The sequence below is a fragment of the Streptomyces sp. NPDC026092 genome, from assembly GCF_040638605.1.
GTDB lineage: Bacteria > Actinomycetota > Actinomycetes > Streptomycetales > Streptomycetaceae > Streptomyces.
In genome coordinates, this window is sequence record NZ_JBEZYN010000027.1 from 1 (window position 1) to 57671 (window position 57671).

The window sequence follows — 57671 nt, forward strand, 5'->3', positions numbered from 1 at the left end:
CAGGGTCTCGGTGAGCACCCCGCCGAGGCCGACCATCGCCACCGGGCCGAACCGGGGGTCGCGTTGGACGCCGACGATCAGTTCGACACCGTCCGCCGTCCACGGCCAGCGGCTCCGGCAGCGTCCGCCCCTCCATGGCGTGGCGCCGTACGTCGGTCGGCTCGTCGTCGTACGGCGCCCAGTCGCTGGCGGTGAGCAGCAGCCGCAGCACCACGGACGAGTGGATGTCGACGACCCCGTCCATCCGCCCCACCACCGAGTCGACGACGGTCAGCAGCGCGTCGTGGTCGGGCACGTTCAACTCGACGAACACCTCCAGGGCTCCGGTCGCGACCTCCACGGACCGCGTCTCCGGCCGCCGCGCGAGCGCCAGCGCCGTCTCGTGCACCCGGCGGGGCGCGCAGCGCACCGCCAGCTCCGCCGTGACGCCCTCGCCCAGGTACTCGGGGATCAGCGCCGCCGTGAACCCCACGTTCCCGCCGGCCGTCATCCGGTCGAGCCGTCGCGCGACCGTCCGCTCATGGACCCCGGCCGCCGCCGCGACGGCCGCGAACGGCGCACGCGGATCGCGGTGCAGCGCCCGCAGCACGGCATGGTCCAGGGCGTCGAGGCCCAGACCCTCCGACGGGGGCAAAGATTCCGTGGCCACCGAGGACACCTCCTTCCGCTTCCGCGCGCCGGCGGACCCGCCCCCTGACCGGGCGGCGCCACCGGACCGTACGACATCGCCATGACGCCGTCTCCGGCATGACCGAGAAGCACCCTCGACGCCCTCGCCCTGCCCGAATCCGCCGCGGGCCCCCACCCGCATGCCGCCTTCACCCGACTCTCGGGCCCACTCTTGCCCGGGTACCGGCCCACTCGCCACATTGTGGTGCGGATTCCGCCACGCGGCAGGCCGACGACGACCGGCCCCCCGAGCGCCCTCCGCCCCCGCTCTCTCCCGCCCGGCCCCAGGGCCCCTCCTCGAACAGGTGATACGTATGACGGACACCGGCACACTGCGCAGACCACCGGCGGCGCACGCCGTCCGTGCGACGCCCGCCGCCGCCGTGATCGCCTCCGTCGTGCTGGTCGAGCTGTCCAGCGGCATCACCCAGGGCTTCCTGTCCCCGCTGCTCAAGGGGCTCACCGAGACCCTCCGGGTGACCGCGGCCGACCTGAACTGGATCAGCATCGCCAACCTGCTCTCCAGCGTGGCGTTCACGCCCGTCCTCTCCCGGATGGGCGACCTCTACGGTCACCGGCGGGTCCTGCGCTGGAACCTCGCCATCGTGCTGCTCGGCTCCGTGCTCGTCGGCCTGAGCCGCTCCTTCGGCGTGCTGCTGACCGGCCAGATCCTCCAGGGCGCCTTCGCCGGCTTCTTCCCGCTGCTCGTCGGCATGCTCCGCAACCGCGCCACCGCCTCGGCGGACGGTGGGGGAGCGGGAGGCGGCGAGAGCCGCCGGGGCATCAGCTTCATGGTCGCCGCGCTCGTCGGCGGCCTCGCCCTCGGCCTGGTGGCCAGCGGCTTCGTCGCTCGTACGGTCGACAGCCCCACCGCCGCCCTCTGGGTCCCCACCGCGGCCGTGGGCCTCGCCCTCGCCGCGACCTGGCGCCTGCTGCCCGAATCCGCCCACCGACCCGGCGGACGCATCGACTGGGCGGGCGGGATCCTGCTCTGCCTCGGCCTCGTCGCGATCATGCTGGGCCTCGGCATGGGCGGCCTGCCCGGCTGGGAGTGGAACTCGGCCCGCACCCTCGGCTGCCTCGTCGGCGGAGCCCTCGTCACGGCGCTGTGGGTCCTGGTGGAACTGCGGACCGCCGAGCCGATGATCGACGTACGGATGTTCCGGCACCGCAACGTCGTCACCGTCTCCCTGGTGACCCTCACCTTCACCTTCTGCATGCTCGGGCTCCAGGTCGCCAACCCCGTCTTCCTCGGTACCGCCCCGGCCCAGCACGGCTACGGCCTCGGGCTCGACCCCTTCGCGATCGCCCTCGCCATGCTCCCCAACCTGCTGGCGCTCGCCCTCGGCGCGCTCGCCGCGCCCGCCGTCGCCGCCGCGATCTCCGACCGGCTGACCCTCGTCGCAGGCTCGGTCCTCATGGCCGTCGGCTACCTGGTCTCGCTCACCTGGCACACCTCGATGCTGCCGTTCCTTGCCGGTACGGCGGTGGCGGGAATCGGTACAGGCTTCCTCCAGCACTCCACCCGCACGCTCGCCGTCGAGAGCGTGCCGCACGACCGCACCTCGGTCGGCTCCGGCATCAACGAACTCCTCATCAACGTCGGCGGATCCCTCGGCGCGGCGGCGGTCCTCACCGTCTTCGCGGCCCGTACCCCGGCCGGCGCGGTCCTGCCCGAACTCGGCGCGTACACGACGTCCTGGACGATCTGCGTCGCCGTCTCGCTCGCGGGCGCCGCGATCGCCCTGCTGTACCGCACCCCCAAGAACGCGGAGGACCCCAAGTGACGACGACGACCCCGACGGACCACGCCCGGGCGGTCCTGACGCGGCGCCAGGACGAGGTCCTCGCCCTCAGCCACCAGCTGCACGCGGACCCGGAACTCGCCTACGAGGAGCACCGCTCGGCCCGCCGGATCACCGACCTCGTGGAGGCCGCCGGCTTCGACGTGACCCGTGGCGTGTGCGACCTGCCGACCGCGTTCACCGCCACCGCCGGCACGGGAGGGCTCGTCATCGGCATCTGCGCCGAGTACGACGCCCTGCCCGGCATCGGCCACGCCTGCGGCCACAACGTCAACGGCGCCGCCTCGGTGGCCGCCGCCCTGGTCCTCGCCCCGCTCGCCGACGACCTGGGCATCACGGTGAAGCTTCTCGGCACCCCCGCCGAGGAGTTCGGCGGCGGCAAGGTCGACATGCTGCACGGCGGCGCCTTCGACGACGTGGCGGCCGCGATGATGGTGCACGCCGCCCCGCAGGATTCCGTCGGCCTGACCTCGCTCGCGATCAGCAGCTGGAAGGTCGGTTACACCGGCCGCGCCGCCCATGCCGCCGCCATGCCGGAACGGGGCGTCAACGCGGCCGACGCGATGATGATCGCCCAGGTCGCCATCGCCGCGTACCGGCAGCAGATGCGGCCCGGCTCGGTCGTCTCGGGCCTCGTCACCTCCGGTGGCGAGGCCGCGAACGTCATCCCGGCCCACACCACCGCCGACTACGACTGCCGGGCCGACACGGCCGAGGAGCTGACCGAACTCCAGGCCCGGATCCGTGCCTGCTTCGAGGCCGGCGCGCTCGCCACGGGCGCCGAACTCGCCCTGGAGACCGTCGGGAACGACTACGCCGACCTCCGCCAGGACCTCGCGATGGGCCGCAGCTACCTCGCCGCCGCCCGCGCCCTCGGCCGCACCGTCCCCGACGTCGACCCGAACCTGCGGGCCGGCTCGACGGACATGGGCAACGTCTCCCACGTCGTCCCCACCATCCACCCGATGATCGGGTACGACTCCGGCGACACGATCATGCACAACCCCGAGTTCACCCGCTACGGCACGACCCCACAGGCCGACCGCGCGGTCCTCGACGGCGGACTCGCCATGGCCTGGACGGCCATCGACCTCGCCACCGACCCCGCACACCGCGAGGCCCTCCTGTCCCGCCTGACGTCCCGCGCCCCACTCGGGTCCGCCTGAACGGCCCCATGAACCGGGCCGGGTGGAAGCGAGGACGGCGCTCCCACCCGGCCCTCACCGCACGGGAGACCTGGGGCGTGCCGGGGCCGCGTCCGGGCGCTCAGGAGTCGAACACCGACCAGCAGATGTCGTTGCGCAAGCGCTGGTCGTCCAGTACGAGTTCGCGAATCTCCTCCGGGAGCCGGTCGCGCTGCCACCGGCATTCGAGGCGTCCCGCGGCCTCTCCCTCGCCTTCCGGCGCGGCAGCGCGTGCGGCCTTGATCGCATAGGCGGCCGCACCGAGCTCGTGCGCGGCAACGTGTGCGACGACTCCGGCCTGGCCGGCGGCGTACGCGGCGTGCCGCGCCGCGCCACGCAGGTCTCGAGCCGCGCCCATGGCATGCCCGCCCGCCGCGCGGGCCCGCATCATCTTGACCTCGCCACGCGCCCAGGCGCGGGCATGCTCGATCGCCTGGCGTGGCCGTGGGTCCTCCGGCCGGACCGACTCGAAGTGGTGAAGTACGTGTTCGGCGCAGGCTGCCGCCCCAAGGCCGAGGAGATGATGATCCTGATCCGTGAGGGTCCCTCCGCGGCGGATCGTCACGAAGCGAGGGTCCCTCACCTTCGGGAGGATCATGATGGGCCCTCCTTCCTGTTTCCACGGGATGGGTACGTCGCCCGCACGGTCGCGACGTCGGTGGACATCACCAGTACATCGGCTCCTCCCACTCGTCGTGCTTGGCCTTCGGCCGATGCGCGCCGTAGAGACGCGTGACACGCATGCGGACCACCGCCGCCTGTTCCGCGACGGCCTCCTGGTAGACCCGCTCCTCCGCATAGCCGTTCAGCCGGGCCGTGATGAGAAGCTCCCGGCCGACCTCGTCGCCCGGTTCCCGCGAAGGCGCGGAAATCTCGACCTTGCCCTCGGCCGCCGCCCAGGCACCGCCGTACGGGCCCTCGCGGACGATCCGCACCCAGGGGTTGGCCCGGAGCGCCTCCAAGAGGTCACCCCGGTAGAGGGTGGAAACCCTCAGGCGCACGATCCGAGTGGCCGGCTCCCAGTAGTACCGCACCTCCCCACCGGACAGCCGCTCGCCGTCGAACCGCCCCACCTGCTCCTGCTCGGCCCACGCCCTGAGATGGCCCCAGTCCGAGTAGATGCCGCCACGTCCCGGGCCGCGAAAGGCGTACGACGCGCTCGCGTCGGACATCGGTTCCCCGCTCAGCTCCCAGTCCCGGAGTCCTGAGGCCAGATCGTCGGGGCTGGCGGAATCCGCCGCTGCCCGGTCCGACCGCGGTGCGCGGTTCAACCAGCCGGCGGTCGTGAGTTTCCGAGGTGCGGATCCCTCGACGGTGATGGTGAGTTGGTGCTGGGGGACGGTCAGGGTGATGTCCTGTCCGGTCTCGCTCGTCCAGGTGGTCGTCGTTCCTTCGGCGGTCCGGAACGTGTACTCACCATTGTCGAGCCCTTCCGCGCTGTCGAAGAAGAGGCCGTCAGAGGCCGGACCGCCGTCCGGCCGGAAGGTGCCCTTGATGGCAGGTCCTCCCGCCGCGGGAACTATCTCGTACCGACTGAGCTTGCGGACCTTGGGCTTCGCGAACCTGTTGTCCATGGGGACGTACTCACGCTGGCTGTGGTCGAGGCGGCGAACGCCTTCGTCCACGACGTACGTCTTCCGGTACAGCGCGCACTGGACGAACTTGTGGCCCTCATAGGTGGGGACTCTCACCCCGAGGCGCGTCTCCGCCCTGTGCACGCCGTCCTCGGACGCGCTCTCCACCCAGTCGGTGTAGATCCACTCGCCGGACACGATGTCCCCCATCTCCACGTCGGACCCGAGTCATCAGCGTAGATCGGGGACCGGAGTCCTGGACCGGAGGAGCGCGTAGCAGGCGGAGGTGACGACGATGCCGACGGGCAGGGCGAGGTCGATGCCGCCGAGGGCCGCGGCGAGGGGGCCGGTGTACAGCGTGTTGACGCACAGCGCGGCCGAAGCGACGCCCGCTCCGAGCGCGAGCGCGCCCGGCAGTCCGACCCCGGCGGTGTACCAGAAGGGGCTGGTCCGGCTCTCGTCCATCAGCGCGGGCCCGTCGTAGCGGTTGCGGCGGAGCGCGATGTCGGTGGCATAGAGGGCGGTGGCGGGACCGAGGAGTACGACGGTCAGCTGAAGGACGTTGCTGACGGTGTCGAGGAAGTTGGACACGAGCAGCGCGTACAGGGTGAGACCCGAGGCGACGGCCCCGTCGACGAGGACGCTGAGGGAACGGCGGATGCGGATGCCGACGGCCTGGAGGGCGAGACCGGCGCTGTACGCGGTCAGGGCGTTGATCGCGATCGTGCCGAGGACGAGAGCGAGCAGGAACACCGGGGTGAACCAGCCGGGCAGGATCTCCTCCAGCGCGGTCTGCGGATCGGTCATGTCGACGGCGGTGGCCGCGAGCGCCCCCAGGGAACAGACGACGACGCTCGGCAGGAAACCGCCCAGCGCGGTCCACCCCATGACCGCCCGCGACGACGCCGTACGCGGCAGATAGCGGGAGAAGTCGGCACTGGTGGTGTACGACAGGGGGCCCGCGGCGATGAGCGTGACGCCGGCCAGGAGCGTCGCCCAGAGGTCCGTCCCGGCGAGCCGGTCCTGCGGCGCGTAGCCGAAGTCGGCGTGCAGCAGCACCGCGTACGCAACCACCCCGAAGGCGGCGGCGAGGGCGAGGGTGATCGGCAGGTACAGCTTCACGATCAGGGCGTGCCCGTAGACGCTGATGGTCAGGGTGACGGCCGCGATGACCAGTACGACGGCGGTCTTGACGACCGTGTTCGTCGGCAGGCCGGTCCTGGCGACGAGGGCGAAGGCGGCGGACGCGGCGGCGGCCAGGTTGAGGGCGAAGTAGCAGACCGAGATGGACCAGCCGGTGATCGCGTTGTTCACCCGGTTGCCCCGGACCCCGTACATGGCCCGGGTGATCACCTCGCTCGGCGCGCCCGCCGCCGGTCCCGACATCGCGAGCACGCCCGTGAGCAGCCAGAACAGGTTGCCCACGACGATCACCGCGAGGGCCTGCCAGAGGCTGAGCCCCATCAGGACGAGGGCGCCGCCGATGACCAGGCTCAGGTAGTTGACGTTGGCCGCGGCCCAGACGGAGAACAGCTCGCGGGGCCGTCCGTGCCGTTCCGTGTCGGGGATGTGGTCGATGCCGTGGACCTCGACCCGGCCCGCCCGCTCGGTGTCCGGCGGCGCGGCGTGCGCGCCGTGGGCGCCTGGGCGGGGGTCGGGGATGGTGGATGCCATGAGGCCCTCCGGATGCGTGTCGTGCCGACCTGCTTGCTTATTGGTCGCACACTCAATAGCATCGCTCGTATGCCGTCAAGCGTCCAGCGCAAACGAATTCGCAAGACTCCCGAGGCCCGTCGCGCGGAGATCGTCGAGGCCGCGGCCCGGGTCGCCCTGCTCGAAGGGCTGGAGTGTGTGACCCTCCGGCGGATCGCCGAGGAGCTCGACGTCCGCCCCGGCCTGATCAGCCACTACTTCCCCTCGGCCGAGGAACTCGTCGCCGAGGCCTTCGCGACCGCCGCCACGGGAGAACTGGACGCGCTGCTGCCCGCCGACCGCCCCGACGGCACGCCCACGGAGCACCTCGCGCGCTACTTCGCCCTGTCGACGGGTGACGCGTACGACGACATCAGCCGCCTCTGGATCAACGCGCGCCATCTGAGCCGCTACCGCCCGCTGCTGCGTGAGCGGGTCGCGGAGATGGAGCGGGCCTCCGACGACCGTCTGGAGGGCCTCATCCGCGAGGGCGTGGCGGCGGGGGAGTTCCGTACGGACGCCCCGCGGACGGCGGCCATCCAGATCCTGGTCGTCCTCGACGGCCTCGGCGCCCACGCGAACACCGACCGGAGCAACCGCCCGGAGGCGGTGACGCGCATGGCGCTGACGACGGCGGAACGCGAACTGGGCCTGGCTGAAGGGGCTTTGACCTCGACGCGAGCGGACTGACGCGGGCTGAATGACGCGAGCGGACTGACGCGAGCGGCCGACGCGCGCCGAATGACGCGCGCCGAATGACGCAAGGGCTCCCCGGTCCCTTGCCCTGGCCTTACCTCATCACCTTGGAGTTGTTGTTGTGGGTTGTTCCCTGATCATCGTGTCGGCGCGGCTGCTGGACCCGGGTACGGGTGCGGTCCTGCCGGAGACCGCCGTGGCGGTGTCCGCCGGCCGGATCGTCGCGCTGGGCGGCGACCGCGAGATCCGTGCCCTGGCCGACCGTTCCACCACGGTCGTGGACGTCAGGGGCGGGGTGGTGGTCCCGGGCCTGGTCGACGGCCACCTCCACCCCGTATCGGGTGCCGAGCTGACGCAGGGCCTGGACCTCTCGGTCTGTACGGACCTGGAGTCCCTGCGCGAGGTACTGGCGCGGGCGGTCGGGGAACTGGACCGGGGCGAATGGCTCTTCGGCTGGGGACTGGACCCGAACGTGTTCGGCGACCGTCCCGTCGAGGCGGCGGCGCTCGCCCCGGTCCTTGACGGCGTACCGGCGCTGCTCCAGCTCTTCGACGCGCACTCGTCGCTCGCCAGCGCCCGTGCGCTGGAACTCGCCGGGATCGACGGCCCGCGGGTCTTCGAGCAGTCCGCCGAGATCGTGTGCGACGAGAGGGGCAGGCCGACGGGCCTGCTCCTGGAGGACGCGGCCTGCGAGTTGGTCGAACGCGTCGCGCCGCAGCCCTCGCGCGCGGAGCGCCGTGACCGGCTGGCCGCGGTACTGCGGGACATGGCGGCCGCCGGCCTGACGGGCGGCCACGCCATGGACGCCAACGGCGACAGCCTCGCGCTGTACGCGGAACTCGAAGCGGCCGGCGACCTGCCCCTGCGGCTGCGCGTCGCGCCGTGGTGCCAGCCCGGCACGGACGAGGCAGGGGTGGCCGCCCTGATCGAGCAGCAGGGCATGGGCGGGGACCTGTGGCGTGTGCAGGGCGTGAAACTGTTCATGGACGGCACGATCGACAACGGCACGGCCTGGCTGGAACACCCGGACCGGCTGGGCGATTCCGTCCAGGCGTTCTGGCCCGACCCCGACGCCTACACGCGCGCGGTGGCCCAGTTGCACGCCGCGGGGGTGCCGACGGCGACGCACGCGATCGGGGACGCGGCGGTACGCCACGCCCTGGACGCGGTGGAGAAGGCCCAGGCCGCGGGCGGGCACATGGCGGGGGACGCGGGCGGGCGCGCGACCCGGGACGCGCTCGGGCTCGCGGCACGGCAGGCGGTTCGGCACCGCGTCGAGCACATCGAGAGCGTTCCCGACGACACCCTGCGCCGCTTCGCGGGACTGGGCGTCATCGCTTCGATGCAGCCCACCCACTGCTGCGACTTCACCCGCGCCGACCACACCGACAACTGGTCCCGTCGTCTGGGCGAGGAACGCGCCTCGCGCGCGTGGCGCTGCCGGGACCTGCGCGAGTCGGGCGCCACGGTCGTCCTCGGCTCGGACTGGCCCATCGCCTCCTTCCCGCCCCTGGGCGTGATGGCGGGCGCCCGCCACCGCCGCCCGACCCGCGACCTCACCCAGCCCCCGCACGGCCCGGAACAGGCCCTCGACGCCCTGGACGCACTCCAGGGCATGACGACGGGCCCGGCGTTCGCGGCGGGCCAGGAACACGAGGAGGGCCGGCTCGCCGTCGGCCACCGGGCCGATCTGACGGTCCTGGCCGACAACCCGCTCACGACCGAAGCCACGGCACTGGCGGACCTGCCCGTCCTGCTCACGGTCCTCGACGGCCGCATCACCCACCGAGCACAGGCACTCTGATCAGGACAGGGCCTGCGTGACGGCCCTGGCGGCGTCCGCGATCAGCTTGTTGTCGTACTCGGCGTCGGGACGATGCCGGTGCGACAGCACGGCCAGCACGATCGGCGCCCGTCCCGGCGGCCACAGGACGGCGATGTCGTTACGGGCTCCGTACGTACTGCCCGCTCCTGACTTGTTGCCCACGACCCAGCCGGAGGGCGCCCCGGCGCGGACGAGTTCCGCGCCGGTGGTGCTGGTGCGCAGCCACACCGCCAACTGCTCACGCTGCGGCGGCGGGAGCGCGTCGCCGAGCACGAAGGCCCGCAGGTCGGCGGCGAGGGTCCGAGGCGTGCTGGTGTCCTGCGTGGCCCCGGGAGCCCACCGGTTGAGCTCCGGCTCGCGCCGCTCCACCTGGGTGACGGTGTCGCCGAGTTCCTCAAGTACGGCGTCGAGCGCGGCGGGCCCGCCGAGCGCGTCGAGGAGGAGATTGGCTGCGGTGTTGTCCCCGTACCGGACCGCGGCGTCGCACAGCGCCTTGAGGGTCATCCCGGTCCCGACGTGGCGTTCGGTGACGGGGGAGGGCGGGACCAGATCGCTCCGGGAGTACGTCACGACCCGGTTCATGTCCGCGTCGCTACGGCCGCGCAGGACCGCCCCGGCGGCCAGCGCCTTGAAGGTGGAGGCGTAGGGGAAACGCATCCCGTCGTTGTACGCGACCTCCCTGCCGCTGCCGGTGTCGAGGGCGTACACCCCCAGCCGCGCGTCGTAGGAGCCCTCCAACTCCCGCAGCCGTTCCCGTACGTCGGGCGGTGCCGCGGTCGGGGCACTGGCCGGGGGCGGGGGAGAGGCGGGGTCCTTGTCGGCGCATCCGGCGAGCGGCAGGAGCAGAAGCGCACCCAGGGCGGCGAGGAGGCGGAGCCGGGGACGGTGGAGCCGCATGACGGAAGGGGTTCTCCTCGGTCCAGGGGAAGCGGGGCCGAACCACACACGGACGGAACCCTGTTGGCAACACCGCTCACTCTGCCATCGCCCCGCACGAGCGGCGCTGCGCGCCGGGGGCTCGGCGTGTTCGCAGGGGTATGCGCTCCCTCCCCTCTCGATGTCAGTGGGGCGTGGGACGATCGGGATCATGACCGTCTCGCTGGATGCCCTGCTGCCCACCGCCACAGGGGCGCACGTGTCGACCACGTACGCCGACTGGGCCGACGCCCACGACCCCGACATGGCCGGTGCGGCGCGAGACCTGGTCGCGGAGATGGGCACGGAATTCAACCGTTCCTGGAGCAAGCCGGGCCGGTTCGTCGACGCGATGGCGGTGCGTGCCCGCCGTCTGCCGCCGGCGCACCTGCCGTGGTTCTGGGACACCGTCGGCCACCGGCTCATCGGCCACGGCGGCAGGCCGGGCGGACGGGCGTACGCGGCCGCGCGGGCGGCCGAGGTCGAGCACGAGCTGGCGGTGGACCCCGGCTACCGCAGGGCCAACGCCCTGCTGTTCGCCCGGGGCGGCGCCATGCCCGCCAAGGAGTTCGCGGCCCACCAGCGTTTCCTCGCCGAGACGTCCGAGCCCGCCGCCGCGCACGCGGCCCTGGACACCTTCCTGACCGCCTGGACGGCTTCACCGGCCGACCTTCCGGCCGACCTCGTGCGCCGCGTGAAGGCCTCGGCGAAGGCGGCCGGACACGGAGACGCGGAGGCCGCGAGGCTGGTCGGCGAACTCCTCGCCGTCACCCGGAACAAGGCGGTCCCGGACGCGCTGCTGAACGCCGCCGCCACCCTCCTCCGTACCAACCGGCCGACGGACACGGTGGCGACCGGCCTCCTCGGCATCTTCCCCGACGGCGCCACGGACGGCGGGGCGTGGCTGCGGATGCTGATCGCCTCGGGCGCGACGGAGGGCATGGAGTCTGGGCGGGTGGTACCGCAGGGCGGCCTGCGCCACTGGGTCGGGAACTTCGTGCGCATGTACCAGTACGCGGCCCAGAGCGGCGGGGGCGTGGCCCGGCAGCAGCTGCCGGCCGAACTCTGCGACCTGGTGGAGCGACTGGGCCCCCGCCTGCGGGCGGAGGGCGGCGACCCGCTGACCGTCCACACCACCCGCCACCACTACCAGGGCTTCGACGCGGACGTGCTGGACGCGTGCCTGGCGGCCGGGGTGGAGGTGGTCGATCCCGGACCGCAGGTCAGGATGCGCTTCTGGGGTGACCGCTCCCGACGCGACCTCCAAGCGCTCGCGGCCGACCCGGTGTTCGGCCCACGGCTGGAGGAGACGGTCCACGCGACTCTGCTCCCCGAGGGGTTCATGGACCGCCGGCGAAGGCCGGGTACGGCGGTGACGCTGCTGCCGGGCAACAAGGGCATCGCCCGCCACGTGGCCGCCAGAGTCGACAAGCTCGTCGCCACCGTTGCGGCCGGCGGGATGGCGGGCGCGGAGGAAGCCCTGACGGAACTCGAACTCCTCCTGGACGCGCCGACGGTGGAAGCCCTGGACGGCATCGCCGACGCCCTCGCCGGAGCGAGTACGGCCGGCACACTGCGCCGCTCCCTCACGGCGGGCCTGCCGGAGGAACTGGCGTGGCCCGCGCTGGAAAGAATCTACGAGGACTTCGCTACGGAAGCGACAGAGGCCGCGGAAGGGGAGGGCGGCCCCCTGCCAGGGGTGTCGGGCGTGACGTCCACATGGCCGGTCCTGACGGTCTTCGGCCGCCACCGCGCCGTGGCCGTGGCCCCGGACGGCGTACGGGCCTCCTGCCGCTACACGATCCCGGACGACGCGACGATGTTCGCCGTGCACTACGTGGGCGGTTCGTTCCTGGTGAGCTGGACGGCGAAGCCGAACCCGTATTACTGCGACACCGCGATCTGGTCCGACCACCCGGACGACCCCTTCGCCCCCGACGAGGTCGGCGGCTTGGTCCCGTACGGCGGCAGCCTGGACGGCGCGTACGGCTTCCAGTTCGAAACCGCCGACGGCGGCGGCCGGCACGGCGGCACGGGGGTCCTGCGCCCCGGTGGCAAGCAGGGCATCGACAGCGACGAACTCCAACTCGGCGACGGCTCCACGATCTGGACCAACGCGGTCTTCGCCAAGCAGCCGTGGCGGACGGTCCACCCGCGCACGGGCGAACGCGAGGCGGTGACGCCCCTCCCGGCTTTCCTGAGCGCCCCGACCGACTCGGACACGACCCTGGCGACGGAAGCCCTCCAACTGGCCCCACTCCCGAAGGGCCTACCGGCCTCGCCTCTGGGGACCCGCGACGGCTTGCTGGGAACCAGGATCTCCTTCCGCACGGACCACCCCGAGCACGCCCCCGACCACTACCTCCTCGAGAGCGTGGACGGCCGCACGGCCCGCTTCACGATCGACCGCAAGGGCCAGGAGCCGTGGGCCCTGTGGGCACCACCGGAAGCCCCTGAGGGGGAGGACGTAGTCCTGGCGGAGGCCCAAACCCGAACCGGAGTACGCGCCTACACCTCCGACGGCACCCTCCTCTGGGAACAGGACGGCCACCACTCACCCCGCCACCCCCGAGTACCCCCCACCCGTCACCTCACGGTCTCCGGCGGAGTGGCCCTCCCGCCAGCCTTCTGGTACGTCCTCCAACCCCGAGACAGGACGGCCTCCCAAGCCCTACGCGCGACACCCCACCAAACCGCCGACACACTTCTGTCCGCAGCCCTGGAATCCGAAGAATCCCTGAACTCGGCCATGGCCACGGAGTTCCCCACCCTCACGGACCCGGTCCTGAGGAGGGCGGTGACAGCAGTGGCGGAACGCGCGGCCATCGCGGACTCCCGCCGCCGTACACTCCACCACCGCATCACCACGGCCGAGCCGGGGCCAAAGTGGGGCCGTGAGATGATCCCAGGGTGAGTTGTGGGCCCTGTGGCTTCTTGGATGATTGCGCCGCAGGAGATGCACATGTGGGACACGATCCTCCTCATCATGTTCTACGTGATCCTGGCCCATTGGGTCTTTTACCAAATAGCTCGACTCTGGCGCCGAATGCGCCGTTCCCGGACGATCGCCGCTCTGAGCCGAGGGGAAGCCGTCCGCATCAGGTGCGACGCACGGTTCCGCAACACAGGCGGACGTCGGCACCGCGCGACCCTGACGGTGGGGGCTGAAGGCACCTTCCTGACCACCGCTGACGGCACCGTCTCGGACCTGCGGCTCGGCGTACCCGCCACCAGCGTCGAGATCGTGGTGGAGCGGTCGATGATGGTGTGCGACGTAGCCGGACGACAGCTCGAGGTGCTGCAACCGGACGAGGAAGACCCGGAATACCGCCTGATCAAAGCCGTAGCGAGCGCGAGGGGCATGGCGGATATGGCAGACCGGCGATGAAACAAGAGCCGAAGGCGTGGTACAGCGTCAGAACCTTCTACCGATGGCTGACCTGGGAGGACCGCCCCTACGAGGAGCGCGTCGTCCTGTTCCGGGCGCGCTCCCTCGACGATGCCCTCGAACTGGCTGAGCGTGAGTCGGCCGAGTATGCGGGGGAGAGCGACTTCGAAGTACTCGACCTGATGCAGGCCTACCGGATCTCCGACGTCGACGAGGAGGTGGGCGCGGGTACGGAGGTGTTCTCCAAACTCCATGCGCTCGACCTCCCGTCGAACGAGTTTCTCGACCGTTACGACTCAGGACCGGCACACACGGAGATCGCCGAGTGATGCCGTTCCCGGCGTTCGGGCCCCGGTAGTCGGCCGGGTCGAAGTGCAGCGGTCGGCCGCTGCGGGAGCCGAGCGCGCTGGGCGATTGAGCCCGGCGGCGAACGTGTGATCATGAACGCGTCGCGTTCCTTCGCCCGTGAGGTGATCTTCTTGACGAAGGTGGCACTGCGTCCCTACGCATTGTTGCCTCGGCAGTACGACGAACGGAAGGTGCTGGCCACCACGGTCGATGCGTGGGGCCGGGCTCTCTGGCTGATCTGCCCCGATGTCCATTTCCCCTACAAGTGGGCCCGTCGGGACGTTCCGGTACCCGTGAGCCTGCCCTTCGACGCTCTCGTCGTGATCAATGACGGGGGCAGGGTCGTGGAACAGACTCTGCACGGAGTGGCCGTGGACCCGGCCGCCTTCGACGCCTTGCCTGGCGGCGGGTTCATCCTCTCCGGTAACGAGGGAGCGAACGCGCTGTCCGGGCAGATCCTCGGTGCGGACGGCCGGTCTCGGCGCCGGCTCCCCTTGGGGACCCGCCTCAGGGACCTGGTTGCGGACGGCCGGGCCGGCTTCTGGACCGGGTATGCCGACGAAGGGGTGTACAGCGATGACCGCGTCAGCGCGGGCGGGCTGGTCCGCTGGGACGGCAGGGGCAACCGCGCAGGCACCCTGCGCCCCCCCGGCGCCCTACGACCTCGTGGCCGAAGTCAGCACCATCAACGTCTCCCCTTCCACCGCCCACGCCGTGTACCGGCCAGGCGCCCCGCTCGTCGAAATGGGGCCCAGCGGGGTGCTCCGCATCCGCGCCGCCCTGCCGGTCTCGGACCGTCCGGCCTCGCGATACGCGGTGACCGGCTGCTCCTGGTGGGAGGGGCTGAGCGAGGCGTAGGCGCCGCTGCCCGGAGGGATGCCGTCCACCACCTCCGGTTGACGGACGACGGAGCGGTCGTCGTCGGCCGCGAGGGCCTCGTCTTCCCGAACGGTGACCCCGTCAGACGCTACGCCCGCCCCGTCTGCCGGGGCCCGAACGTCTTCCTGCGCACCCTCCGCACATGGCGACAGTGGTGGGTGTTGACCTAGCCCTCGTCAGACGGGCTTGAGGACGCGTCCAGCAGGACGGGGACGGTCCGGCCAGGCGGCCCCCTGGACGGCTGACCCTGGGAGCACCGACACCGTCGCAGGGATCAGAGGGACGCGGAGGCAGAGGGGGCGCTCCCGTTCTGTGCCTCCTGTGCCCGGTCCGCCATCATCCGTCCGAGCGCGGTGAGCGACGGCTCCAGGTCGCCTGCCGCCGTGGTGTAGCGGACGAAGACGACGACCGTTCCGACAAGGGCCCCTGCTTCGGCCTCCTCGATGGATTCGTCGTCCTCGTTGATCATGTTCTTGCCGGGGGTCAACCGGAAGGCCGTACTGGTGTCACCCATGGACGGGAACGACATGAGGGTCTTCTCCGAGGAGTCCGCCAAATCCTTGCGCAGCTCTTCGAACGCCTCGGCGGCGTGCGCGGCGCTGTCGAAGGCCCCGACGTAGAGTACGGCCGTTTTCTGCGGTCGCTCGCGCCCCATGGTCGTCGTGGCGGTGAACAGATGGCCCTCGCATGTGGGCTGGCAGCCCTGTTCCCCCGTGGTCACCTCCGGATCGCCGTCGCTCTTGAACTCGGCCGGCAGGCTGTCGCTGTCGGGAAGGACGCTCTTGACGGTGGCCAACTCGGTGAGGGGAACCACCTTGCGCTCGCCCTCGCCGTCGCCCAGCATCTGGACCACACTGCGGAAGCCCAGTGTGACCAGCAGGGCCAGCACCACACCGATGACGGCGAGGGTGACCACCGTCCCCGTCGTCTTCTTCAGGTGCAGCGGCCCGACGTTGATGGTGGCGTGGTTGGCGTTGCCGCCGATGTGGACTTGCTGGGTGATCGTCGGCGGGTGCGTCGGAACCGGTGGGGGCACGGCGCGCAGCGCGGCCCGCAGCTGGTCGGCGAGACCAGGGTCCCCCTCCAACTCCACGGTCAGGCATGCCCGCACGGCCTCCGCCGCCTGCTCCGATCCGGGTTCCGCGTCCCACAGATCCAGCGCCCCGCGCCCCTCGTCCGAGCGATCCACGTGCCTGCGCACGAGCTCCGAGAGGCGGGTGAAGGCGGCGGTGCCCGTGGTGGTGCCGGTCGCGGCGCCGGCGCCGGACGCCGCGCCCGAGGCGAGGGTGCTGACGACGGCACCCGCCAAGTCCGTGGGTGACATGGACACATCTTCCCGGAGCGGAAGGGGTTCCCGAAGGAGAGTGGGTCAAGTGGGAGGGCGGCGTCCGCAACGGTTCCAGGATGGGGCCGGCCGGATTCGAACCGGCGTCCTCCCACATGCGGTGAAGGCGCGACGACCACTGCGCTACGAGCCCCATCCCGGTGGTGATCATACGAGTTGGCTGCCTTGCCGCGCACTCGACTTTGCGGAGGACGGGGCGCCGCCGTGCAGGTCGCCGAGCCGATCGGGCCTCGGGGGCGGGCCGGTGTTCTGGGGGCGCGGTGGCATGTGCCGCCGGAGGGGATGTGCGACTGGGTTTCCTCGACGCCGCCACGCGCCACGACTCCGCCGCCGCGGACCCCGGTGCGGCCCTCGACCCGAAGCAGCAGGTGGCCTGGCTGATCCGGCTCGCACCCGGCGACCTGCCCCGGCGCTTCCTGGCCCGCATGGCCGTGTGGCCCCTCCGCCGGACCGCCTCCGGGAACCACAAGGTGGAGCTCGCCCGGCAGCTGATCGACACCGGCGACCTTGCGGTCTGGACGAGCATGTTCGGTGGCGACTGCAGCCTGAAGCGCCGCGCCCGTGACGGGGATGCCGAGATCCCGCGAACCAGGCCTCGTCGCACAGGCGCCTTGCGCGCCTCCTTCGCGAACGGCGAGAACGAGGAAGTACGCCTCACCCCGTACAAGCAGCTGGCAGCCGCCATACGGTTGTGGGAGTCGGGCCAGGTCGATGAACTGCGCGCGCTGCTCGCCGAACGAGGCGATCACATCCGGGACGCGGACGTGCGCGAAGCGTTCGCGCTCGCGCTGGACCGGGGTTCCTCGCAGCCGCTCGAAGCGGCCGCTGCGATACGCCGGGAGCAGGACGACCTCCTGGACGAGGCACTGAGCCTCTGGGGCCTGCGTCTGCAACCCGGGCTGAAGCCCCACCAGTTGAGCGTGTTCAGCCACGTCGAGCTCGTCTCCGTGGGCCGGGCGGTCACCAACGACCCCTCGTACCGGGTGGACTGGGGAATCGTCCGCAGTCGCCTCGTCGATCCGGAGATGCGACACCACCGCGCGCAAGCGCGCGAACGGTACGGGGTGCTGCTGGCGCACGCCGACTGCCCGCCGGACGTCGTGGCCGCCCTGACCGATCCCGAACTCAACCGGCTCGACATGCTGCGGCTGTACGCCGACCGGGACACCGCCATAGCGACACTGACCCATGGAGACCTCGGGCCGAGCGGGTACGCCCTCTCCGCGGTCTGGGAACCCGTGTGTGAGACCACCCCGCTGCCCGGTTGGACGCCCGCGGTGACCCCGGAGGACGTACTCCGGTACGACCGTCCCGTACAGTCGGCCCTCGTCTTCGCACCGGGTGAAGCCGTCGCCCAGGTCATCGAGGAGCATGGCGCACCGGCCGCCACCGAGGATCCCGCTGCCGAGGCGGCGCTGTGGATGACACTGTGGCGCCTCACCGGGTACTTCTCCGGTCCGCTGCCCGCCCTCCTGCGCACCGCTGTCCGGCTGTCCGGGGGCGGTGCGCCGCTCGACGTCGTGCCCGCCGCCGACTTCCTGGTGGGGCCGGGCCGGGACACCGCTGCCGACCTGGTCCGCGAGAGGCTGGGAGAGGCGCCCGGACCCTGGCTCAGCGCCGTACGCCTGCTCGCGACCGGCTTCGCCGGAACGCTGCCCGAACTGCTCGACGCCGCGTCGGCGGAGCAGCCCGTGGAGCCGGGCCGGGCCACCTTCCTCCACGTGGGCCCGGCCGCCCTGCTCGGTCTCGCTCCCGACGAGGTCGTCGACCCCGTCGGAGCCGGCCTCGACGTACCCACCCGCGTCGTACTGGCCGCGGGCCCCGTCGCCAGGAGCGCCGGCGACACCGTGCCGAGCAGACCGGCAGCCCACGTTCCCCTGTGCCTGCGTGCGTTCACATCGTTCGTCCCGTGTGTTGGATTCCGTGGTGTGTCGCGGCCGCGGGCAGGCGGGTGGTGTCGGCATCGCTCACTCACCCCGCACCAGGTCGTCCCGCGCAGCCAACAAGCCCTGACAGGGCGGGCGTTCGGATGGGTGTGTGCCTGCCCCATGGGGTCTACGACGGCACGGAGCCAACCGTTCGATGGGCGGGGATCAAGGCTGAGCGCATTCCCCGGGGCTGCGGGGCGGCCACGTTCTTCGCGCCCGGGAGGGGCCGGAAGGGGCCCCCGCCGCAGGCCCCACTGGCGGTCCGTCCCCGCGGCGGGATGATGGAGGGGACCCCGTGCGTCCGCTCCGCACGTGGACGCGGGGCGTTGAGGAGGATGCGGTCTGGATGAGCGCGGCCTTTCCTGCAGGCCCGGACGCGGCGGGCACCGACCTTGCCTGGGAAGCGGGCGGGCTCCTCGACGTACTCGGAGTGGCCGCGGTCGTACTGAACGCGAGCGGGCGCATCGAGCTGTGGAGCCCTCAGGCGGAGGCGGTCTTCGGATACCCGGCGGACGAGGCCCTGGGCCGGGCCGCCGTCCAGCTGCTGGTCGAGGACCGGCACCGGGCGGTGGCGCACTCCCTGTTCGAGAGCGTGATCGCGGGCGGCGGGCCGTCGGTCGGCGTCTTCCCGGCACGGCACAAGGACGGCCGCACGATCCCGGTCGAGATCCGCTGTACCCGGCTCCAGGACGATCAGGGAGGGGTTCACGCCCTCGGTCTGGCCTCCGACGGGAGCACCGTGCGGCGCGTGGAACAGGACCGTTCCCTCTCCTCCCGGCTGGTCGCCCACTCGCCGATCGGCCTGGCCGTCCTGGACCCCGAGCTCCGGTTCGTGCTGGTCAACCCGGCACTGGAGCGCATCGACGGCCGGCCGGCCGCCACCCATCTGGGCCGTTCGTTCCGTGAGACGGTGGCGTCGCCCGACGTCGCCGCGCTGGAATCGACGCTCCGAGAGGTGCTGCGGACCGGGACTCCCGTCCTGGCCCGCACTTTGCGGGGGCCCGCCGGCCCGGACGGGAGGGAGCGGGTGTGGTCGATGTCCCTCTACCGCCTGCAGACCCCGGGGCGGCTCGTCATCGGGGTGGCCGCGTCGGTCGTGGACATCACCGACCAGCACCACGCGGCCAAGGCCGCCGCGCAGGCGAGGCGCCGGCTCGCGGTCGTCGCGGACGCCTCCGAGCGCGTCGGCACCACACTCGACCTGGACCTCACCGCTCACGAACTCGCCGACCTGGTCGTGCCGGAATTCGCCGACATCGCGGCCGTCGACGTCCTGGAGTCCATCCTGGCCGGGCCGCACCTCCCGGGCACCCGGGCGACCCCGGGGACGGCGGTGTTCCGCGCGCTGGCGGTGAAGGCCGCGTACGCGAGCCCTGCCGAGGCGGCCGCCGACCCGGTCGGCGAACCGGCCCGCTACGACACGGAGCGTCTCGTCACCCAGTGCGCACGGACCGGCAGGCCCGTCCTCGTCGAACACGTCACGGAGGACGACCTGGCCCGGATCGCCCGCGACGGCCCCGCCGCGGAACTCCTGCGCCAGGCGGGCATCCACTCCTACCTCGCCGTCCCCCTGCGCGCCCGCGGTGTCGTCCTCGGCGTCCTCGACCTGAAGCGCGCCCGCAACTCGGCCGCGTTCGACCAGGACGACGTCCTACTGGCGGGGGAGCTGGCGGCCCGCGCGGCGGTCGCCATCGACAACGCCCGCTGGTTCCGGCACCAGAGCGAGGCCGCACTCGTCCTCCAGCGCCACCTCCTGCCGCACGGCCCACCGGGCCTGAAGCGGCTCGATGTCGCCGCCCGCTACCAGCCCGCCTCGGCGGCCGTCGAGGTCGGAGGGGACTGGTTCGACGCCATCCCGCTGCCCGACGACAAGACGGCCCTGGTCGTGGGCGACGTGATGGGCAGCGGAATCAACGCCGCCGCGACGATGGGGCAGCTGCGCACCGCCGCGCACACGCTCGCCGGACTCGGCCTCTCCCCGGCCGTGATCCTGAACCAGCTGGACCGTACCGCCGCCGACCTCGACGACGCGATGGCCACCTGCGTGTACGCCGTGTACGACCCCCACCGGGGTACCTGCTGCCTGGCCTGCGCCGGGCATCCGCCACCCGTGCACGTGCAGGCCGGCCTTGCCCCGCACCTGCTCGACCTGCCCACGGGCGCGCCCCTCGGGGTGGGCGGCGTCCCCTTCGAGACCGTGGAGATCCCGTTCACGACCGGTGACCTCCTGGTCCTGTACACGGACGGCCTGGTCGAGACCCGGGACCAGGACATCGACGTCCGGCTGGCCGTACTCACCGACCTGCTCGCGCAGGCGTCCTCGCTTCCCCTGGAGGAGACCTGCGACTTCCTCCTCGGCGCGCTCAGGCGCCCTGACGACCACGACGACGTCGCCCTGCTGATCGCCCGCGCCCAGCCCCCGTCCGGGTACGGCGGGAAGGAGGCGGCACCGTGAACGGCTCCTCGGGCCCCGGTGTCCCCGGCCTCCCGCGTGTCCCCGACGACGGCCTCCCGCCCCTCTCGCAGGAGACCGCCGCCGCCCTGCTCGACAGCCGAGGACGGGTGAGCGGCTGGACACCGGAGGCCCGGGCGCTGCTCGGCAGGTCCGCCGCGGACGTCGTCGGCCGGCCCGCGCGCGCCCTTCTCGCGGACCCCCACTCCTGGCCGGCGCTCGTGGCGGCGTACGCCCGCGGGGCGCGGCGCGGCGAGGCCGTGCTGCGGACCGGCGGGGGTGAGGACCTGCCCGTCGTCTTCAAGACGTTCGGCCTCACGGGCGGCGAACGAGACGGCGCTACGAAGGAGAACCGGGCCGGAGACGGGGCCTGGTGCCTCGTCCTGGCGGCCCCGGTGGTGCTGGCCACCCGCTGGAACCAGGACCGGGCGTTCGTCAACGAGCTCTTCCTCCAGGACCGGGTGGGGCTCGCCGTCTTCGACCCGGGGCTGCGGCTCCTGCGGACCAACACCCACCTCCTGCCCTACACCGGCGTACCGCCCGACCTGCGAGGACGCCGCCTGTCGGACTTCCTGTGGCCCGGGGACGCGGAGGCCGTGGAGGAGCAGCTCCGAGGGGTCCTGCGCACCGGCCGGCCGCTCGTCGGGGTCGACCAGATCCTGCGGACCGTCGAGGACCCCGCCGGCGGCGTGTTCATCACGATCTCGGCCTTCCGGCTGCAGGCTCCCGACGGCCGGGTCCTGGGGCTCACCGCCCTCTTCACCGACGTCACCGAGCTGCGCCGCTCGGGCGAGCGCCTGGCCCTGCTGCACCACGCCACGGCCTCGGTCGGCGGTTCGCTCTCGGTCAAGGACACCTGTACGGAACTGGCCGCGGCGCTCGTACCCGGTCTCGGCGACGTGGCCGTCGTGGAGATCGCGGACACCGTGCCGCTGGGCGAGGAACCGGTACCCGACGAGGAAGGCCGGCTGCTGCTGCGCCGTACGGCCGTCGCGGGGCGGCCGGCGGCGGGCAGCACCCCGCCGGCCTCGACCGTCGTCCGCGTCGCCGCCCCGATCGCGGACTCCGGCGCCACCAGCCTCACCGTCACGGGGGTCGACGTCGGGGGCTACTCGATGACCATGACCGCTCTCCTACGCGCGCGAGGAATGATCCTCGGCAGGGTGGCGGTGGGCCGGCAAGCCGCCCGTGGCCCGTACGAGAAGGCCGACCACGACCTCCTGCGCGAGATCGCCGACCGCGCGGCCCTCGCCCTGGACAACGCCCGCCGCTTCGCGCGCGAGCACCGGGCGGCCGTCGGCCTGCAGCGCAGCATGCTGCCGCCCACGCAGACCGAGACCGTCGCCGCGACCACCTCGGGCACGTACCTCCCCGCCAGCACCGCGACCGGCGTCGGGGGAGACTGGTTCGACGTCATCCCGTTGTCCTCCGCACGGGTCGCGCTGGTCGTGGGGGACGTCGTCGGACACGGACTCGCGGCCACCGCCACGATGGGCCGACTGCGCACGGCCGTCCGCACCCTCGCCGACCTCGACCTCGAACCCGACGAACTGCTCACCCACCTGGACGACCTGGTCGCCCAACTGGTCGCCGAACCCGAGGACCCGGAGGAGGAGGACTCCGACGACTCGGAGTACGACGGCGGGGACACAGACGCCGACGACGGCGACGGATGGCACGACCGGCACCCTTCCTCCTCCACGGGCGCGACCTGCGCGTACGCGATCTACGACCCGGTGTCCCGGACGTGCGTCGTGGCATCGGCCGGGCATCCACCGCCGGCGGTGGCGGATCCGCAGGGCAACGTCACCTACCTGCCGGTCGATCCGGGCCCGCCGCTCGGCGTCGGCGGGCTGCCGTTCGAGACGACGGAGGCCGACGTGGCCCCCGGCAGCGTGATCGCCCTCTACACCAACGGGCTGATCGAGAACCGGGACGGCGACCTGGAGTCGGGGATGGCCGAGCTGGCCGGTCACCTGGCCCGCCCCGACTCCCTCGGCGGGCCGCTGCGCGACCTCGGCAGGGAGATCGTCGCGGGCCGGCCCGCCGTCGGGCTCGGGGACGACGTCACCGTGCTGCTCGCCCGTACCCGAGCCGTACCGGCCGAGGACGTGGCCGTCTGGGAGGTCGAGGCCGAGCCGGCGTCGGTGGGCACGATCCGGGCGGCCGCCGAGGAGCAACTGCGCGTGTGGGGACTCGAGGAGATGGCCTTCACCACCGAACTCGTCCTGAGCGAACTGGTCACCAACGCCATCCGGTACGCCGGCGGGCCGGTCAAGGTACGGCTGATCCGCGCGGGCCGGCTGATCTGCGAGGTGTCCGACCCCAGCGCCACCCACCCCCGTATGCGCCGGGCCCGACTGACCGACGAAGGCGGCCGCGGCCTCTACCTGGTCGCGCAGCTCACCACCCGCTGGGGCAGCCGGTACAGCCGGAGCGGCAAGACCATCTGGGCGGAGCAGGAGTTCGGACCCCCCGAATGACCCGACCGGCGCGGTGCGATACGAAGACTCCCGTGAACGATCAGAACCAGACCTCGACCGTCCGGGCCTTCATAGCGCTCGCGCCGCCCGACGACGCCAAGGCGGAGCTGGCCCGGGCGCTGCGGCCCGCCTACGAGGCGTACCCGGACATGCGGTGGAACCGCATCGAGGACTGGCACATCACCCTGGCGTTCCTCGGAGAGCTTCCGGTCGCGACCGTACGGCTGCTCCGGCAGCCGCTCGCGGAGTTGGCGGCGGCACACGGCCCCCTCGAGCTGGCGCTGCGCGGCGGCGGGCACTTCGACGGACGGGTGCTGTGGACCGGGACCGACGGCGACCTCGGAGGCCTGCACCTGCTGGCCTCCGAGGTACGTGCCGTGGTCAAGGGATGCGGGATTCCGCTCACAGACCGCCCGCTGAACCCGCACCTCACACTTGCCCGTGCCCGCCGCAACGATCCCACGTCCGTGGTGGACGCGGCCGCCGGACTCGACTCCTTCACCGGCCGGCCCTGGCCGACCCCACGGCTCCACCTGGTCGCCAGCAACACGGCCCGAGGCCCGGGTCCGATCCACTACCGGGACGTGGACTCCTGGCCCTTCGGCGGAGGCGGCGGAAGCGAAGGCCGCGGAGGTCACTGAACCGCCGTGCCGGTCAGTGGCCTTCGTCGAAGAGCCCGGCCTCCACCTGGAAGGCCAGCGTCTGCAACACCTCGGCGGAGGTGATGTCGGTCTGCCCGCTGTCGTGTGCCATGGCGAGGCTCGAATAGGCCAGAGTGAAGCCGGCGATCATGGTCTGCAGAGCGGGACCGAGCGCACGGGCGACGACCCGAGCCACCTCCTGAGGGGTGGCATCGGCGGGCACGCGAATGGAGGGCAGCATTTCGTTCAACATCTGCGTCACCACGGTGGATCCGAGCTCGGAGTTGTCCTCGTCCTCGCCTGCCTGCGCGGCACGACGGATCTCCTCGGCCTCTGTCAGGATGCCGATCACACGCTTCAGGACCTCAGCTCGTTGCATCCCCGGAGCCTAGCCTCACCCGCCCCGCCGGTCCCACCTCCTCGGACGGAACAGAAACACAAGTGCCCGCTCGTTCCGTGCATGGGCTCGACCGAAGAGTGCGTGGAAGTCTCCCTCCTGCCGGCGACGGCTCTGTCGACGGTCCTGTCGATGGCTCTGTCGACGATCCTGTACCGGAATCGGGAGAACAGCCTTATGCGGATATCTGGTTGGGGAACGAGGGCACTCCTCGCCGTGGCGGTCGCGGCCACGGCGGGCGCTGTGCCCGCCCATGCGGGCACGCAGCCGGGCGACGGCGGGCGCCACGTCGGCACGACGTACTTCATCGACTGCGGCTCGGGTTCCGACACCGCCTCCGGCAGGTCCCCGGCTTCGGCGTGGGGCTCGCTGGAGAAGGCGAGTTCCGTCACCTACGGACCGGGCGACCGGATCCTGTTCAAGCGCGGCTCCAGCTGTGCGGGTGTGTTCGCGCCCAGTGGTTCGGGTGCGAAGGGCGCGCCCGTCAGGGTCGACGCGTACGGGCAGGGCGAGAAGCCGCGCATCGAGGGTGGCGGTGCCCGCGCGGCCGTCCTGCTGGAGAACGTCGAGCAGTGGGAGCTGCGCGCCCTGGACGTCTCCAACAAGGGCGCCGCGCCAGGCCCGGAGGAGCGCCGCGCGGGGATCCTGTTCCGTCTCACGGACTTCGGTACGGGTGAGCACTATGTCGTCGACGACGTGGACGTGCACGACGTCAACGGCTCCGACCACAAGGACCCGGACCCGTCGGGCGGCATCCTCTTCGTCGTCCGTGGCACGGCGACCCCGACCCGCTTCGACGGCATCACGGTCACGGACTCGACCGTCAAGCACGTGGACCGCACCGGCATCGCCACCGCGTCCAGCTGGGGCAAGCGGCCGGAGCATCCGAACAGCGGCGCACCCGGCTGGGCGCCCAACACCAACCTCACGATCCGCGGCAACAAGGTGATCGATGTCGGCGGCGACGGCATCGTGCTCCAGCACGGCCACCACGCGCTGGTCGAGCGCAACTACGTCGACGGGTTCAACAGGCGTTCGGCCGGCTACAACGTCGGCATCTGGGCGTGGAACTTCGACGACGCCGTGTACCAGTACAACGAGGTCACCGGCGGCCACGGGACGCTCGACTCGCAGGCCTTCGACTTCGACGGCGGGAACAACCGGAACGTCTACCAGTACAACTACAGCCACGACAACGAGGGCGGCTTCCTCCTCGTCTGCAACGCCACCGGCATGAAGACCTCCGACAACGTCTTCCGCTACAACGTGAGCATCAACGACCGCAACACCTGGAGCCCGCCGTACGGCGTGATCTCCGTGGTCTGCCCGGCCCCCACCACCAACACCCAGGTCTACAACAACACCGTCGTGACCAACCAGCAGGGCACGGCGATGGTGAGCGACAACGGCAAGGGCGGGGTCACCTTCCGCAACAACATCTTCGTCAGCACGGCGGAGGGCGGTTCGCCGATCGTCGACGCGCTGAACACGTACGACCACAACCTTTACGTGGGCGTGGGCGCCGTCCCGGCGGGCGACGCCAACGCCGTCACGGCGGACCCGAGGTTCCTCGACGCCACCCCGGACACCCCGGGCGACCTGCGCCTGCGCTCCGGCTCCCCGGCACTCGGCGCGGGCACGCCGATCGAGAACGCCGGCCGCCACGACTACTTCGGCAACCGCCTGTACGGCACGACCGACATCGGCGCCCACCAGCGCCCGGGCCTGAAGTAGCCCATCGACGGCCGGGGCGGGGCGGCAAAGCCCGCCCCGCCCCGTCGGCGACGCCCGACTAAACAGCAGGCCCCTGGGCCTCCTTGGCGGACGCCTCAAGCCTGTTCCAGTACTCCTCGTACCAGGCCTCGTCGCCGCCGTCCATGTTGCTGCTGGTCTCCCGCATGCCGGTCCTGCCGTCGATCAGCTCGCGCACGATGTCGGCGTGGCCGGCGTGACGGTTCGTCTCGGCCGTCATGTGCAGCATGATCCGCTGAAGCGTCACCTGGCCGTTGTCGCCCCACCAGGCGACATGGCCCATCGCGTCGAGCGGCAGCGCCTCGATCGTCGCGTCCGCGTGCGCCCAGGCACGGTGGTAGAGGCCGAGGATGTCCTCGCGTGACTCGTCGGCGGGTGCCCACATGTCCGCGTTGGGCTCGGAGCCCTCCTCGTGCCAGGGCAGGGATTCCTTGTGCGGGCGGTCGAACGTCGGGCCGAAGTACCCGAACTCGACACTGGCGAGGTGTTTGACGAGGCCGAGCAGGTTGGTCCCGGTCCGTGTCAGGGGGCGGCGGATGTCGTACTCGGACAGTCCGTCCAGCTTCCAGACGACGGCCTCGCGGGCCGCCTTGAGGTACCGGTGCAGGTCGTCTTTCGGATCATTGGGCTTCATGGCCCGAGTCTCGCATCGCGGACCGACAACGCGCCCCCGTCCGGACGATACGCCGGCCGGTCACTCCGATCCCTCGGACCTCGGGTACGCGCGACCAGGACGAAGGTGACACTGATGAGGAGCGCCCAGGCGCCGAACTTGGTGAGGGGCACGGGCTGCCAGCCGTCGAGCTGATGGGGATACGCCCAGGCGCCGACGTAGGTGGCCGCGTTCTCCGCGACCCAGAGGAAGAACCCTATCAGCGCGAAGGCCAGCGCCAAGGGCATCCGGTAGCGGGAGTCGCCCACCGTGAAGTGGACCCAGGTGCCGAACATCGCGCCGAGGAGCAGCAGGGCCAGCGGCAGCCGCGCGTCCGGCAGCCAGTGATGGGTGAAGAAGTTCACGTAGACGGCCGCCGCGAGGACGGCCATCCATCGGGGGCGATATCCGGACAGCGACAGCTCCATGATCCTCCACGACCGACAGCAGTAGCTGCCCACGGCGCTGTAGAGGAATCCGCCGTAGAGAGGGACGCCCGCGACCTTGAAGAAGGCGTCCTCCGGGTAGCTCCACGAGCCCATGCGTACCTTGACGAGCTCGAAGAGCAGTCCCACGAGGTGGCACCCCAGGATCACGGCGGTGTCCCGCGGTCCGTCCCAGCCGACCTTGCGGGCCAGGATCGTCAGGGCCACGCCGTACACCAGGAGCAGGTCGTAGCGGGCCACCGGCAGGTCGCCGGGCAGCAGCCGTGAGGCGCCGATGCCGCCGACCAGGGCGACGGCGAAGGCGACAGCCCGCACCTGGCCGATCCCGAAGCGCCAGAACTGGGCGAAGCCATGGCTGATCGTTTGGAACGTCATGCCCGAGCAGACTGCCGACCGACGACCGTTGGTTCCCGCGGAGCAGCCGCCGTGACGCGGGGGAGGCCCGCCCGATGGGCCTCCCCCGCTCCCTGAGGACCGTCAGACGGTCTTGATCGCCGGGTCGGAGACGCCCACCGCTCCCGTTTCGACGTGACCCGCGAAGCGGCGCAGGAAGGTCGCGTCCGCGGAGGAGGTGACCGTGACGTCGTACCAGCGGCCCGTGGTGCTCAGGTCGATGGTGCGCGCGACGGTTGCGCCGGCGTTGACCGTGACGGTCTGGGTGGTGTTCCCGTAGGCGTTCTTGATCGTGAGGCTGACCGCCGCCGTGCCCGAGTTGGTCAGGGTGAGGGCCAGGTTGCCGGTCGAGGCGACGTGGCGGGCCGTGACCTCGGGGCCCGCCTGCTTCGTGGGGCCCTTCCAGGTGCGCAGGAAGCCGTTCGGGCCCCACACGGTCAGGTTGATCTGGTTGCCGGTCGAGGCGCTGGTGCTCCACGTGTCGGCGAGGGTCTTGCCCGCCTCGACCGTGTAGGGCCAGGGGCCGTCCGTGCGGTTGCCCGAGGTGCTGTGGAAGTGGGCACCGAGCGTCGGACCGCTGGAGAAGGTCAGCGTGAACTTGCCCGTGGAGACGGTGCGCAGACCGTCCACGTACGGGCTGTAGCCGAGCGGGCGGGTCGGCTTGGCGCCGGCCTCCTGCTTCGGCAGGGTGCCGGTGGCCGGAACCACCGGATTGTAGGAAGGGTGGCGGTTCTTGTCCGGCGGGACGTAGCCGGCCGTCGACGGGAGCGCGGCCGGAGACGCGTCCGCCCGGGTGAAGTCGAAGGCCGAGGTGAGGTCGCCGCAGACCGCGCGGCGCCACGTGGAGATGTTCGGCTCGAGCACGCCGAAACGCTTCTCCATGAAGCGGATCACCGAGGTGTGGTCGAAGGTCTCGGAGCAGACGTAGCCGCCCTTGCTCCACGGGGAGACGACGATCATCGGGACCCGCGGGCCGAGGCCGTACGGACCCGCCGTGAAGCCGCTGCCGCCGGGGTAGAGGTCCTTCGAGACGTCCGCCGTCGACAGGCCCCACGCGGAGGAGGCGGGCGGGTACGGCGGGACCACGTGGTCGAAGAAGCCGTCGTTCTCGTCGTACGTGATGAACAGCGCGGTCTTCGCCCACACCGCCGGGTTGGACGTCAGGGCGTCGAGCACCTGGGAGATGTACCAGGCGCCGAAGTTCACGGGCCAGTTCGGGTGCTCGCTGAACGCCTCCGGGGCCGCGATCCACGACACCTGCGGCAGCGTGCCGTTCGCCACGTCGGCGCGCAGGCGGTCGAAGTACCCGCCACCCGCCTTGACGTCGGTGCCGGTGCGCGCCTTCTCGTAGAGAGCGCTGCCGGGCTGCGCGTTGCGGTAGTTGTTGAAGTACAGCAGCGAGTTGTCGCCGTAGTTGCCGCGGAAGGCGTCGTTGATCCAGCCCCAGTGGCCCGCGGCGTTCAGGCCGTCACCGATGTCCTGGTAGACCTTCCACGACACCCCGGCGGCCTCCAGGCGCTCGGGGTAGGTCTTCCACCCGTACCCGGCCTCCGCGTTGTCCAGGACCGGTCCGCCGCCCGTGCCGTCGTTGCCGGTGTGGCCGGACCACAGGTAGTACCGGTTCGGGTCCGTCGCGCCGATGAACGAGCAGTGGTACGCGTCGCACACGGTGAACGCGTCGGCGAGGGCGTAGTGGAACGGGATGTTGTTCCGGGTCATGTACGCCATGCTGGTGGCGGTCTTCGCCGGCACCCACTTGTCGTACTTGCCCTTGTTGTACGCCGCCTGGCCACCGGCCCAGTCGTGGTTCAGGCCCGTGACGAACTGCATGCCCAGGTCGGCGACCTGCGGGTTGAAGGGGAGGATGTCCTTCGATCCGTTGGACTGGAAGAAGACCGACTTGCCGTTGTCCTGGAGGACAGGACGCGGGTCACCGAAGCCGCGTACGCCCTTCATCGCGCCGAAGTACTGGTCGAAGGACCGGTTCTCCTGCATGAGGACGACGACGTGCTCGATGTCCTGGATGGTGCCCGTGGTGACCTGTGCCTGGATGGCGGCGGCGCGCGCGATGCTCTCGTTCAGCATGGTCGCGGCGGCGGTGCCGCCGGCGATCTGCAGGAACCTGCGGCGGTTGAGTTCAGTCATGGAGTGATGACCTCTGCGGGTGAGGTGGGTGATGTGGGTGCGGGGGCGAAGCGGGTGCGGGGGAGAGGGAAGAGCGCCCCAAGGACAGCGGCCCCCGGGGACCGCACGGAGATCCTTGCCTGAAACTTGGCTGTACAACTAGAGAAAACAGGGGAGTGGGTGGATCTTCAAGAGGCGCGACACGACGAAAAAAGCGATCGAAACGCTCATCTTCGTCGTCGCTATGGATCGATTGAGCGCGCGCATGCTAAAACCGGCCAGCCGTGACTCGTTTCCAGTGCCCCCTGGAGCTCCCCATGACGCATGTCTGGTCCCGCCGCGGATTCCTCACCGCCACCGGTGCCGCCCTCGCCCTCGGCCTCACCGCGAGCCCGCCGCTCACGGGAGTGGCCCTGGCTGCCGACGAGTTCACCGCCCTGCGCGCCAAGTGGCGCACCCTGCTCCTCGGTGAGGGCTTCAGCCCCACCGCCGAACCCTTCAGGACCAAACTCACCGAACTCGGCACCCGCGCCGCCGAACTCCGGGCGACGATGGCGCCGGCGACCGGATCCCTGTGGCCCGACGCGGTGTGGACCGACCCCGAGCCCGACACCGACCAGGAGTCGTACGGCTACTCGGCCAAGATGAACGAGAACTACACCCGGCTCCTCACCATGGCCCAGGCCTACTCCCAGCCGGGCACCGGCCTCACCGGCGACGCCACCCTCGCGGCCGACATCGTCACCGGCCTCGACCACATGTACGCCCGGATCTACAACGAGAGCCAGACCCGCTACGGCAATTGGTACAACTGGCAGATAGGCGCCCCGCAGGCGCTCCTCGACATCTGCGTGCTCATGTACGACCGGCTGACGGCCACGCAGCTGGCCGCCTACTGCCGCGCCGTCGACCACTTCGTCCCCGACTCGGCCATCGGCAGCTACACCGGCACCAGCACCGGCGCCAACCGGGTCGACCTCTGCCGGGTCGTCGCGCTGCGCGGCGTCGTCGGCGACAGCTCCGCCAAGATCACCCTCGCCCGGAACGCGCTCTCGCCCGTCTTCCCGTACGTCACCTCCGGCGACGGGCTCTACGCCGACGGCTCCTTCGTCCAGCACACCTCCGTCCCCTACACCGGCTCGTACGGAGCCGTGATGCTGGGCGGACTCGGCATGCTCTTCGCCCTCCTCGCGGGCTCCGCCTGGGCGGTCACCGACCCCAACCGGCAGATCGTCCTCGACGCCGTCGAGAACGCCTGGGCCCCGTTCCTCTACAACGGGCTCGTCATGGACAACGTCTCCGGGCGCGGCATCAGCCGCGGCATCTCCGCCACCGACCCCAAGCAGATCCAGGCCGACGACCATCTGCGCGGCCACGGCATCCTCTCCTCCATCGTGCTGCTCGGCCAGGGCGCGAGCGCCGCCGAGAACGCGCGCTGGCGCGGCCTGGTGAAGGGCTGGATCCAGCGCGACTACTACAGCCCGCCGATGAGCAACCCCTCACTGGGCCTGGTGAGCCTCGCGCGGCTGAAGTCCGTGGCCGACGACACCTCCGTCGCGGCCCTCGCCGAACCCACCGGGCACCGGCTCTTCCCCTCCATGGCCAGGGCCACCCACCGCCGCCCCGGCTGGGCCGCCTCGATCAGCATGGCCGACAAGCGCATCACGTACTACGAGACCGGCAACGGCGAGAACCTGCGTGGCTGGCACACCGGCTCAGGAATGCTCTCCTGGTGGGGCGACACCTACGGCAACGGGCAGTACAGCGACGCCTTCTGGCCCACCGTCGACCCCTACCGCCTGCCAGGGACCACCACCTCGCGCAAGGTCCTCGCGGACGCGGCGGGCGGCGACTGGGGCGCGTCCAAGCCGGACGTGAACTGGGTGGGCGGCGCCACCGACGGGACGCGCGCCGCGATCGGCCAGTACCTCAAGGGCCTGCAGAGCACCCTGCTGGGGAAGAAGTCCTGGTTCTGCCTGGACGACTCCATCGTCTGCCTCGGCGCGGGCATCAAATGCACCGACGGCACCCCCGTCGAGTCCGTCGTCGAGAACCGCAACCTCGGTCCTGGCGGCACCCACGTCCTCACCGTCGACGGCACGGTGAAGCCGGTCGGCCACCCCTGGTCGGAGACCCTGACCGGCGCCGGCTGGGCGCACATCGGCGGCTTCGCCGGCTACGTCTTCCCCGGCGGCGCGACGGTCAAGGCCCTGCGCGAGGAGCGCACCGGCCGGTGGAGCGACATCAACCGGTCCATGGCCACCACCCCGATCACCCGCCGCTACCTGACCCTCTGGGCCGACCACGGCACCAACCCGACCAACGGCACGTACGCCTACGTCCTCATGCCCGGCGCGACCACCACGCAGACCGCCGCCCGCGCCGCCGACACCGGCTGGGTACAGATCCTCGCCAACACCGACAACCAGCAGGGCGTCCGCGTGCCCTCGCTGGGCTTCACCGGCGTCAACTTCTGGTTCGGCGGCACCGTCGGGGCGCTCACCGCGAGCGCGCCCTGCTCCGTGATGATCACCGAGAAGAGCGACGGTACGGCGGTGATCTGCGTCAGCGACCCGATGCGCATGCAGACCGCCCTCACCCTCACCTGGAACCGGGCCGTGGCCTCCGTGATCTCCAAGCCCCCCACCGTCACGGGCACGGCCACAGGCTCCTCGCTGAACCTCACGTTCGGCGACCTCAGCGGCACCTTCGGTGCCACGCAGAAAGTCACTGTCAGGCTCGGCTGAGAACGGAAGGGACATCCCCACATGACCCCCGCACTTCCGCGCACGACGATAGGCACGACTTCACCCACGACCACCCACACGTCCCCCCACAGGAGCCCGCGCCGACGGCTCGGTGTCCTCACCGGCATCGTCGCCGGCGCCCTCGCCTCGCTGCTGTACTCCACGGGCCCGGCGGCCGCCGCCGTCACACCCGGCGGCATGATTTCCAACTCGTACACCGTCACCGGCGCGCCCTCGGAGGGCCTGGAGAAGCTCGCCTTCCCGCTGAAGGTGATCAGCCAGCCCAACGACGCCGGCTACTACTGGGCGCAGCAGTACTACTTCAAGTCCGGCCAGGTCGGCTACGTCGGGCTCCAGCCGCGCGTCAACAGCGGCATGGCGGTCTTCAGCGTCTTCGGCTCCGGCACCTCCACCACGCACCCCAACTGCCGTACGGGGGCGGACGGCGGCTCCGGCACGAGCTGCAGCGTCACCTACCCGTACGTCAAGGGACGCTGGTACCAGCTGGAGATCATCAGGACCGGCACGAACAACTGGACCGGGTACGTCGTCGACACCGCCAGCGGCGTGTGGACCACGATCGGCAGCTGGAACGTCTCCGCCTCGGCCGGCTATCTGAAGCCGAGCGGGGTCGGTTTCGTCGAGTACTACAAGTCCGTCGCCGACTGCGCCTCGATCCCGTACGGCCAAGCGGTCTGGGGCAACCCGTTCGTCACCCCGGAGCCGGGCACGGGCACCAACACCAGCGCCCGCACCTATGGTCCCTGCGCGGCCGACGCGACCTACAGCATCAGCGGCGGCCAGGTGACGATGACCACCGGCGGCTAGAGCCCCGCCGGCCGCTGGTCGCGGGGCTCCCGCCCGGCCTGCAGCAGCTCCACCAGCTCCTGCAGGCCGGTCAGGACCCGCCGACCGGGGGCGGCCTCGACCGGTACGAGTGAGGGGACGGCGACGACCCGGCAGCCCGCGGCCTCCGCCGCGGCGATCCCCGCCGGGCTGTCCTCCACCGCGAGGCAGCTCGCCGGGTCGACGCCCAGGGCCTGGGCCGCGGCCAGATACGGCTCGGGGTGCGGCTTCGTACGGTCCGTGTCGTCCGCCGTCACCGTCACCTGGAACGACTCGGCCCCGAGCACCTTGAGCACCGACTCGACGACGGGCCGGGGCGAGGCGGTGACAAGCGCCGTCGGAATGCCCATGTCCCGCAGTACGCCCAGGAGTTCCAGGGCGCCCGGGAGGGCGGCCGCCTCCGTCTGGACCGCCGCGAGGAACCGGGCGTCGAGCTCGGCCACGACGGCGCCCAGCGCGCGCTCGGTGCCCGAGGACCGCCACAGATGGACCGCCGTGTCCTCCACCGAGCGGCCCACGACCTCGGAGGTGTCCGCGTCGGTCAACGGGTGCCCGAGCCCCTCAGCCACCTCCCGCGCCGTGCGCCACCAGAGGGCCTCGGTGTCGACGAGCGTGCCGTCCATGTCCAGCAGGACGGCCTGCGGTTCGACGGCGAACGGCCGTCCGTCCAACGTCCAGTGCGAGTCCGGGGGAGAGTCCAGCGACGCGAACACTTGGGCGGCGACGTCCTGATGGCGGAGCTCCCCGACCCGTGCGCCCGCCGGGACGTCGGGACCCGCGCACGCGATCCAGGCGGTGCGCTCGAGCTCCGAACGGCCGCCGTGGCCGCCCTCGTCGCGGTGGCCGTGGTCCGTGACGACGAGGAACGTCCACGCCTCCTCGGCGAAGCCGGCCCGACCGCGCACCGCGGCGAAGAGGCGGCCGAGCCGCTCGTCGGCGCGGACGATCGCGCGCTCGTACTCCGCACCGCAGCCGAGGATGTGCGCGGTCTCGTCGACCGCGCCCAAGTAGACGAAGGACGCCTCGGGGTCGTGCTCGGCGAGCACCCGCACGGCGTCGGCGGTGATCAGCTCGTCGGCCTCCTCCCAGCCCGCGCAGTCGTCGGAGGCCGGGGCGACGTGGCTCAACCGACCGGCGCCGCGGAACAGCGGGCCACCGTTCGCCACGGTCACCAGCGGTTCCCAGCCGGCCGCCACGTAGGTGCGCCGACCGGCGGCCCACAGCCGGGTGGCGAAGTCCGGGAAGACCGCGAGGCGGTGGCCGCCGAAGTCGTTGCTCCAGACGGCGTGCTTCTCCACCGTCACACCGGTCGCGATCGTCGCCCAGCAGGGCCCCGACATGGTCGGCGTACCGGGCTCGACGACGACCGGAGCGAGGAACCCGGAAGCCGCCAGGGCGTCCAGATGGGGCGTGTCGAGGCGCCTCAGCGTGTCGAGGCGTACCCCGTCGATGCCGACCACGAGGACACGGCGGCGGGTGGCGACGGGCATGGGTTCCTCCGGTTCGGACAGCGTGATGCCAGGTGGGGCGGCCCGGCGGCCGGTGACCTGCGGGTCGCCCGCCGGGCGTGGTTCAGAGCGCGCGCAGGACCAGGCGCAGCGTGGCCGGTCCCGCGTCGAGCGCGTGCTGTGGCAGCGGGCCGGGACCGCATGATGCGGTCCCGATGCCGTGGTGCGCCACGTCGAGGTTGACGTGCACCCGGTCGCCGGGCACGAGGTCGGTGGTGTGCCGTGCGGCGTCCAGGTCCGCGCCGGTCCAGCGGCGGACCGTGAGGTCGTACGAGGGCAGGCCCCCGATCAGCAGTCCACCCCGGGCGCCCGTGAGCAGGGCCCTGCGGACGGCTCGCCGGTTGCCGTTCTCCTGCGGGCGGACGTACGGGGTCTGGAGCGCGTCGACCGTGTGCCGGTAGCGGCCGAGCCGGGCCGCCGCGGTGGTGTCGCGGTACGCCTCACCGGGGCCGAGGCCGTACCAGTCGACCGTGTCGATCCAGCCGGGCAGGGAGAACCCGAGACCGATCCGGGGCAGCGGGCAGGGCCACTCGCCCTCGGGCACGGCCTCGACGTCCAGCCACAGCGACCGGCCGTCCGAACGCCAGCGGTACATGGCCTGCATCGCGTGGTCGCCCCCGGCGGGCGCCGTCCGCGTGCGGACGGTGAGCCCTTCGGCCGTCGGCTCGACACCGAGCGTCCTGGTCGTGAGCCGGTGCAGGCCGGCGGCGCGCCAGCGGTCTGCGATCCGGTCACCGAGCAGGTCGTTGTCGGTCGGCGCCCGCCACAGGTCGAGCCGGAGCGCACCGACATCGAGCCCTCCGACGGCGAGCAGCCGCCCGCTGAACGCGTCGAAGGCGGCGGGCCCGAGGGTGAGCCGTCCTCCCCGTCCCGCGGCCGCCGGCAGGAGGCGGTCCGGGTCAGCGGCCGGCGCGGCGGGGGTGAGGACCGTCTGGCCCCAGGCGATCTCGTGGCCCGCAGGCGCCCAGGGCTCGGGGGAGGCGAGTTCGGCGACGACCGTCAGGGCGCGCTCGGCGTCCTTGGCCGGCGGCAGGACCGGCGCGGGAAGGCTCACGTCGTCGCCGGGCGCGAGGACGGGGACGTCGAGCACGCCGTCCGCGACGGGTTCGCCGTCGTCCTCGGCCCGCCAGCGGAACCGCAGATGGGCCGTGTCCCGGAAGTCGTGACCGTTGCGGACGGTGACGCTCCGCCCGTCGGCGCCGAAGCCGATCGTGACCGGCTCGATGACCTTCTTGTACTCCAGGAGCCCCGGCGAGGGCGTCCGGTCGGGGAAGACAAGGCCGTCGGCGACGAAGTTCCCGTCGTGCACGGGTTCGCCGAAGTCGCCTCCGTACGCGTGGAACACCCGCCCGTCCGCGGTGCGCCGCGCGATGCCGTGGTCGATCCACTCCCAGACGAAGCCGCCCTGGAGCCGTGGATACGTCTCGAACAGGCGCTGGTACTCGCTCAGTCCGCCCGGCCCGTTGCCCATGGCGTGCGCGTACTCGCACAGGATGAACGGCAGCCCGCGCCGGTGCGCGTCGAGGGCCGGATCGTCCGTCGGCGGCTCCTCGCCCCGGCCGATCAGCTCGGTCTCCGCGTGGTCGGCGTACATCCGGCTGTAGACGTCGACGTACCCGCTGTCCCAGTCGCCCTCGTAGTGGACAGGGCGCGACGGGTCGCGAGTACGAGCCCACTCGGCCATCGCGGCCAGGTTCTCGCCGGTGCCGCTCTCGTTGCCGAGCGACCACATGAGGATGCTCGGGTGGTTCTTGTCGCGCTCGACGACCCGCCGCATCCGGTCGAGCAGGGCGCCCCGCCACCGCTCGTCGCCGCTCGGGTTGCCACGCCAGCCGACCTGCTCGAAGCCGTGGGTCTCCAGGTCGCACTCGTCGACCACCCACAGCCCGTACGCGTCGCACAGGTCGAGGAACTCGCTGCTCGGCGGGTAGTGGCTGGTGCGCACCGCGTTGATGTTGTGCTGCTTCATCAGCAGCACGTCGCGCAGCATCGTCTCGTACGACAGGGTCCGGCCGGTCTCCGGGTCCCACTCGTGCCGGTTGACGCCGCGCAGCAGCAGGGCACGGCCGTTGGCCTTCAGCAGGCCGTCCTCGACGGCGACCCGCCGGAAGCCGATGCGCAGCGGGATCCGCTCGCCGGCCGCGGTCAGTTCGCCCTCGTACAGGCGAGGCTGCTCGGCGTTCCACGGCTCGACGTCCGCGAAGGTGTGCGGGCCCGCGGGGTCGGCGTCGACGAGGCCGAGCTCGGGCACGGAGAGCCGGGCCGGCGCCGAGGTCTCGACGGACAGGGTGCCTGTCCCGGTGGTGGGGTCGTAGTCGGCGTGGACGAAGAAGTCCTCGACGCAGCCCTCGGGACGGGACAGCAGCCGGACGGGACGGAAGATCCCGGACAGCCACCACATGTCCTGGTCCTCCAGATAGCTGCCGGCCGACCACTGGTGGACCCGTACGGCGACGACGTTGAGGCCGGGCCGCAGGGCGTCCGTCGCGTCGAACTCGGTGGGGACCCGGCTGCCCTTGCCGTCGCCGAGCCGGACGCCGTTGAGCCAGACCGCGAAGCAGGAGTCGACGCCGTCGAAGCGCAGCACGCCGCGGCCCGCCGGCCAGTCGTCGGGGAGCGTGAACTCACGGCGGTACTCGCCCGTCGGGTTCTCGTCGGGCACGCGCGGCGGGTCGACGGGGAAGGGGTAGGTGACGTTGGTGTACGCGGGGGAGCCGACGCCCTGGAGCTGCCAGCAGGACGGCACCGGCAGCCGGTCCCAGCCGCTGTCGTCGAAGGCGGGCTCCTCGAAGCCGGCGGTGAGGTCCCCGAGCCCGGCGGCGGCCCGGAAGCGCCACTCGCCGTCCAGATCGACGGCCGGGGCGTCCGAGCGGAAAGCGGCCCGCGGTGTCAGCCGGCCGCTGCCCGGGCTGCGGTCCTCGACGTAACGGGTCTCCGGTGACTGGTGCATGGCTGTGTCCTGAGTGGTCTTCGGGCCGGACGGCGGGGGGACAGCGGGAGAGACAGCGGGCAGGGCGGCGGGAACGTCGGTCAGGCGGAGTGGGCGAGCTCGTCCGGGCCGACGCCATGGGCCAGCGGCAGGCCCCGGGCGAGGCGCTCCACCTCGTCGGTCGCCCAATGGGTCATGCGGACGAGCTCGTTGCCGAGCGAACCGGCGATGTGCGGGGTGAGCAGGACGTTGGGCAGCGTGTAGAGCGGCGAACCGGGAGGCAGCACCTCGGGCTCGGTGACGTCGAGCACGGCCTGGATCCGGCCGGTCGACAGCTCCTCGGTGAGCGCCTCGGTGTCGACGAGAGAGCCGCGCGCGGTGTTGATCAGCGTGGCCCCGTCCCGCAGCAGCGCCAGCCGCCGCCGGTCGAACATGTGCCGGGTCTCCGGGAGTTGGGGCGCGTGGATGGAGACCACACTGCTGCGCCGTACGAGCTCGTCGAGGTCCACCGACCGCGCGCCGAGCCGCTCGGCCTCCGCCTCCTCCACGTACGGGTCGTAGAGCAGGACCTCGAAGTCGAACGGGCGCAGCAGCTCGAGCACGCGGCGCCCGATCCGCGACGCGCCGACGATTCCCACGGTACGGCGATGGTTGCCGTGGCCGGCGAAGTACTCGAGCAAGGGCACTCGGTCCTGAGCCTCCCGGTAGGCCCGGGCGCTGTCGAGCATCCGCTTGCCGGTGAAGAGGATCGTGGCGAGGGTGAACTCGGCGACCGGGAGCGCGTTGGCCCCGGCGGCGGTGGAGACGGCGATGCCGCGCTCCCACACCGCGTCGGTGACGTGGTGCTTGACGGAGCCGGCGGCATGGATGACGGCCCGCAGCCGGGGCATGGCGCGCAGCGCGTCCGCGGTGAGCAGCGGGGCGCCCCAGTGCGTGAAGAGCACTTCGGTCTCGGCCAGCGCGGCCGGTTCGACGTCGGCGAAGTCCCCGACGAACCGGTCGGTGTCCACCGCCGCGACGCGGGCAAGCCGGTCGAGGGCGCCCTCGGCGAGGAGCTGGGCGTGAATGCCGGCGTTCATGGCCAGCAGCGTGCGGGGGCGCTGCGCGGCTTCCGCCCCGGCGGTGTGGTCGTCGTTCAGAACGGAGCCTTCCGGTACGGGCACGGTCACTTCACCGCGCCTGCGGTGAGGCCCGAGCGCCAGAAGCGCTGCAGGCAGATGAAGGCGACGATGAGCGGGACGACGGCGACGAGCGAACCGGTGATCACCAGCGTGTAGTACTCGGGTTGCAGTTGAGTGGTGCTGCTCCACATGAACAGGCCGAGGTTGACCGGGTACAGCTTGTCGTCGTTGAGCATGACCAGCGCGCCGAAGAAGTTGTTCCAGCTGCCGGTGAAGGAGAAGAGGAAGATGGTCATGAAGCCGGGCGAGAGCATCGGCAGCGCGATCCGCGCGAACATGCTCACCTCACCGGCACCGTCCACGCGGGCGGCCTCCAGGACCTCGTTGGGCACGTACCCCTCGGAGAAGACCCGGGCCAGGTAGACGCCGAACGGGTTGACCAGCGCGGGCAGCAGCAGCGCCCAGTAGGTGTTGACCAGGCCGACCTCGGAGGCCAGCAGGTACAGCGGCAGCTGGATCACCGTGGCGGGGACGAGGAGCCCGCCGAGGACGACGCCGAACAGCTTCTCCTTGCCGCGGAACTCGTACTTGTCGAAGGCGTAGCCGGTGGCGACGCACAGCAGCGTCGAGGCGGCCGAACCGACCACGGAGTAGAGCACGCTGTTGCCGAGCCAGCGCAGGTAGATGCCGTCGTTGAAGGTGAAGACGTCGGCGAGGTTGGAGAAGAGGTTGAAGTCCGCGAAGGAGAAGCCGCCGGTGGAGAAGAGGTCGCCGTGGTTCTTGGTGGCGGCGAAGAGCAGCCAGCTGACGGGCATCAGCATGTAGAAGGAGGCGAGGATCAGCACGCCGTTGACGACGCCCTTGGAGAGCAGGCTGCCCGGGCGCTTGCGGCGGGGGTCGCGGCGCTTCGGCGCGGCGGATGCACCGCCGGCGCGGGCTTCGGCGGCCGCGGGTTCCTGGGTGGTGACCGTGTGAGTACTCATGCCGCCTTCCACCGGTTTCCGATCTTGGTGACGATGTACGAGAGCACGACGCCGAGGGCGGCGAGCATCAGGGACGCGGCGGCGGCGAGTCCGTAGTCGTGCTGGAGGAAGGCCGCCTTCCAGATGTACATGGTGGGCGACCACTCGGTGTCGACGGCGGCGGTGCCGCGCTGGCCGAGGAGCTTGGGCTCGGTGAACAGCTGGATGGCGCCGACACAGGTGAACAGGACGGCCATCACGACCGCCGAGGCGATCATGGGCACCTTGATCTGCAGCGCGGTGCGGATCGGCCCGGCCCCGTCGATGTCCGCGGCCTCGATGAGCTCGCGGGGGATGGCCTGCAGGGCGGCATAGAAGATGATCATGTTGTACCCCATCCACTGCCAGGCGGTGAGGTTCACGATGGACGAGAACACGTGGTCGGAGCTGAAGAAGTCCCACGAGCCGCCCGCGGCCTCGATCCAGTCGAGCACCGGGCTGAGCCCCGGGGTGTAGAGGTAGATCCACAGGATCGAGGCGATGAGCCCGGGGATGGCGTGTGGCAGGAAGAGGGCGAGCTGGAAGAAGCGCCGGGCGCGGGCCACGGCCGAGTCGATCAGCAGCGCGAGGGCGAGCGCCCCGCCGATCATGACCGGGATGTACAGCGTGCAGTACACGGCGATGTGCAGGAACGACTCGCGGAAACCCGCGTCCGAGAACGCCGAGACGAAGTTCTCGAATCCGGAGAAGGAGCGCTCGGTGCCGCCGAAGCCGAGTCCCGACGACTTCTCGCTGAACAGGCTCATCCACACGGCGTAGACGATGGGCGCCGCGGTCATGGCCGCGAAGAGGACGAAGAACGGGACGATGAACAGGGCGGCTGTGGCGCGCTGGTTGCGCTTGAGCTGTGAACTGCCGTTACGGGTACGGCCGGTGCGCGGGCTGCCGGCACGGGTACCGCCGGCCGCGGGCGGCGGCGCGGCCTTCGCGAGTGGTGCTGCCACGGGTGCTCCTTGGCGGGTGGGCGCTGCGGGTCCGGGGGTGGAACGGCGGGGCCCGGCCGGGGTCTGGGGACGGCCGGGCCCCACCGGGTCACTCGGCGAGCTTCAGCCCGCGCTCCTGGATGCCCGACTTGGCCTTCGCCTGGCCGGCGGTGACACCGCCGGTGAAGCCGGTCTTGGCGGTCTCGTCCTGGATGGCGGTGTAGACGTCCATCTGGTTCGGGCCCCAGGTCCAGCCGGGAACGATCGTGTCGACCTGCTCGGAGGCCAGCTTGTAGAGGTCCTGACCGTTGTAGTACGCGGTGTCGAACTGCGCGGCGGCCACCGCACGCATCTCGGGGTTGGCCGGCAGGGCGCTGCTGGGCTTCTTCGGGTCGCTCAGCCGGGCCTTGACCGCGTCACCGTTGGTGGTGATCCACTTGATGAACTCGGCGGCGGCCGCGACGTTCTTGCTGCCCTTCAGCACGCCGTAGGAGGTCCCGCCGTAGTTGCCGCTGGCCGGGGCGCCCCAGTTCGGCATGGGTGCGGCGGCCCACTTGCCCTTCAGGTCCGGCAGGTTGGTCTTCATACCGGCCGCGGACCAGGAGGCGCCGAGGATGGCGAGGGTCTTGCCCTCGACCCGGGACTTGACCTCCTCCGGGCTGTAGCCGGTGTAGCTCTGCACGAGGTCGTTCTTGACCAGGTCGTCCCAGTAGCCGGCGACCTTCTTGGACGCGGCGTCGTCGACCCCCGGCTTCCAGGCGTCGCCCTGGGTGCTGAACCACTTGCCGCCGGCCTGCCAGGAGAGCGAGGCGAGCAGGGCCGGGTCGTTCTTGGGCATGTTGGCCAGTCGGACGCTCTTGTCGGCCTTCTTGACCTTCTCGGCGGCGACCTTGAACTCGTCCCAGGTCTTGGGGACCTCGATGCCGTACTTCTTGAACAGGTCCGTGCGGTAGTAGAAGACCTGCGGCGCGGCGTCGAACGGAACGGTCCAGGTCTTGCCGCCGAAGGTCACCAGGTCCTGGATGGACTGGGGGAACTTCTCCTTGACGGTGGCACCGGCGTGTTCGGTGAGGTCGACGAGGTGTCCCTGGCTCGCGAACTCGGGGACCATCTGGTACTCGATGGTCGCCACGTCGGGCGCGTTGCCCGCCTTCACGCCGTTGGACAGCTTGCCGTAGCCCTCCGCGCCACCGGTGATCTCGGTGAACTTGACCTGGATGTTCTTGTGGGTCCGGTTGAACTCGTCGACGGTGGCCTTCGCGCCACCCGTCCAGGTCCAGTAGGTGAGGGTGACCGGCTTGCCGTCGGAGGCGGCGTCGGACGAGCCGCCGTCGCTGCCACCGCAGGCGGTGGCGAGCAGACCGAGAGCGGCGACGGTGGCGGTGGCGGCTATACGGAACGAGCGTGAACTGCGCGACATGGCACGGCTCCTACGGAAACCTCGACGGGGAGAAAGAGGCGAACGAGGCACATCTTTTTCGCCAACTCGATCACCGTCAAGAGCAAACGCACAAGACAATCAAAACGATCGAGCAACGATCACGATGTTCATCCGGTCTCCGACGCCCCCTGGCGTCCTCCGCAGGAGGCGCGAACCCTCAACTTCGGCAGCAGATCCAGGTGTTGACGCGGCCCGGGCTCACTCCCCGAGCTCCGCTCGGCCAGCCGCTCGAGCAGCAGCTTCGCCGCAAGCTCGCCGACCGCCTGCTTGGGCGGAGCGATCGCCGTCAGCGGTACGTCGGCAAGCGCGGCCACCTCGTCCTCGTACGCGACCAGCGCGAGGTCCTCGGGAACGCTGATCCCGCGGGCCTGAAGCCGGGGGACAAGGACGATGGCGTCCTCGTCGCTGTGCACCAGGGCCGCCGTGACCCCGTGCCGCTCGACGGCCTCGACGAGGTACTCCGCCACCTCGTCGTACTCCGCGCCCGACCCGCGGGTGAACGGTGAACCCGGCACGGTCTCGAGGCCCAGCGCCCGCACCGAGTTGACGTACCCGGCGGTGATGCCCGTCGCGTGCGGGCCCTCCTGCAGCACGGCGGCGACCGAACGGTGGCCGAGGGATGCGAGATGGTTCACGGCGAGCGCGGCGCCGTGCGCGCGGTCGGTCCGCACCCGGTCGAGGGTGGCCGCCGGGTTGACGGCCGGCGCCGTACGCTCCACGAGCACCGTCGGGGCCCCGCAGGCGAGCAGCCACTCCTCCTGCCCGTCGGTGGGCACCCCGCCGAACCAACTCGGCGCCACGAGCAACCCCTCGGCCCCGCTGGCCAGCAGATGCTCCGCCTGCACGGGGTCCTCGCTGTCGACGTACCCCGACACACCGAGCACCAGCCGTCCGCCCTGCGCCTCGACGGCCTTGCGGGCCCCGAGGACGACGTCCCCGAAGATGTACGTCGTCGTCGGCACGATCATCCCGACCACCACACCCCCGGCCTCGGGCTCCTCCGCCCGAGCGCCCCCCTCACCGGGCCAGACGACCGCCCCGTGCATCCGCTGCACCTTGCCCAGCGCGGCCAACGCCTCCACGTCCCGCCGCAGCGTCACCGGCGACACCCCCAGCTCGGACGCGAGCTCGGTGACCCGGATACTTCCGCGCGCCCGGACGAGTTCGAGTACCCGGTCGTGACGATGATCGACGTGATGCCGCATGGCTCCCCCTGAATCCCTCGGGAGGCGCTACCGTACGCCTCTGCTCCCAGCGTATCGATCGAATGCGATCGAATCGATCAGAATGCGGAGTGCGGAAAATGTGAAGAACGCCAGTGCAACTTCCCGGCCTCCCGATCCTGATGATCGGCGGGACCGCCGCCGCCCTGGCTGTCCTCGTCGCGGTACGGGGCCGGTGGCGGACCGCGCTCGGACTGGCGGCGGTCGTCGCCGGGCCCGCCACCTTTGGGTACGGCTTCGATGTCCTGGCCGGTCCGGAGTCGACCCGGCACTGCGCGCCGTCCTGCTGATCGTGCCGTGCGTGCGCTGGTCGTCGTCTAGGGAGCGGGGGACTGCGTGCGTGGCAGGGTCCAGACGTGCTGGATGGACCGGTAGTCGATCACCGTGATGCCCTCCTCGTGGAGCACGTCGCGGGCCTGCGGCGAGGTCAGGAACTCGTAGTCCGTCCGGCGGACGGTCCAGCCGTCGTCGACGGCCCGGGCGCGCAGCATGCGGTGCAGTCGGTCGCCGATGCCGTCCAGTCCGTCGCCGGAGTGGACGAAGTACACCCATGGGGAGGCGTAGGACTCACCGGGCGCCAGCCGCACCTCGCCGGAGGCGAGCAGTTCGCCGCCGGAGAGGACGCTGCCATGGCCGGCGGACCGCTCGGCGCCGTACTCGCTCTCACCGCTCCAGGCCACGTGCACGGCCCAGACCTGGCCGTGGCGGAAGCCGAACCCGGCTGTTCCCGCGACGAGCAGGGTGGCGGAGTCGTGGCCGGGCCGGCCCTCCCGCGTCTCGCGCAGATGGAGGCCGTGGATGAACGGGGAGCGCTGAGGAGCGCGCTCGAAGCCCCAGCGGCCTGTGAAGTCGAGCAGTTCGGCGGCCTCTTCGGGGAGAGGGAGGGACGGCCGGGCCGCGGCCATCGTCCAGTGGTCGTCGCCGGTGTTGGCCACGGTGTGCCGGAGGCCGACCACGCCCTGGGCGGTGAGCCGCAGCTCGCAGGTGAGGGTGACACCGGCCTCGGCGTCGGCGGCGTGCGCGGTCACGACGGAGCCGCCGCTGTCGTCGGCCGCGTGCGTGACGGGCTCGGTCGGGAGTGGCCGCCGGTGCGGCCACCGCCCGGCCCGGTCACCGCGGATGCCGGGCCGCCCCGACCACCGCTCGGCCTGCAGGGGGACGAGCGGAACCCCGTACGTCACCCCGCTGCCCGCGGTCCGGGCGTCGCCCGCCGTACCCGCGCCGCTCGCGGCGAAGGCCGCGTCTTCGTCGGCGGCCGGGTCCAGGGCGGCGCCCCAGTGCAGCACCCGCGGAAGCGAGGGCCCGGCGATGTCCAGGACCAGGCCGGTGCCGCCTGCGGCGAGCACGAGCGGTCGCGGTGCGGGCCTCATGCCGTACCTCTCGGGGCGGCCGCCTTGAGCGGGTCGCGGCGCTTGAGCTTCATCCATGCCTCCGGGAGAGGGGACGCGTAGGGAACCGCTTGACCTCACGAACACTCAGGAACGCGCAGTTTCTATCAGGTTCGCGCAAGCTCCGACAGTGATACCCGCTAAAGTAGTCCAGACAAGTGAGGGCGGGGTTTCGCTGCCCGGCGATGAAACGCCCTGTCGGCGAACGGCACTTGGCGCTGCGGAAGCGAGTGCGCGCGTGGTTTGACGCAAAGGTGTAGACCAATGCTAGCTTGATGCCGCACCGCGCCCGGACCATCACATTCCGTGAGGTGACGTTGTCGTGTCTCGCCCCCTGCACCACCGGCCCGCCCCCGCCCCCGCCTATCTGCGCATCGCCACTCACCTGGAGCGGGAGATAGCGCAGGGCCACATGCCCGTACACACCAAACTCCCCGCCGAACGTGCTCTCGCCGAGACGTTCGCAGTCAACAGGCAGACCGTCCGGGCCGCACTCCAGTGGCTTCGCCAGCGGGGACTTGTGGTGACCGACCGCCGGGGCACCTACGTGAACGGCGCCGCCCGGCAGCCCGGTCCGCCCATCGACCGCCCCGCAGCCACCGAACCGGAGGGAACCGCGCACCTGTTCCCGGCGGGTGCCGCCGACAGTGCGCACGAGGGCCGCCTCTTCAGCGCCCCGGTCTCGGCGGCCATGGCCGACGCCCTGGGCATCCTGCGCACCCGCCCAGCGCTGACGCACCACCAGCGCTTCGTCACCGCCTCCGGCGAGCTGACGCACGAGGCCCTCACCCATTTCGCCCCCGCGGCCACCCTGGAGATCCCCGAACTCTCCCGGTACGTCACGCGGTTACCGGTGATCGACCCCGATCTGCGGCTGCTGCACCACTGGCTCACCCGCTCCGGGATCCGACCGACCATCAAGGAAACGGTCACCGTCACCCGACCCGATCCACGAGGCGGCACCCCCGCCCCACCCGAACTCACCATCCGCCGCCACCTGTACGACCACCACGGCCGCCTCCTCGCCATCACGGACGTCACCTTCCCGGGCGCGTGGCAGGAGATCGCCCTCACCCACGCGGGCGCACTCCCACTCACCCACGACATGCGCCCGGCACGGCAGACCGGGTCGGACTGACGCCGGGAACCACCAGATGGGCTCGCTCCCGGGGACGGGTCGTGGCCACGTAGTACTCCTCGACCGACGCCAGGGCGCTATCAAGATCCCCGGCGACTTCCAACACCTCGTGAACGCTGTCTACGACCCGCTGTTCGCCACTCGATCAGTGGCCACTCTGAAAGAGCTCAGTGACACGGTGGGCCGTACCCAGCCCCTCGGGGACGCCCGGTCTGCTGCTGACCTACCTCAGAAGGATCTTGAATGATCTAATGATCGACGGCCTCGCAGGCGTCGGTCGTCGTGTTTGCCGTGGCTGTGGCGAGATGGCCGATCCGGCCGGGCGAGGCTCGCTCCGCATGCACCCCCACCGAGGGGTGCATTTTTCTCGTTCGACGGCAAGGGATGTGAAGAGCTGGATGAGGAGACCTTCCATAGCAATGGGCGCGGCCGCGCTGTGCTTCGCTCTGCTCGGCCTGTCCACGGGCGCCGGTGGTGCGACCGCCGCGCCCGGGCAACCGGCAGGGACGGCCACGGCATTCGGCGGCACGGCGGATGCGCCGACCGTTGAGGCGGCCGCACCGGGCGCCGGTGCCCGGTTGGCGAGCACCGGTGCCCGTCACGACTACAACGGTGACGGCCGCAGCGATCTGGCCGCCTGGTACGACTACGCAGACGGGCACGACGCCGTACGCACCTTCCTCGCGGGCTCGAACGGCGCCTTCGCCGCGCCCGGGGTGGGCTGGGAGACCCCTGCGGGCAACTACTGGGTCGAGAACATGAAGCGCCTCACCGGCGACTTCAACGGGGACGGTGTGGGCGACCTCGCGGCTTTCTACGGTTACGAGGACGGCCGGGTCACCCTGCTGACCTGGCTCGGTCGTGGAGACGGCAGATTCGAGAGTCCTCTCCATTCCTGGACCGCGGCGCCGGGCAACTGGAATTTCGACGCCATGACCGCCCAGGCCGGCGACTTCAACGGGGACGGCCGTGACGACGTCGCCGTCTGGTACGCCTACGGAGACGGCGGCGACAAACTCTTCACGATGCTCGCCCGCCCGGACGGCGGTTTCGGCGCGCACCTCTCCTCCTTCGAGCGGGCCCCTGGGGATGGCTGGTACGTCAACCGCATGAAGTTCGCCACCGGTGACTTCAACGGGGATGGTCGTGACGACCTCGCGGCGCTGTACGGGTACCGGGACGGCAGTGTGAAGCTGATGTACTGGGCCGGGCGGACCGATGGCGGGTTCGCCGAGCCCGTGCACGGCTGGGAGTCCACGGGCTGGACGTTCCGGCAGGCGAGTCTGCACGCGGGTGACTTCGACGGTGACGGCCGTGACGAACTGGCTGCCTGGTACGACTACGCGGACGGACACGACGCGGTGATCGGCTTCCGTCTCGGCACGGACGGAAAGTTCGGCGCCCGGCGGGACATGCTGACCCTCCCGGCGGGCTCGTACGATCGTTCGCGTATGAAGATCGTCACCGGTGACTTCAACGGGGACGGCCGCGACGACCTGGCCACTCTCTACGGCTACGCCGACGGACGGGTGAAGACGATCACCTTCACCGCCAAGTCCGACGGTGACCTCAACAGTCCCCTGCACAGCTGGGAGTCCGAGCCCGGCAACTGGACCTTCAGCCAGGTCCACATGATGGAGGGGTACACCAGCCCCACCCTGCTGCCCTACTGTCCCGCGGTGTTCGGGCACGGCGGGTGGCCCTCGGAGGCGGAAGGCTGGCAGGAAGATCAGATCCGTGCAGCGAACCACCCCAGGGGCCTCGCCCAGGAGAAGAGCTGGGGCGCGGCCGGGGTGGAGGCCGATCTGCGGCTGACCAAGAACGGCACCAAGGCCGTGATGTGGCACAACAGAACCACCTACGGGCTGACCGGATCGTCCGATCCCCTCTCGGAGTTGACGTGGGCGAGCGGGCCGAACCCGCTCAGTGGACGCACCATCACGCGCGGCCCGTACACGGGTGAGACCGTGTACACGTTCCGCGAGTGGCTCGACAGCGCCAAGGCCCTCGGCATGGTCGTGATGGTGGAGGTGAAGAAGGAAACGAAGGAGTCTCTCCTCAGCAGCGACTCGTCGATCCGGGAGACGGCCTGGAACGAGGTGCTCGCACCGATCGCGGAGCGCATCGCGTCCCAGGAGATCATGATCTACACGCATGACACGGAGCTGGATCCGGTGCTCCGGAGCCGGGTCAGCGCCGCAGGGCTTTCCGCGGCCCTCACCGGCTTCCCCGACTGGTACGACGTCGTCGACTGGCAGGAGCCGCCCCCGCCGGCCTCCGGCAACTACGCCTCCTGGCAGCGGGCGCTGGACGCCGATGTGACCCGTCTGGCCACCTCGTGGACGCCGGGCCTCACCGACTGGATGGACGGACGCTGCGTCTGACGTTCGCCCGGGCCGCGGGGGAGGCGATGAAGTTCGCCTCCTTTGCGGCCCGCTGCTTTCCGAGTTCGGCCGAGCGGTGTACACGCCCTCCACGACGACGACGCCCAAGTCGTCGCCGTGGACCACCACGGCGCCGCACAACTTAAGCAGGGCTGTCGCCAAGGTCGACTTGCCTGATCCGCCCATCCCGTCGACCGCGACCAGCGCGACTCCGTCACGGTTTCGGGCGTCGATGGCGGCGGCCACCTGTTCGGCGGCGGTCGTGATCGTCGGCATGGCGGCATTCTGTCTTCGTCGGCCACCACGGGAAAGGTGCGGCACCGCGCGTTCAACGCGTTCAACGACCTGCCCGCCCCGGGCACCTTTCACAGGGGGAACGCGCGGCATACAACGAGCACCATCCGCCCCCGCCGCGACCCCGGGGCTCGCCATGCTGCAAGACCCACACCGTGACGCACTCTCCTCCGCCGCCTTGGGATGGGCCTTCCTCGCCGCTTCCCCGAACGGCATGCCGTCCTCGATGTGCTCCTTCCACCCGTCCTTCACCGAGGTCGTACCACCCGCAGCAGCGCCTCGGCTGCTGCGCGAGCGGCACGGCACAGACCTCGGCTTCGCTCTCGGCGACGAGGTGTTCTCCGCGATGCTCGCCCTTGCGGTGCTCCCGCCGGCCCCAGGCCCGGCCGAGCGACGCTTCGTGGCGGATGCGGCCCGGCAGGTGGAGGGAGCGCGCCGGGGGAACCGGTTCGGGTTCTTTCCCGGTGTCCCCGCCTTCGCCGCCGACACGGACTGCACGGCCGTCGCGGCGGGCGCACTCTTCGAGCACGGTCTGATGCCGGCAAGCAGGCTGCTCGCGACGGCCCAGGACCTCATCCGGTCCGCGGCCCCGCCCGGAAGCGGTGCGCCGAACGGCCTGCTCCACGAGGGCGTCTTCCTCGTGTACTGGGACGACACGACGGAACCCGACGCCCCGCCGCGCGGCCGCAAACACGACGCGGTCGCCTGCGCCAACGTGCTCGTGACCCTTCACCTCGCGACGGGCCACTCGGACGCGTCCCTCGCCACCCTCGCGTACCTCCGCCACCACCTCACATCCGGCGCCTACAGATCGGGCACGCGCTACTACCCGTCTCCCGCGGCCTTCCTCTACGCGGCCGCCCGCGTGTGCAGCCGATGTGAACAGTGCGCGGACCGACTCTCGGACCCACTGGCCACCGCCCTGAGACGTACGGAACCGGAAGGCGCGCTCGATCTCGCGCTCCTGACCATCGCCGCGGACCACCTCGGGCTCGTCTCCCCGACCGCCTGGCGCGAGCAACTCGTCGCGCAGCAGCGGCAGGACGGCGGGTGGCCCGCCTGCGGCTGCTTCCGGAAATGGGCCGCGTGCCGCTCTGGTTCGGCTCGGTGCACCTCACGACCGTCTTCGCCGTCCGCGCCCTGCAAGGGGCGACGCCGTGACCGCCGTACCCGCCGCTCGGCCCGTGTATCTCGACGAGCCGCACCGCCGCACCGCGGAGAAGCTGCTCGCCTGGTCGCTGCGCCACTGCACCTGCGCACGCGGCAGGGAGTACCACGAACGCGGGGCCTACCTTGCCGCCACGTACGACGCGTACTGCGCTCCGCGCCGTACGACCGGCCCCGAGGTGGACGCGGGCACGCTCTTCGTCCTGCTCGTGTTCCTGGTGGAGGACGTGACGGTCGCCGAGAACGAGGAACTCGTACGGTTCATCAGGACGGGCGCCGTCGACGACCGGAACGAGGGAGTGGCGTGCCTCAGGGCCATCCTGGAGACGCTGCACCGGAAGGGCATCGCGACGGATCGGCTGGAGGAGACGTTCCGCGCCTGGGCGTCGCGCGCACGCGCCGAGCAGGCGCTGTCCGTGGAGGACCTCACGGTCGAGACCTACTGGCCGTACCGGCAACACACCATCCTCGTACCCCTCTTCCTCGAGTGCTGGACCACCGAACTCGGCCTCCACCTCACCACCGACGTCGAAGCGGCCCTGGACGCCAGCGGACTGCCGGAACTGGCCGCGCACCTGGTCGTACGCGTCAACGACCTGGGCTCCCTGGACCGGGACGCCGCCCGGCGCGTGGACGACGGCCACGTCGTCGACATCAACTCCGTCCTCCTGCTCGAACCCACCCTCGGGTCACGCGAGGCAGCCGTCCGCCACCTCGTGGAACAACACAACCTCGACGTCGAGCAGTTCACCGCCCGCGCCACCCGCCTCCTGGCCGAGCACGGTCACGCGGAACCGCGACTACGCGACCGGATCGAACTGATCCGACACCAGACCAACGGCAACGTCGCCAGCGTCCGCCACCTCACGGACCGCTACCCGGGCAGCCGCCTGCGGCTGCGCGACCTGCGGGCGATACCCGACATGATGGAGGTCCCGAGCGACCTCGTGAGGTGAAGCTCGTGGGTCCATGCCGTGCAGGGGAGAGGTATGACGCAGAAAGCCGACCCGCGGTCCTTCGACCGGTTCGCTCGTGACTACGACCGCTTCGTCAGCCTGCTCCCGGGGCGCAACGTCACCTGGTGATGGACGTACTCGATCTGGAGGACGCGCACGGCTTCGACCTGGTCTACAGCCACACGATGCTCCACCATCTGGAGGACTACCGCGCGGGTTTGGAGCACCTGAAGGGCCTCGCGCGGCCGGGCGGCACCGTCGCGCTGGTCGACAACGTGTGCCGCGAGCTGTACGGGAGCGTCTTCCCCGGAGCACGCTTCGACGACCTCGGCTTCGCCTTGGCCATGTCCTGGACGGTTCCCCGGAAGGGGGATGAGGTCCAGTGGCCGGGCGCCGCATCGCAGATCCCGCATGAGGTGGCAGTGGGCGCTGATGCGGGCATAGCCCTCTTGAGTACCCAACCTCGATCGTCCTGTGAACGCGGTGAGAGGAAGGGGCGCTGGGAGGGTTCGTGGCACGTCGTGAGGCCAACGGACTGCTTGCCGCACTGCTCGGCGAGGCCGACTGGACCGGGGGCGAGCTGGCCCGTGCGGTCAACGGCCTGGGAACGGCCCAGGGCCTACGCCTCCGCTACGACCGGACGTCCGTGGCCCACTGGCTCACCGGGTCCCGCCCCCGACCGCCGATTCCCGATCTGGTCGCGGCCGCCTTCAGCCGGCGAGTCGGTCGCCTTGTGCTCGCCGCGGAGACCGGGTTGGCCGCGCCGGAACGCTCCTGGGAATCGCTGCTCGCCCCCGGCGCCGCCTCTGTTGTGGGTGGACTCATCACTCTGTGCCGTGCGGAGGCTCGGCCCGAGCCGCGCGCCTTTCTGGCCCGTTCCGGGTACGCGCTGACCGCTCTCGCGCTCCCCTCCTGGCGCTCGCCACCGGCGGCGCAGCCGGTGACGCCCGCGGTGAGTGGCTTCCGGCGCCCGGTCCCCGAGGACGTACAGCTGCTGCAGGAGATGGCGCGCGTGTACGCGGCGTTGAGTCGCAGTCACGGTGGCGCCCACGCGCGCAGCGCACTTGCCGCGTACATCGGTGACGACGTCAGCCGCCTCCTGGGCGGCGCCCCGGGGGTCGGCCAGCTGCACGACGACGCGCGGGTCGCGGTGGCCCAGTTGGTCCATGTGCTCGCTGTCATGACCGGGGACGCGGGACGCGAGGGACTGGCGCAGCGCTACTTCTCGCATGCCCTGGCGCTGGCCCATCAGGCCGGCGATCGCCGGCAGTACGCCATCACGTTGCGCGCCATGAGCTCGCAGGCGCTGAGGCTTCTGCACCACCGTCGTGCGGACGAGCTGGCGCACGCCGCGCTCACCGTCCACGGAGAGCCAGGTGATCCGACGGTGCTCAGTTTTCTGCTGGTCCAGCGGGCGCTCACCTCGGCCCATCGTGGCGAGCGCCTCGTAGCCCTCGCCGATCTCGCCGCCGCGGAGCGCCGGCACGAGCGCGCGGTCCATGAAGGCGCTCCGTTCGTGGCGTATCCGCCTTCGGGCCTCCACTACCAGCGGGCCGAGGTCTTCCTGGCCCTCGGCGACGACGCCGAAGGCAGGGCCGCCTTGCGGTCAGCCCTCGCTCACCGGCCCCCCGGCGACCACCGGCAGGTCGCCCTCACTCATGCCAGGCTGGCCGAATCCCTGCTGGGAGTCGGCCACTTGGAGGAGGCCTGTGGTCACTGGAGCAGGTTCCTCGACCGCTACCCGCACCTCCACTCCCGGCAGGTGGACCGGTCCCTGTCCGAACTCGTACGGCGACTGCGGCCCCATCAGCGACAACGGCACGCCGCCGCAGTCCTGGACCAGGCACGAGAGCACATACGACGGTGACGGCGAGGGGGACGGGGCGAGAGCGAAGGGATCATCCACGGCACCTGTCTACGGGGAACGAGGCGACTCCGCCGCCCCCGAACCGACGGTCCGGGGGAGATCCACCCGAAGTGACGTTTCGCCGTACTACCTTTGCTCCGCATGACCCACACCGAGAGCGAGATCGACATCACGGCCGAGCTGGTCCAGGACCTGCTGCGCGAGCAGCACCCCGACCTGGCCGATCACCCCGTGAGGCTCGGCGCGCGTGGTTGGGACAACCAGTTGTGGCGGCTCGGCGACGACCTCGCCGTACGGTTGCCCTGGGCGACGCGGTCCGCGGACGCGTTGCTGCGCAAGGAGTACGCCTGGCTGCCCGCCCTCGCCCCGCACCTCCCGCTGCCGATCCCCGTTCCGCAGCGCCTCGGCGAGCCCTCCGAGCGGTTCCCCCGGCCCTGGATCGTCACCACGTGGGTGCCGGGCGAGCCCGCCGACCGCGCCCCCGCCACGCGCGGGGCGGAGGCGGCCGACACCCTGGCCGCGTTCCTGACGGCTCTTCACCGACCCGCTCCCACCGGGGCGCCCACCGGCCGTGGCCGCGGGGGACCGCTGGCGCACCATGCGTCAGGGTTCGCCGGGCAGCTCGCCGCGGCCACCCGGCTGGGCCTGATCCCCGACCCGGACGCCGTCCGCGCGGTCTGGGCGGATGCCGCCGCCGCACCCGACTGGGACGGTCCGGCGCTGTGGCTCCACGGCGACCTGCATCCAGCGAACGTCCTCACCGAGGACGGCACCTTCTGCGGCGTGATCGACTTCGGCGACCTCTTCGCCGGCGATCCGGCCTGCGACCTCGCCGCGCCTTGGGTACTTCTCCAGGACGGCGCCGCCGACGGCTTCCACGAGGCCTACCGGCCGGCCCCGGACGCCGCGACCCTGCGTCGCGCCCGCGGCTGGGCGGTGCTGCGCGCCCTCGCCTGCATCCTCATCGGTGACGCCGGCGTCCACGGCCGCCCCGGCGGCAAGCCCACCTGGGGCCCACCTGCGCAGGCCACCCTCCGACGCCTCATCTCCACGGCCGGCAGCTGATCGAGCGACTCACCCGCAGGGCATGCGAGGTCAGGCGTCGGTGTCGGTGTCGCTGTACAGGGCCGCGTACTCCTCGCTGGGCGGTACGACGGTGATGACATCGATGAGCACACCGTCAGGGGCCGCGACGATGAAGTGGCGCTGGCCGAACTCCTCCGTACGCAGCGACAGGATCTCGGGAAGGCCGGCCTCCGCCACGAGCCTCTGGTGCTCGGAGTCCACGTCGTCCACCTCGAAGTTCAGGAGCAGGCCGCCCTGGAGCGCGCCCCGGTGGCCCTCGGGGACGGTCGGGTGTGTGTGGTCCAGCAGTGCCAGTTCGTACTGCGGCGCGTCGGGGCGGCGCAGACTGACGTACCAGTCCGCCTCGAACGTCACCTCGAACCCGAGGTGACGGGTGTAGAAGTCGCGGGAGGCTCCCACGTCCCCGGTGGCGAGCACCGGGTAGAAGCCGCCGAGCTTGGTCGTGGGAGTGGGCGTGACGGTGGCCGGGGGTGTGGTCGTGAGGTCGTTCGTCATGGCAGAGCCCCTTCAGATCCATTTCACATACCCGGGGTATGTGAACCATAGCGTTAGCATACCCCCGGTATGCGAAAGGGAAAGGGTGGTGCGCACGATGGCGGTCAACCGGGCTGAGCAGCGGGCGGCGACGCGGCAGGCGCTGCTGACCGAAGGGCGGCGGCGGTTCGCGGCCGACGGGTACCACCACGTGGTCCTTGCTGAGGTTGCGCGGGCCGCCGGGGTCACCAAGGGGGCCGCCTACCACCACTTCGACAGCAAGGCGGGGCTCTTCCGCGCCGTCGTCGCCGAGGTGCAGCACGAACTGGGGGAGCGGGTCGCGGCCGCCGCCGAGCGGCACGAGGACCTCTGGGGGCAACTCCGGGCCGGCTGCCGGGCCTTCCTGGCCGCGGGGACCGACCCGGCCGTACGCCAGATCCTGCTGGTCGACGCGCCGACCGTCCTGGGCTGGGACGAGTGGAGGGCCCTCGACGAGGAGTCCTCCGCCCGGCACCTCGCCGAGGCCCTGGAGGCGCTCGCCGCAGCCGGGATCATCGCCGATCAGCCGGTGGAGCCCCTGGCCCGGCTCCTCTCCGGGGCGATGAACGAGGCCGCGCTCTGGATCGCGCGGGGCGGGGACGCGCAGGGGGCGGAGCAGGCGCTCGACCGGCTGCTGGCGGGGCTGCGCACCGAGGGCTGATCGATCGCGCGGAAGTGCGGACAGCGATCTGATTCGTCATCTGCGGGTATCGGCGCCGGCCGGCCGTACGGCCGGCCGTCACGGACGCCGGGGCCGCGAGGTCAGTGGCCGCCGGTCGGTACTTCCCAGGACCGGGGTCGCGTGAGCGCCTGCCACTCGTCCCGCAGTAGGGCCAGAACCGCCACGTCGTAGCGCCGACCGCGGTGCAGACATGCGGAGCGGCGCACCCCCTCCTGTACGAACCCGGCCTTCGCCAGGACGTCGAGCGCCGCGGTGTTGGTGGTGTGGGTGACGGCCTGCACGCGGTGCATGGGCAGCTCGCCGAAGGCGAGGTCGACCAGCGCGTCCACGGCGTCCACGCCGTGGCCCCGGCCCCGGTGGCCGGGGTCCAGCATCAGCAGGATCTCGGCGGTGCCGTCGACCAAGTCCTGGTCGAACAGGGCGATGTGGCCGATCGGCGTGCCGTCGGGGAGGAGGACGAGGAAGTCGTCGCGGTCGTTGTCGTCGCGGTCGCGCTCGATGCGCTCGCGCACGGCGGAGAGGGTACGCGGCCACATGCCGATCTCGTGGGCGGCGACGGGGTCGGCGCGCCAGGCGTGGATCAGCTCCGCGTCGTCGAGGTCGAGCGGCGCGAAGGCGACGCCCTGACCGCGCCAGCACACCTGATGGGGCGTCCCCGTGTCCTCTTGCTCGGGGTTCTCCCCAGCCATGCGCTCCGGTACGGCTTCTGCCACGCCCTCGACCATGCGCGGATGGTACGAGCCACCGCGACCGCCGGGCCAGCCATATTCCGGCGACCAGGGGTCCTGCCTGATTGTCGCCCTGAGTGTCGCCCGAGTCCCGAAGGGGCGGGCCGCTGGACGGGCCATGCGTCACGATCGTCTGTTCTGGTGACTCTTTGTATTCATCTGCTGCATTCCGGGGATCCTGACGTGGACGTTCTCCCTCGCTCGATCACCTGGAGTAACCATGAACCGGCTCAGTCTGGCCGCGCTCGGTATGGCCGGGACGCTCTGCGCGGCCGCCCTGTGTACCGGGGCCGCCACCGCCGTCCCCGATCCGCGCGGCGCACCGGCGCTGGCCCCGCACACCATCACGGAAGGACTCACCTCGACCGTGGCACCCCATTCCGGGGTCCACGTCAACGTTCCCTGCCAGTCGCCCGAGCAGAGCTCAGGAGGAGGCGTACGGACCACCGGGAACGGAGTCTTCATCACCGCCTCGTGGTCCTCCGCGGGCTGGGCCGCCGACGTCTACAACGAGACCGACACCCCGCAGACCGTCCGGGCCGTGAGCATCTGCACCCCGCAGTGGCACACCCGTCGATCGAGCATCCCCACCACGCAAGTGCCGATGGGGGAGTCGGGCATCGCCCGCGCGGCCTGCCCCGCCGGCACGGAGGCCACGGGCGGCGGCAACATCGGCGGGGCCCAGGGCAACGACCGGATGTACGTGAGCCAGTCGTCCGACATCGCTGACGAGTGGGTCGTACGGGCCTACAACGCCTCCCCGTTCCAGCAGCGGATCGCCACCCAGGTCGTGTGCTCCAACACGCCCCACAGCTCGCGCTCCAGCGAGGGCACGCTGCTGGGCCTGGGAGCCACCGGAACCTCCCACGCCGAGTGCCCCGCCGGCGAGGTGCCGACCGGGGGCGGCGGACTCGGCAACCCGGCCGTGTTCTTCAACGAGTCGTACCCCACGCCCACCGGATGGACCGTACGGGCCACGAACAGGGGCACCCAGCCGCTGACCGTGTTCGCCCGCGTCAACTGCACCCAGCCCTGACCCGCGGCGGCGGCACGCGCCGCGGACGGGGAGCGACGCCGGCGGAAGGGTCGCGGCCGAAGAGCGCCGCAAACGGGGCCCGTCGCGGGAACCGCGACAGGCCCCGGTATCGGCTCACGGTGCGGTTGGACCTGCGGCAGCAGGCGCGGGGCGGTGCACGGTCTCGACGGTGTTGCCGAGGCGCGCCCGCTCGGCGGCCAGCACGGTGAGATGGCTGGTGAGGGACTCCTGCGGGCCGGACTTCACCAGACCCGGGTCACCGGTGGCGACAGCCGCGACGAATGCGTCCATCAGGCCCGCGTCACCGCCACCGTGACCGCCTCCGGCGTCCATCGACCCCTCACCGAACACGTCGATGGTCTCTTCGGTGCGGGTCAGGAAGTCGTACACCCGCAACGTCCTGCCGTCGCCGTGGAGTTCGCCGTGTGTGCCGAAGATCCGGGTCTGCCGGTCGGCCTGTTCGGTGAAGGCCGTCATGGTGAACGTGGCCGTCGCACCGGAGGCGAACTCCATGGCCACGACCTGGTGGTCGACCACGTCGTTGTCGCAGGCGTACACGCACCGCCCGTAGGGACCCTCCCGCAGGGCCGAGTCCAGGGCCTCGGGGGTGAAGTCGTCGACCACCACGCTCAACGGCCAGCCGTGGTCGCCCCGGGCGAGGCGGTCGCCGTAGTCGCGCTTGGCCGAGTACGGGCAGCCGGCCTCCACCTCCACCGCGCAGTCCGTACAGCGGTCGGCGGCGCCCGCGGGCCTGTTCTCGGAGCGGAAGTGTGAAAGCCGTCCGAAACTGGAGACGCGCACCGGCGGTTCGCCGAGCACGTACTGGAGCCAGTCCAGATCGTGGCAGGACTTGGCCATCAGCATGGAGGTCGCCTCGTCCTCGCGACGCCAGTTGCCCCGGACGAACGAGTGCGCCTGGTGCCAGAACCCGACGGGCTCCAGATGCTGGACGCTGACGAGGTCCCCGATCCTGCCGGAGTCGACAAGGTCCTTCAGGGCCCGCGTGTACGGCGTGTACCGCAGCACATGGCCGACCGACAGGGTGACTCCGGCGCTCTCCACCGCGTCGACGATCAAGCGGCAC

45 protein-coding genes, 1 tRNA gene and 2 pseudogenes (1 of these 48 running past the window's edge) are annotated in these 57671 nt (G+C 71.4%); 25 read left to right on the forward strand and 23 right to left on the reverse strand.

The window, feature by feature from the left end; all coding sequences use genetic code 11:
• Nucleotides 1-81: acetate--CoA ligase family protein (locus AB0F56_RS31935; RefSeq protein WP_362016249.1), on the reverse strand; the 81-nt coding region annotated here is incomplete at its 3' end.
• Nucleotides 82-262: 181 nt separating this feature from the next.
• Nucleotides 263-1093, reverse strand: a pseudogene (locus AB0F56_RS31940) (Lrp/AsnC family transcriptional regulator); the annotation flags it as partial.
• On the opposite strand from AB0F56_RS31940, the gene AB0F56_RS31945 reads away from it, so the two are divergent.
• Nucleotides 984-2456 carry an MFS transporter gene (locus AB0F56_RS31945; protein ID WP_362016050.1) on the forward strand — a complete coding sequence of 491 codons (1473 nt, stop codon included), beginning with the start codon at nt 984-986 and terminating at the stop codon, nt 2454-2456. The pseudogene AB0F56_RS31940 and the gene AB0F56_RS31945 sit on opposite strands and share 110 nt — an antisense overlap.
• On the forward strand, nt 2453-3640 hold the full coding sequence (locus tag AB0F56_RS31950) for an amidohydrolase (RefSeq protein WP_362016052.1): 1188 nt from the start codon (nt 2453-2455) through the stop codon (nt 3638-3640). The genes AB0F56_RS31945 and AB0F56_RS31950 overlap by 4 nt, the downstream gene beginning before the upstream one ends.
• Nucleotides 3641-3740: 100 nt before the next feature.
• Here the strand turns inward: AB0F56_RS31950 and AB0F56_RS31955 are convergent, their stop codons facing one another.
• From AB0F56_RS31955 to AB0F56_RS31965, 3 genes are all read right to left on the reverse strand, one after another.
• Nucleotides 3741-4256, reverse strand: a complete 516-nt coding sequence (locus tag AB0F56_RS31955; RefSeq protein WP_362016054.1) for a putative immunity protein — start codon at nt 4254-4256, stop codon at nt 3741-3743.
• Nucleotides 4257-4323: 67 nt separating this feature from the next.
• The gene (locus tag AB0F56_RS31960; protein WP_362016055.1) at nt 4324-5442 is read right to left on the reverse strand and encodes a hypothetical protein; all 1119 of its coding nucleotides are present in this window, start codon (nt 5440-5442) and stop codon (nt 4324-4326) included.
• Between the two features lie 21 nt (nt 5443-5463).
• A complete protein-coding gene (locus AB0F56_RS31965; protein ID WP_362016057.1) occupies nt 5464-6906 on the reverse strand; it encodes a cytosine permease in 1443 nt (480 codons plus the stop codon).
• 69 nt (nt 6907-6975) lie between these two features.
• On the opposite strand from AB0F56_RS31965, the gene AB0F56_RS31970 reads away from it, so the two are divergent.
• Both AB0F56_RS31970 and AB0F56_RS31975 read left to right on the forward strand, forming a co-directional pair.
• Nucleotides 6976-7614 carry a TetR family transcriptional regulator gene (locus AB0F56_RS31970; protein ID WP_362016059.1) on the forward strand — a complete coding sequence of 213 codons (639 nt, stop codon included), beginning with the start codon at nt 6976-6978 and terminating at the stop codon, nt 7612-7614.
• Nucleotides 7615-7741: 127 nt separating this feature from the next.
• Nucleotides 7742-9424 carry an amidohydrolase gene (locus AB0F56_RS31975; RefSeq protein WP_362016061.1) on the forward strand — a complete coding sequence of 561 codons (1683 nt, stop codon included), beginning with the start codon at nt 7742-7744 and terminating at the stop codon, nt 9422-9424.
• On the opposite strand, the gene bla is transcribed toward AB0F56_RS31975, so the two are convergent.
• Nucleotides 9425-10342: a class A beta-lactamase gene (gene bla / locus AB0F56_RS31980; RefSeq protein WP_362016063.1), complete on the reverse strand. Its 918-nt coding sequence runs from the start codon at nt 10340-10342 to the stop codon at nt 9425-9427.
• Between the two features lie 190 nt (nt 10343-10532).
• Here bla and AB0F56_RS31985 point away from each other — a divergent pair, with 190 nt between their 5' ends.
• From AB0F56_RS31985 to AB0F56_RS32005, 5 genes are all read left to right on the forward strand, one after another.
• Nucleotides 10533-13274 carry a hypothetical protein gene (locus AB0F56_RS31985; RefSeq protein ID WP_362016065.1) on the forward strand — a complete coding sequence of 914 codons (2742 nt, stop codon included), beginning with the start codon at nt 10533-10535 and terminating at the stop codon, nt 13272-13274.
• Nucleotides 13275-13322: 48 nt separating this feature from the next.
• Nucleotides 13323-13748, forward strand: a complete 426-nt coding sequence (locus tag AB0F56_RS31990) for a hypothetical protein (protein ID WP_362016067.1) — start codon at nt 13323-13325, stop codon at nt 13746-13748.
• Nucleotides 13745-14077, forward strand: a complete 333-nt coding sequence (locus tag AB0F56_RS31995; RefSeq protein ID WP_362016070.1) for a hypothetical protein — start codon at nt 13745-13747, stop codon at nt 14075-14077. Before AB0F56_RS31990 ends, AB0F56_RS31995 begins: the two co-directional genes overlap by 4 nt.
• A gap of 685 nt (nt 14078-14762) precedes the next feature.
• Entirely contained in the window at nt 14763-14954 is a 192-nt protein-coding gene (locus AB0F56_RS32000) for a hypothetical protein (RefSeq protein ID WP_362016072.1), read from the forward strand.
• Between the two features lie 38 nt (nt 14955-14992).
• Entirely contained in the window at nt 14993-15145 is a 153-nt protein-coding gene (locus AB0F56_RS32005; protein ID WP_362016075.1) for a hypothetical protein, read from the forward strand.
• 104 nt (nt 15146-15249) lie between these two features.
• Here the strand turns inward: AB0F56_RS32005 and AB0F56_RS32010 are convergent, their stop codons facing one another.
• Complete coding sequence (locus AB0F56_RS32010; RefSeq protein ID WP_362016078.1) at nt 15250-16299, reverse strand: hypothetical protein; 1050 nt, start codon at nt 16297-16299, stop codon at nt 15250-15252.
• A gap of 81 nt (nt 16300-16380) precedes the next feature.
• Nucleotides 16381-16454: transfer RNA gene (locus AB0F56_RS32015), tRNA-Ala, on the reverse strand.
• A gap of 150 nt (nt 16455-16604) precedes the next feature.
• On the opposite strand from AB0F56_RS32015, the gene AB0F56_RS32020 reads away from it, so the two are divergent.
• The 4 genes from AB0F56_RS32020 to thpR all read left to right on the forward strand — a co-directional run bounded on the left by AB0F56_RS32020 (nt 16605) and on the right by thpR (nt 23824).
• Nucleotides 16605-18530, forward strand: a complete 1926-nt coding sequence (locus AB0F56_RS32020; protein WP_362016081.1) for a hypothetical protein — start codon at nt 16605-16607, stop codon at nt 18528-18530.
• Between the two features lie 64 nt (nt 18531-18594).
• Entirely contained in the window at nt 18595-20703 is a 2109-nt protein-coding gene (locus AB0F56_RS32025) for a SpoIIE family protein phosphatase (RefSeq protein ID WP_362016084.1), read from the forward strand.
• Nucleotides 20700-23183: a SpoIIE family protein phosphatase gene (locus AB0F56_RS32030; RefSeq protein ID WP_362016087.1), complete on the forward strand. Its 2484-nt coding sequence runs from the start codon at nt 20700-20702 to the stop codon at nt 23181-23183. Before AB0F56_RS32025 ends, AB0F56_RS32030 begins: the two co-directional genes overlap by 4 nt.
• A gap of 32 nt (nt 23184-23215) precedes the next feature.
• Nucleotides 23216-23824 carry an RNA 2',3'-cyclic phosphodiesterase gene (gene thpR, locus AB0F56_RS32035; RefSeq protein WP_362016090.1) on the forward strand — a complete coding sequence of 203 codons (609 nt, stop codon included), beginning with the start codon at nt 23216-23218 and terminating at the stop codon, nt 23822-23824.
• Between the two features lie 13 nt (nt 23825-23837).
• Here the strand turns inward: thpR and AB0F56_RS32040 are convergent, their stop codons facing one another.
• A complete protein-coding gene (locus tag AB0F56_RS32040; protein WP_362016093.1) occupies nt 23838-24203 on the reverse strand; it encodes a hypothetical protein in 366 nt (121 codons plus the stop codon).
• Nucleotides 24204-24284: 81 nt separating this feature from the next.
• Between AB0F56_RS32040 and AB0F56_RS32045 the strand changes: the two genes are divergently transcribed.
• Nucleotides 24285-25955: a right-handed parallel beta-helix repeat-containing protein gene (locus AB0F56_RS32045; RefSeq protein WP_362016095.1), complete on the forward strand. Its 1671-nt coding sequence runs from the start codon at nt 24285-24287 to the stop codon at nt 25953-25955.
• A gap of 58 nt (nt 25956-26013) precedes the next feature.
• Here AB0F56_RS32045 and AB0F56_RS32050 read toward each other — a convergent pair whose 3' ends face one another.
• From AB0F56_RS32050 to AB0F56_RS32060, 3 genes are all read right to left on the reverse strand, one after another.
• Nucleotides 26014-26607, reverse strand: a complete 594-nt coding sequence (locus AB0F56_RS32050; protein WP_362016098.1) for a DinB family protein — start codon at nt 26605-26607, stop codon at nt 26014-26016.
• Nucleotides 26604-27446, reverse strand: coding sequence for a DUF817 domain-containing protein (locus AB0F56_RS32055; RefSeq protein ID WP_362016101.1), 843 nt, complete (start codon nt 27444-27446; stop codon nt 26604-26606). The genes AB0F56_RS32050 and AB0F56_RS32055 overlap by 4 nt, the downstream gene beginning before the upstream one ends.
• A 102-nt stretch (nt 27447-27548) precedes the next feature.
• A complete protein-coding gene (locus AB0F56_RS32060) occupies nt 27549-29609 on the reverse strand; it encodes a phosphocholine-specific phospholipase C (protein ID WP_362016104.1) in 2061 nt (686 codons plus the stop codon).
• Nucleotides 29610-29905: 296 nt separating this feature from the next.
• On the opposite strand from AB0F56_RS32060, the gene AB0F56_RS32065 reads away from it, so the two are divergent.
• A complete protein-coding gene (locus AB0F56_RS32065) occupies nt 29906-32335 on the forward strand; it encodes a polysaccharide lyase 8 family protein (protein WP_362016107.1) in 2430 nt (809 codons plus the stop codon).
• A 21-nt stretch (nt 32336-32356) separates the two neighbouring features.
• Nucleotides 32357-33163 carry a DUF3472 domain-containing protein gene (locus AB0F56_RS32070; protein WP_362016110.1) on the forward strand — a complete coding sequence of 269 codons (807 nt, stop codon included), beginning with the start codon at nt 32357-32359 and terminating at the stop codon, nt 33161-33163.
• On the opposite strand, the gene AB0F56_RS32075 is transcribed toward AB0F56_RS32070, so the two are convergent.
• The 7 genes from AB0F56_RS32075 to AB0F56_RS32105 all read right to left on the reverse strand — a co-directional run bounded on the left by AB0F56_RS32075 (nt 33160) and on the right by AB0F56_RS32105 (nt 43330).
• Entirely contained in the window at nt 33160-34671 is a 1512-nt protein-coding gene (locus tag AB0F56_RS32075) for an HAD-IA family hydrolase (protein WP_362016113.1), read from the reverse strand. The two genes, AB0F56_RS32070 and AB0F56_RS32075, sit on opposite strands and share 4 nt — an antisense overlap.
• 82 nt (nt 34672-34753) lie before the next feature.
• Nucleotides 34754-37639 (reverse strand): glycoside hydrolase family 2 TIM barrel-domain containing protein, encoded by a 2886-nt coding sequence (locus tag AB0F56_RS32080; protein ID WP_362016116.1) that lies wholly within the window; start codon nt 37637-37639, stop codon nt 34754-34756.
• An 80-nt stretch (nt 37640-37719) separates the two neighbouring features.
• Entirely contained in the window at nt 37720-38697 is a 978-nt protein-coding gene (locus AB0F56_RS32085; protein ID WP_362016252.1) for a hydroxyacid dehydrogenase, read from the reverse strand.
• Between the two features lie 86 nt (nt 38698-38783).
• Entirely contained in the window at nt 38784-39722 is a 939-nt protein-coding gene (locus tag AB0F56_RS32090; protein ID WP_362016118.1) for a carbohydrate ABC transporter permease, read from the reverse strand.
• Nucleotides 39719-40705 carry a sugar ABC transporter permease gene (locus tag AB0F56_RS32095; RefSeq protein ID WP_362016121.1) on the reverse strand — a complete coding sequence of 329 codons (987 nt, stop codon included), beginning with the start codon at nt 40703-40705 and terminating at the stop codon, nt 39719-39721. The genes AB0F56_RS32090 and AB0F56_RS32095 overlap by 4 nt, the downstream gene beginning before the upstream one ends.
• 88 nt (nt 40706-40793) lie before the next feature.
• Nucleotides 40794-42104, reverse strand: coding sequence for a sugar ABC transporter substrate-binding protein (locus AB0F56_RS32100; protein ID WP_362016124.1), 1311 nt, complete (start codon nt 42102-42104; stop codon nt 40794-40796).
• A 128-nt stretch (nt 42105-42232) separates the two neighbouring features.
• On the reverse strand, nt 42233-43330 hold the full coding sequence (locus AB0F56_RS32105; RefSeq protein WP_362016127.1) for a substrate-binding domain-containing protein: 1098 nt from the start codon (nt 43328-43330) through the stop codon (nt 42233-42235).
• 113 nt (nt 43331-43443) lie between these two features.
• On the opposite strand from AB0F56_RS32105, the gene AB0F56_RS32110 reads away from it, so the two are divergent.
• Nucleotides 43444-43638 (forward strand): hypothetical protein, encoded by a 195-nt coding sequence (locus AB0F56_RS32110; protein WP_362016130.1) that lies wholly within the window; start codon nt 43444-43446, stop codon nt 43636-43638.
• Nucleotides 43639-43665: 27 nt separating this feature from the next.
• Here AB0F56_RS32110 and AB0F56_RS32115 read toward each other — a convergent pair whose 3' ends face one another.
• A complete protein-coding gene (locus AB0F56_RS32115; protein ID WP_362016132.1) occupies nt 43666-44718 on the reverse strand; it encodes a glycoside hydrolase family 36 N-terminal domain-containing protein in 1053 nt (350 codons plus the stop codon).
• Between the two features lie 340 nt (nt 44719-45058).
• Here AB0F56_RS32115 and AB0F56_RS32120 point away from each other — a divergent pair, with 340 nt between their 5' ends.
• The 6 genes and pseudogenes from AB0F56_RS32120 (at nt 45059) to AB0F56_RS32145 (ending at nt 53607) form a co-directional block, all read left to right on the forward strand.
• On the forward strand, nt 45059-45874 hold the full coding sequence (locus tag AB0F56_RS32120; protein WP_362016135.1) for a GntR family transcriptional regulator: 816 nt from the start codon (nt 45059-45061) through the stop codon (nt 45872-45874).
• A 398-nt stretch (nt 45875-46272) separates the two neighbouring features.
• Nucleotides 46273-48258, forward strand: coding sequence for an FG-GAP-like repeat-containing protein (locus tag AB0F56_RS32125; RefSeq protein WP_362016138.1), 1986 nt, complete (start codon nt 46273-46275; stop codon nt 48256-48258).
• Nucleotides 48259-49709: 1451 nt separating this feature from the next.
• Nucleotides 49710-50675: a terpene synthase family protein gene (locus AB0F56_RS32130; protein WP_362016141.1), complete on the forward strand. Its 966-nt coding sequence runs from the start codon at nt 49710-49712 to the stop codon at nt 50673-50675.
• Between the two features lie 128 nt (nt 50676-50803).
• A pseudogene (locus AB0F56_RS32135) lies at nt 50804-50878 on the forward strand (class I SAM-dependent methyltransferase); the annotation flags it as partial.
• A gap of 308 nt (nt 50879-51186) precedes the next feature.
• Nucleotides 51187-52542, forward strand: a complete 1356-nt coding sequence (locus AB0F56_RS32140) for a hypothetical protein (protein ID WP_362016264.1) — start codon at nt 51187-51189, stop codon at nt 52540-52542.
• 141 nt (nt 52543-52683) lie between these two features.
• On the forward strand, nt 52684-53607 hold the full coding sequence (locus AB0F56_RS32145) for an aminoglycoside phosphotransferase family protein (protein WP_362016143.1): 924 nt from the start codon (nt 52684-52686) through the stop codon (nt 53605-53607).
• A gap of 30 nt (nt 53608-53637) precedes the next feature.
• Here the strand turns inward: AB0F56_RS32145 and AB0F56_RS32150 are convergent, their stop codons facing one another.
• Complete coding sequence (locus AB0F56_RS32150) at nt 53638-54123, reverse strand: VOC family protein (RefSeq protein ID WP_362016146.1); 486 nt, start codon at nt 54121-54123, stop codon at nt 53638-53640.
• 97 nt (nt 54124-54220) lie between these two features.
• Here AB0F56_RS32150 and AB0F56_RS32155 point away from each other — a divergent pair, with 97 nt between their 5' ends.
• The gene (locus tag AB0F56_RS32155) at nt 54221-54802 is read left to right on the forward strand and encodes a TetR/AcrR family transcriptional regulator (RefSeq protein WP_362016255.1); all 582 of its coding nucleotides are present in this window, start codon (nt 54221-54223) and stop codon (nt 54800-54802) included.
• 101 nt (nt 54803-54903) lie between these two features.
• On the opposite strand, the gene AB0F56_RS32160 is transcribed toward AB0F56_RS32155, so the two are convergent.
• A complete protein-coding gene (locus AB0F56_RS32160; RefSeq protein WP_362016149.1) occupies nt 54904-55548 on the reverse strand; it encodes a GNAT family protein in 645 nt (214 codons plus the stop codon).
• A gap of 223 nt (nt 55549-55771) precedes the next feature.
• Here AB0F56_RS32160 and AB0F56_RS32165 point away from each other — a divergent pair, with 223 nt between their 5' ends.
• On the forward strand, nt 55772-56587 hold the full coding sequence (locus AB0F56_RS32165; protein ID WP_362016152.1) for a hypothetical protein: 816 nt from the start codon (nt 55772-55774) through the stop codon (nt 56585-56587).
• A gap of 114 nt (nt 56588-56701) precedes the next feature.
• Here the strand turns inward: AB0F56_RS32165 and AB0F56_RS32170 are convergent, their stop codons facing one another.
• On the reverse strand, nt 56702-57671 hold the 3' portion of the coding sequence (locus tag AB0F56_RS32170) for a Gfo/Idh/MocA family oxidoreductase (RefSeq protein WP_362016155.1). Its footprint extends 323 nt past the window's final position; 970 of the gene's 1293 nt are visible here — the last part of the coding sequence; its start codon lies beyond the right edge, outside the window; it ends in the stop codon at nt 56702-56704.

Bases quoted from the DNA above. Each gene is read 5' to 3' on its own strand.
- AB0F56_RS32165 (WP_362016152.1), top strand. From the start codon at position 55,772: ATGAACCGGCTCAGTCTGGCCGCGCTCGGTATGGCCGGGACGCTCTGC.
- AB0F56_RS32100 (WP_362016124.1), bottom strand. From the start codon at position 42,104: ATGTCGCGCAGTTCACGCTCGTTCCGTATAGCCGCCACCGCCACCGTC.
- AB0F56_RS32055 (WP_362016101.1), bottom strand. From the start codon at position 27,446: ATGACGTTCCAAACGATCAGCCATGGCTTCGCCCAGTTCTGGCGCTTC.
- bla (WP_362016063.1), bottom strand. From the start codon at position 10,342: ATGCGGCTCCACCGTCCCCGGCTCCGCCTCCTCGCCGCCCTGGGTGCG.
- AB0F56_RS32060 (WP_362016104.1), bottom strand. From the start codon at position 29,609: ATGACTGAACTCAACCGCCGCAGGTTCCTGCAGATCGCCGGCGGCACC.
- AB0F56_RS31970 (WP_362016059.1), top strand. From the start codon at position 6,976: ATGCCGTCAAGCGTCCAGCGCAAACGAATTCGCAAGACTCCCGAGGCC.
- AB0F56_RS32070 (WP_362016110.1), top strand. From the start codon at position 32,357: ATGACCCCCGCACTTCCGCGCACGACGATAGGCACGACTTCACCCACG.
- AB0F56_RS32065 (WP_362016107.1), top strand. From the start codon at position 29,906: ATGACGCATGTCTGGTCCCGCCGCGGATTCCTCACCGCCACCGGTGCC.
- AB0F56_RS32115 (WP_362016132.1), bottom strand. From the start codon at position 44,718: ATGAGGCCCGCACCGCGACCGCTCGTGCTCGCCGCAGGCGGCACCGGC.
- AB0F56_RS31965 (WP_362016057.1), bottom strand. From the start codon at position 6,906: ATGGCATCCACCATCCCCGACCCCCGCCCAGGCGCCCACGGCGCGCAC.
- AB0F56_RS32010 (WP_362016078.1), bottom strand. From the start codon at position 16,299: ATGTCACCCACGGACTTGGCGGGTGCCGTCGTCAGCACCCTCGCCTCG.
- AB0F56_RS32075 (WP_362016113.1), bottom strand. From the start codon at position 34,671: ATGCCCGTCGCCACCCGCCGCCGTGTCCTCGTGGTCGGCATCGACGGG.
- AB0F56_RS32160 (WP_362016149.1), bottom strand. From the start codon at position 55,548: ATGGTCGAGGGCGTGGCAGAAGCCGTACCGGAGCGCATGGCTGGGGAG.
- AB0F56_RS32025 (WP_362016084.1), top strand. From the start codon at position 18,595: ATGAGCGCGGCCTTTCCTGCAGGCCCGGACGCGGCGGGCACCGACCTT.
- AB0F56_RS31945 (WP_362016050.1), top strand. From the start codon at position 984: ATGACGGACACCGGCACACTGCGCAGACCACCGGCGGCGCACGCCGTC.
- AB0F56_RS32150 (WP_362016146.1), bottom strand. From the start codon at position 54,123: ATGACGAACGACCTCACGACCACACCCCCGGCCACCGTCACGCCCACT.
- AB0F56_RS31960 (WP_362016055.1), bottom strand. From the start codon at position 5,442: ATGGGGGACATCGTGTCCGGCGAGTGGATCTACACCGACTGGGTGGAG.
- AB0F56_RS32085 (WP_362016252.1), bottom strand. From the start codon at position 38,697: ATGAACGCCGGCATTCACGCCCAGCTCCTCGCCGAGGGCGCCCTCGAC.
- AB0F56_RS32050 (WP_362016098.1), bottom strand. From the start codon at position 26,607: ATGAAGCCCAATGATCCGAAAGACGACCTGCACCGGTACCTCAAGGCG.
- AB0F56_RS32045 (WP_362016095.1), top strand. From the start codon at position 24,285: ATGGGCTCGACCGAAGAGTGCGTGGAAGTCTCCCTCCTGCCGGCGACG.
- AB0F56_RS31995 (WP_362016070.1), top strand. From the start codon at position 13,745: ATGAAACAAGAGCCGAAGGCGTGGTACAGCGTCAGAACCTTCTACCGA.
- AB0F56_RS32105 (WP_362016127.1), bottom strand. From the start codon at position 43,330: ATGCGGCATCACGTCGATCATCGTCACGACCGGGTACTCGAACTCGTC.
- AB0F56_RS32090 (WP_362016118.1), bottom strand. From the start codon at position 39,722: ATGAGTACTCACACGGTCACCACCCAGGAACCCGCGGCCGCCGAAGCC.
- AB0F56_RS32145 (WP_362016143.1), top strand. From the start codon at position 52,684: ATGACCCACACCGAGAGCGAGATCGACATCACGGCCGAGCTGGTCCAG.
- AB0F56_RS32080 (WP_362016116.1), bottom strand. From the start codon at position 37,639: ATGCACCAGTCACCGGAGACCCGTTACGTCGAGGACCGCAGCCCGGGC.
- AB0F56_RS32125 (WP_362016138.1), top strand. From the start codon at position 46,273: ATGAGGAGACCTTCCATAGCAATGGGCGCGGCCGCGCTGTGCTTCGCT.
- AB0F56_RS32040 (WP_362016093.1), bottom strand. From the start codon at position 24,203: ATGCAACGAGCTGAGGTCCTGAAGCGTGTGATCGGCATCCTGACAGAG.
- AB0F56_RS31985 (WP_362016065.1), top strand. From the start codon at position 10,533: ATGACCGTCTCGCTGGATGCCCTGCTGCCCACCGCCACAGGGGCGCAC.
- AB0F56_RS31990 (WP_362016067.1), top strand. From the start codon at position 13,323: ATGTGGGACACGATCCTCCTCATCATGTTCTACGTGATCCTGGCCCAT.
- AB0F56_RS31955 (WP_362016054.1), bottom strand. From the start codon at position 4,256: ATGATCCTCCCGAAGGTGAGGGACCCTCGCTTCGTGACGATCCGCCGC.
- AB0F56_RS32155 (WP_362016255.1), top strand. From the start codon at position 54,221: ATGGCGGTCAACCGGGCTGAGCAGCGGGCGGCGACGCGGCAGGCGCTG.